This is a genomic window from Terriglobus tenax (assembly GCF_025685395.1).
Classification (GTDB): Bacteria; Acidobacteriota; Terriglobia; order Terriglobales; family Acidobacteriaceae; genus Terriglobus; species Terriglobus tenax.
On the sequence record NZ_JAGSYA010000003.1, the window covers coordinates 1 to 55,686 of the forward strand.

55 protein-coding genes and 4 tRNA genes (1 of these 59 only partly in view) are annotated in these 55,686 nt (G+C 60.9%); 25 read left to right on the top strand and 34 right to left on the bottom strand.

The features are described from left to right. The 7 genes from OHL13_RS00015 to OHL13_RS00045 form a co-directional block, all read right to left on the bottom strand. A partial coding sequence (locus tag OHL13_RS00015; protein WP_263409093.1) for a GTP-binding protein occupies positions 1-117 on the bottom strand: 117 nt, incomplete at its 3' end. 81 nt (positions 118-198) lie between these two features. Then, positions 199-507 carry a hypothetical protein gene (locus tag OHL13_RS00020; RefSeq protein ID WP_263408064.1) on the bottom strand — a complete coding sequence of 103 codons (309 nt, stop codon included), beginning with the start codon at positions 505-507 and terminating at the stop codon, positions 199-201. A gap of 28 nt (positions 508-535) precedes the next feature. Further along, positions 536-610: transfer RNA gene (locus OHL13_RS00025), tRNA-Gly, on the bottom strand. A gap of 90 nt (positions 611-700) precedes the next feature. After that, a tRNA-Thr gene (locus OHL13_RS00030) sits at positions 701-775 on the bottom strand. After that, the gene (locus tag OHL13_RS00035) at positions 766-960 is read right to left on the bottom strand and encodes a hypothetical protein (RefSeq protein WP_263408065.1); all 195 of its coding nucleotides are present in this window, start codon (positions 958-960) and stop codon (positions 766-768) included. Before OHL13_RS00035 ends, OHL13_RS00030 begins: the two co-directional genes overlap by 10 nt. A gap of 24 nt (positions 961-984) precedes the next feature. Beyond that, positions 985-1,071: transfer RNA gene (locus OHL13_RS00040), tRNA-Tyr, on the bottom strand. Positions 1,072-1,186: 115 nt separating this feature from the next. Next, positions 1,187-1,262 (bottom strand) — tRNA-Thr (locus OHL13_RS00045). Positions 1,263-1,418: 156 nt separating this feature from the next. Here OHL13_RS00045 and OHL13_RS00050 point away from each other — a divergent pair. From OHL13_RS00050 to OHL13_RS00070, 5 genes are all read left to right on the top strand, one after another. After that, positions 1,419-2,267 carry a hypothetical protein gene (locus OHL13_RS00050; protein ID WP_263408066.1) on the top strand — a complete coding sequence of 283 codons (849 nt, stop codon included), beginning with the start codon at positions 1,419-1,421 and terminating at the stop codon, positions 2,265-2,267. A gap of 142 nt (positions 2,268-2,409) precedes the next feature. After that, positions 2,410-3,396: a hypothetical protein gene (locus OHL13_RS00055; RefSeq protein WP_263408067.1), complete on the top strand. Its 987-nt coding sequence runs from the start codon at positions 2,410-2,412 to the stop codon at positions 3,394-3,396. Positions 3,397-3,399: 3 nt separating this feature from the next. Next, complete coding sequence (locus OHL13_RS00060) at positions 3,400-4,119, top strand: protein-methionine-sulfoxide reductase heme-binding subunit MsrQ (protein WP_263408068.1); 720 nt, start codon at positions 3,400-3,402, stop codon at positions 4,117-4,119. Between the two features lie 165 nt (positions 4,120-4,284). After that, positions 4,285-6,414: a DUF1800 domain-containing protein gene (locus tag OHL13_RS00065; protein ID WP_263408069.1), complete on the top strand. Its 2,130-nt coding sequence runs from the start codon at positions 4,285-4,287 to the stop codon at positions 6,412-6,414. 117 nt (positions 6,415-6,531) lie between these two features. After that, positions 6,532-7,980: a M20/M25/M40 family metallo-hydrolase gene (locus tag OHL13_RS00070; protein ID WP_263408070.1), complete on the top strand. Its 1,449-nt coding sequence runs from the start codon at positions 6,532-6,534 to the stop codon at positions 7,978-7,980. 119 nt (positions 7,981-8,099) lie between these two features. On the opposite strand, the gene OHL13_RS00075 is transcribed toward OHL13_RS00070, so the two are convergent. From OHL13_RS00075 to OHL13_RS00095, 5 genes are all read right to left on the bottom strand, one after another. Then, on the bottom strand, positions 8,100-8,930 hold the full coding sequence (locus OHL13_RS00075; protein WP_263408071.1) for a rhomboid family intramembrane serine protease: 831 nt from the start codon (positions 8,928-8,930) through the stop codon (positions 8,100-8,102). A gap of 123 nt (positions 8,931-9,053) precedes the next feature. Further along, on the bottom strand, positions 9,054-9,497 hold the full coding sequence (locus OHL13_RS00080; RefSeq protein WP_263408072.1) for a hypothetical protein: 444 nt from the start codon (positions 9,495-9,497) through the stop codon (positions 9,054-9,056). 104 nt (positions 9,498-9,601) lie between these two features. Next, complete coding sequence (locus OHL13_RS00085) at positions 9,602-10,549, bottom strand: MBL fold metallo-hydrolase (protein WP_263408073.1); 948 nt, start codon at positions 10,547-10,549, stop codon at positions 9,602-9,604. Between the two features lie 89 nt (positions 10,550-10,638). Continuing rightward, a complete protein-coding gene (locus tag OHL13_RS00090) occupies positions 10,639-11,094 on the bottom strand; it encodes a MaoC family dehydratase (protein ID WP_263408074.1) in 456 nt (151 codons plus the stop codon). A 25-nt stretch (positions 11,095-11,119) separates the two neighbouring features. After that, complete coding sequence (locus OHL13_RS00095; RefSeq protein WP_263408075.1) at positions 11,120-11,896, bottom strand: PP2C family protein-serine/threonine phosphatase; 777 nt, start codon at positions 11,894-11,896, stop codon at positions 11,120-11,122. A 76-nt stretch (positions 11,897-11,972) separates the two neighbouring features. Between OHL13_RS00095 and OHL13_RS00100 the strand changes: the two genes are divergently transcribed. Further along, positions 11,973-12,803: a DNA-methyltransferase gene (locus OHL13_RS00100; protein WP_263408076.1), complete on the top strand. Its 831-nt coding sequence runs from the start codon at positions 11,973-11,975 to the stop codon at positions 12,801-12,803. Positions 12,804-12,965: 162 nt separating this feature from the next. Continuing rightward, positions 12,966-13,790 carry a DUF4159 domain-containing protein gene (locus OHL13_RS00105; RefSeq protein ID WP_263408077.1) on the top strand — a complete coding sequence of 275 codons (825 nt, stop codon included), beginning with the start codon at positions 12,966-12,968 and terminating at the stop codon, positions 13,788-13,790. Between the two features lie 149 nt (positions 13,791-13,939). On the opposite strand, the gene OHL13_RS00110 is transcribed toward OHL13_RS00105, so the two are convergent. Genes OHL13_RS00110 through OHL13_RS00125 form a run of 4 tightly spaced genes read right to left on the bottom strand, consistent with a single transcriptional unit; the run spans position 13,940 to position 16,992 of the window. After that, positions 13,940-14,932, bottom strand: coding sequence for an aldo/keto reductase (locus OHL13_RS00110; protein ID WP_263408078.1), 993 nt, complete (start codon positions 14,930-14,932; stop codon positions 13,940-13,942). A 36-nt stretch (positions 14,933-14,968) separates the two neighbouring features. After that, positions 14,969-15,469: a DUF2062 domain-containing protein gene (locus OHL13_RS00115; RefSeq protein WP_263408079.1), complete on the bottom strand. Its 501-nt coding sequence runs from the start codon at positions 15,467-15,469 to the stop codon at positions 14,969-14,971. A gap of 12 nt (positions 15,470-15,481) precedes the next feature. Beyond that, entirely contained in the window at positions 15,482-16,216 is a 735-nt protein-coding gene (locus tag OHL13_RS00120; RefSeq protein WP_263408080.1) for a PIG-L deacetylase family protein, read from the bottom strand. After that, on the bottom strand, positions 16,207-16,992 hold the full coding sequence (locus OHL13_RS00125) for a ribonuclease HII (RefSeq protein ID WP_263408081.1): 786 nt from the start codon (positions 16,990-16,992) through the stop codon (positions 16,207-16,209). Before OHL13_RS00125 ends, OHL13_RS00120 begins: the two co-directional genes overlap by 10 nt. 134 nt (positions 16,993-17,126) lie before the next feature. Between OHL13_RS00125 and OHL13_RS00130 the strand changes: the two genes are divergently transcribed. Continuing rightward, positions 17,127-18,002 carry a hypothetical protein gene (locus tag OHL13_RS00130; RefSeq protein ID WP_263408082.1) on the top strand — a complete coding sequence of 292 codons (876 nt, stop codon included), beginning with the start codon at positions 17,127-17,129 and terminating at the stop codon, positions 18,000-18,002. A 72-nt stretch (positions 18,003-18,074) separates the two neighbouring features. Here OHL13_RS00130 and rplS read toward each other — a convergent pair whose 3' ends face one another. Together rplS and OHL13_RS00140 are read right to left on the bottom strand one after the other, a co-directional pair. Continuing rightward, positions 18,075-18,431 carry a 50S ribosomal protein L19 gene (gene rplS / locus OHL13_RS00135; RefSeq protein ID WP_399254932.1) on the bottom strand — a complete coding sequence of 119 codons (357 nt, stop codon included), beginning with the start codon at positions 18,429-18,431 and terminating at the stop codon, positions 18,075-18,077. Between the two features lie 107 nt (positions 18,432-18,538). After that, positions 18,539-19,645: an SDR family NAD(P)-dependent oxidoreductase gene (locus OHL13_RS00140; RefSeq protein ID WP_263408083.1), complete on the bottom strand. Its 1,107-nt coding sequence runs from the start codon at positions 19,643-19,645 to the stop codon at positions 18,539-18,541. A gap of 93 nt (positions 19,646-19,738) precedes the next feature. Between OHL13_RS00140 and OHL13_RS00145 the strand changes: the two genes are divergently transcribed. The 3 genes from OHL13_RS00145 to OHL13_RS00155 are packed head-to-tail and all read left to right on the top strand — an operon-like array spanning position 19,739 to position 22,269. Further along, positions 19,739-20,122: a MerR family transcriptional regulator gene (locus tag OHL13_RS00145; RefSeq protein WP_263408084.1), complete on the top strand. Its 384-nt coding sequence runs from the start codon at positions 19,739-19,741 to the stop codon at positions 20,120-20,122. A 57-nt stretch (positions 20,123-20,179) separates the two neighbouring features. After that, positions 20,180-21,307 (top strand): glycosyltransferase, encoded by a 1,128-nt coding sequence (locus OHL13_RS00150; protein WP_263408085.1) that lies wholly within the window; start codon positions 20,180-20,182, stop codon positions 21,305-21,307. Positions 21,308-21,348: 41 nt separating this feature from the next. Continuing rightward, a complete protein-coding gene (locus OHL13_RS00155; RefSeq protein WP_263409095.1) occupies positions 21,349-22,269 on the top strand; it encodes a metallophosphoesterase family protein in 921 nt (306 codons plus the stop codon). Between the two features lie 204 nt (positions 22,270-22,473). Here OHL13_RS00155 and OHL13_RS00160 read toward each other — a convergent pair whose 3' ends face one another. After that, positions 22,474-23,649, bottom strand: coding sequence for a phosphatidylinositol-specific phospholipase C1-like protein (locus OHL13_RS00160; protein ID WP_263408086.1), 1,176 nt, complete (start codon positions 23,647-23,649; stop codon positions 22,474-22,476). 38 nt (positions 23,650-23,687) lie between these two features. On the opposite strand from OHL13_RS00160, the gene OHL13_RS00165 reads away from it, so the two are divergent. Beyond that, positions 23,688-24,197, top strand: coding sequence for a hypothetical protein (locus OHL13_RS00165; RefSeq protein WP_263408087.1), 510 nt, complete (start codon positions 23,688-23,690; stop codon positions 24,195-24,197). Between the two features lie 47 nt (positions 24,198-24,244). Here the strand turns inward: OHL13_RS00165 and OHL13_RS00170 are convergent, their stop codons facing one another. The 3 genes from OHL13_RS00170 to OHL13_RS00180 form a co-directional block, all read right to left on the bottom strand. Continuing rightward, complete coding sequence (locus tag OHL13_RS00170; protein WP_263408088.1) at positions 24,245-25,027, bottom strand: class I SAM-dependent methyltransferase; 783 nt, start codon at positions 25,025-25,027, stop codon at positions 24,245-24,247. A gap of 99 nt (positions 25,028-25,126) precedes the next feature. Next, positions 25,127-26,059, bottom strand: a complete 933-nt coding sequence (locus OHL13_RS00175) for a nuclease (protein ID WP_263408089.1) — start codon at positions 26,057-26,059, stop codon at positions 25,127-25,129. Further along, the gene (locus tag OHL13_RS00180; RefSeq protein WP_263408090.1) at positions 26,059-26,646 is read right to left on the bottom strand and encodes an anthranilate synthase component II; all 588 of its coding nucleotides are present in this window, start codon (positions 26,644-26,646) and stop codon (positions 26,059-26,061) included. The genes OHL13_RS00175 and OHL13_RS00180 overlap by 1 nt, the downstream gene beginning before the upstream one ends. A gap of 90 nt (positions 26,647-26,736) precedes the next feature. Here OHL13_RS00180 and OHL13_RS00185 point away from each other — a divergent pair, with 90 nt between their 5' ends. After that, positions 26,737-27,294: a hypothetical protein gene (locus tag OHL13_RS00185; protein WP_263408091.1), complete on the top strand. Its 558-nt coding sequence runs from the start codon at positions 26,737-26,739 to the stop codon at positions 27,292-27,294. Between the two features lie 132 nt (positions 27,295-27,426). On the opposite strand, the gene OHL13_RS00190 is transcribed toward OHL13_RS00185, so the two are convergent. The 3 genes from OHL13_RS00190 to OHL13_RS00200 form a co-directional block, all read right to left on the bottom strand. Beyond that, the gene (locus OHL13_RS00190) at positions 27,427-28,077 is read right to left on the bottom strand and encodes a flavin reductase family protein (RefSeq protein WP_263408092.1); all 651 of its coding nucleotides are present in this window, start codon (positions 28,075-28,077) and stop codon (positions 27,427-27,429) included. Continuing rightward, positions 28,074-28,589, bottom strand: coding sequence for a transglycosylase domain-containing protein (locus OHL13_RS00195; RefSeq protein ID WP_263408093.1), 516 nt, complete (start codon positions 28,587-28,589; stop codon positions 28,074-28,076). The genes OHL13_RS00190 and OHL13_RS00195 overlap by 4 nt, the downstream gene beginning before the upstream one ends. A 99-nt stretch (positions 28,590-28,688) precedes the next feature. Further along, positions 28,689-29,435 (bottom strand): response regulator, encoded by a 747-nt coding sequence (locus OHL13_RS00200; RefSeq protein ID WP_263408094.1) that lies wholly within the window; start codon positions 29,433-29,435, stop codon positions 28,689-28,691. Positions 29,436-29,778: 343 nt separating this feature from the next. Between OHL13_RS00200 and infC the strand changes: the two genes are divergently transcribed. Beyond that, the gene (infC, locus tag OHL13_RS00205) at positions 29,779-30,351 is read left to right on the top strand and encodes a translation initiation factor IF-3 (protein WP_263409096.1); all 573 of its coding nucleotides are present in this window, start codon (positions 29,779-29,781) and stop codon (positions 30,349-30,351) included. A gap of 42 nt (positions 30,352-30,393) precedes the next feature. On the opposite strand, the gene OHL13_RS00210 is transcribed toward infC, so the two are convergent. Beyond that, a complete protein-coding gene (locus tag OHL13_RS00210) occupies positions 30,394-30,795 on the bottom strand; it encodes a c-type cytochrome domain-containing protein (protein WP_263408095.1) in 402 nt (133 codons plus the stop codon). A gap of 194 nt (positions 30,796-30,989) precedes the next feature. Between OHL13_RS00210 and OHL13_RS00215 the strand changes: the two genes are divergently transcribed. Next, positions 30,990-32,426 carry a DUF5715 family protein gene (locus OHL13_RS00215; RefSeq protein WP_263408096.1) on the top strand — a complete coding sequence of 479 codons (1,437 nt, stop codon included), beginning with the start codon at positions 30,990-30,992 and terminating at the stop codon, positions 32,424-32,426. Between the two features lie 91 nt (positions 32,427-32,517). On the opposite strand, the gene OHL13_RS00220 is transcribed toward OHL13_RS00215, so the two are convergent. Next, positions 32,518-32,949, bottom strand: a complete 432-nt coding sequence (locus OHL13_RS00220; RefSeq protein ID WP_263408097.1) for a hypothetical protein — start codon at positions 32,947-32,949, stop codon at positions 32,518-32,520. 219 nt (positions 32,950-33,168) lie between these two features. Here OHL13_RS00220 and OHL13_RS00225 point away from each other — a divergent pair, with 219 nt between their 5' ends. Continuing rightward, positions 33,169-34,233 (top strand): metal-dependent hydrolase, encoded by a 1,065-nt coding sequence (locus OHL13_RS00225; protein ID WP_263408098.1) that lies wholly within the window; start codon positions 33,169-33,171, stop codon positions 34,231-34,233. 20 nt (positions 34,234-34,253) lie between these two features. Further along, positions 34,254-35,114 (top strand): MBL fold metallo-hydrolase, encoded by an 861-nt coding sequence (locus OHL13_RS00230; RefSeq protein ID WP_263408099.1) that lies wholly within the window; start codon positions 34,254-34,256, stop codon positions 35,112-35,114. A gap of 61 nt (positions 35,115-35,175) precedes the next feature. Here OHL13_RS00230 and OHL13_RS00235 read toward each other — a convergent pair whose 3' ends face one another. The 3 genes from OHL13_RS00235 to OHL13_RS00245 all read right to left on the bottom strand — a co-directional run bounded on the left by OHL13_RS00235 (position 35,176) and on the right by OHL13_RS00245 (position 41,919). After that, entirely contained in the window at positions 35,176-38,664 is a 3,489-nt protein-coding gene (locus OHL13_RS00235) for a TonB-dependent receptor (RefSeq protein WP_263408100.1), read from the bottom strand. Between the two features lie 385 nt (positions 38,665-39,049). After that, on the bottom strand, positions 39,050-40,561 hold the full coding sequence (locus OHL13_RS00240; protein WP_263408101.1) for a M20/M25/M40 family metallo-hydrolase: 1,512 nt from the start codon (positions 40,559-40,561) through the stop codon (positions 39,050-39,052). A 395-nt stretch (positions 40,562-40,956) separates the two neighbouring features. Next, the gene (locus tag OHL13_RS00245) at positions 40,957-41,919 is read right to left on the bottom strand and encodes a M23 family metallopeptidase (RefSeq protein ID WP_263408102.1); all 963 of its coding nucleotides are present in this window, start codon (positions 41,917-41,919) and stop codon (positions 40,957-40,959) included. A gap of 207 nt (positions 41,920-42,126) precedes the next feature. On the opposite strand from OHL13_RS00245, the gene thiL reads away from it, so the two are divergent. The 6 genes from thiL (at position 42,127) to OHL13_RS00275 (ending at position 50,451) form a co-directional block, all read left to right on the top strand. Next, entirely contained in the window at positions 42,127-43,056 is a 930-nt protein-coding gene (thiL, locus tag OHL13_RS00250) for a thiamine-phosphate kinase (RefSeq protein WP_263408103.1), read from the top strand. A gap of 132 nt (positions 43,057-43,188) precedes the next feature. After that, positions 43,189-44,478 carry a putative bifunctional diguanylate cyclase/phosphodiesterase gene (locus OHL13_RS00255; RefSeq protein WP_263408104.1) on the top strand — a complete coding sequence of 430 codons (1,290 nt, stop codon included), beginning with the start codon at positions 43,189-43,191 and terminating at the stop codon, positions 44,476-44,478. A 62-nt stretch (positions 44,479-44,540) separates the two neighbouring features. Next, positions 44,541-44,951 (top strand): hypothetical protein, encoded by a 411-nt coding sequence (locus OHL13_RS00260; RefSeq protein ID WP_263408105.1) that lies wholly within the window; start codon positions 44,541-44,543, stop codon positions 44,949-44,951. A gap of 81 nt (positions 44,952-45,032) precedes the next feature. Next, positions 45,033-46,280 (top strand): TolC family protein, encoded by a 1,248-nt coding sequence (locus OHL13_RS00265; protein WP_263408106.1) that lies wholly within the window; start codon positions 45,033-45,035, stop codon positions 46,278-46,280. Continuing rightward, a complete protein-coding gene (locus OHL13_RS00270; protein ID WP_263408107.1) occupies positions 46,277-47,353 on the top strand; it encodes an efflux RND transporter periplasmic adaptor subunit in 1,077 nt (358 codons plus the stop codon). The genes OHL13_RS00265 and OHL13_RS00270 overlap by 4 nt, the downstream gene beginning before the upstream one ends. A 2-nt stretch (positions 47,354-47,355) precedes the next feature. Next, positions 47,356-50,451, top strand: coding sequence for an efflux RND transporter permease subunit (locus tag OHL13_RS00275; protein ID WP_263408108.1), 3,096 nt, complete (start codon positions 47,356-47,358; stop codon positions 50,449-50,451). Positions 50,452-50,490: 39 nt separating this feature from the next. On the opposite strand, the gene larB is transcribed toward OHL13_RS00275, so the two are convergent. The 4 genes from larB to OHL13_RS00295 all read right to left on the bottom strand — a co-directional run bounded on the left by larB (position 50,491) and on the right by OHL13_RS00295 (position 54,297). Beyond that, positions 50,491-51,255: a nickel pincer cofactor biosynthesis protein LarB gene (gene larB, locus OHL13_RS00280; RefSeq protein WP_263408109.1), complete on the bottom strand. Its 765-nt coding sequence runs from the start codon at positions 51,253-51,255 to the stop codon at positions 50,491-50,493. Between the two features lie 68 nt (positions 51,256-51,323). Beyond that, positions 51,324-52,154, bottom strand: coding sequence for an ATP-dependent sacrificial sulfur transferase LarE (larE, locus tag OHL13_RS00285; protein WP_263408110.1), 831 nt, complete (start codon positions 52,152-52,154; stop codon positions 51,324-51,326). Beyond that, positions 52,154-53,467 (bottom strand): lactate racemase domain-containing protein, encoded by a 1,314-nt coding sequence (locus OHL13_RS00290; protein WP_263408111.1) that lies wholly within the window; start codon positions 53,465-53,467, stop codon positions 52,154-52,156. Before OHL13_RS00290 ends, larE begins: the two co-directional genes overlap by 1 nt. 83 nt (positions 53,468-53,550) lie before the next feature. Then, positions 53,551-54,297, bottom strand: coding sequence for a FadR/GntR family transcriptional regulator (locus OHL13_RS00295; protein WP_263408112.1), 747 nt, complete (start codon positions 54,295-54,297; stop codon positions 53,551-53,553). Between the two features lie 263 nt (positions 54,298-54,560). Between OHL13_RS00295 and OHL13_RS00300 the strand changes: the two genes are divergently transcribed. Then, positions 54,561-54,665 carry an FAD-dependent oxidoreductase gene (locus tag OHL13_RS00300; protein WP_263408113.1) on the top strand — a complete coding sequence of 35 codons (105 nt, stop codon included), beginning with the start codon at positions 54,561-54,563 and terminating at the stop codon, positions 54,663-54,665. 379 nt (positions 54,666-55,044) lie between these two features. Next, positions 55,045-55,686: the 5' end (the start) of a glycosyltransferase gene (locus OHL13_RS00305; protein ID WP_263408114.1), read on the top strand. The gene runs 660 nt beyond the window's last position; only the first 642 of its 1,302 coding nucleotides appear in the window; its start codon is at positions 55,045-55,047; the stop codon falls past the right edge of the window.

The window sequence follows — 55,686 nt, forward strand, 5'->3', positions numbered from 1 at the left end:
GTGCTTCGACAGAACCTTCGTGATCGCCGCCGTCAACGTCGTCTTGCCGTGATCGATGTGACCAATCGTTCCCACGTTTACGTGAGGCTTAGACCGGTCAAATTTTTCCTTCGCCATCTTGTTCTCCTGTCAGATTTGCACACCCGGTCGTCTACGGCCGGGCTTGTTTCAAACTTGTTGTGGGGTTTGCGCAGCGCCTCAGTAGTAGGCGTACACCTTCAGATACTTTGACCGCAGTTCGAGAGCGACCTTCTCCAGGGAGGAGAGGTACAACTCGCGGATCATTCCCTTGTCGCCATCGCCCAGCTTGGCATAGCCCGCAGCAGCAGCGCTGCCCAGCTTGCCAGACGAGAGAATCTGCTCAAACTCGCGAATACGGAGCTTGGCGCGATCGAGCGACTTCAGGAAGTCCTGCACTTTTGCGGAAGAAAAAGAGCTCTCAACGGCGCTCTTGACCGCGTTAAATGTCTGCTGGTCTTGCACAGGAATTACTGCCTGTTCGTACATCCAATCTCCTCGACAGCACCGAAGCATCTGGAGCGGGAGACGGGAATCGAACCCGCGACCAACAGCTTGGAAGGCTGTGACTCTACCACTGAGTTACTCCCGCCCGCCTTACAACAGCTAATCGCCTTTGGCTCTTAGCTGCTTCGCCGTTTTGCGAAAGGCCAGAGGCCTGACAGCGAAACGGCTGAAATTCTGGAGCTGATGATGGGGCTTGAACCCATGACCTCTCCCTTACCAAGGGAGTGCTCTACCACTGAGCTACATCAGCTTCTTTTCATCCTGCCGGTACTTCATGCGGCCCAGCAGGATACGTACAGCAAAAAATCCTAGCAGAATCAGTGTGAGGGAGCGGTACTTGCCCGGCTCCATCGTTTCCCAGGCTGCTGCTGCCAGCCCAAGAAGCACTATAAACGCGATGGTCATTCGACCGGAACCGCCCGCGCTTAAATCCATCGGCTCCGCCCTCTTCAAACTCAATGGTGCACAGGGGAGGATTCGAACCTCCGTACGTCATTGACGGGCAGATTTACAGTCTGCTGCCATTAACCACTCGGCCACCTGTGCACGTTGCCACCCCTCTGCACGCAATTCCGCATCACAACTCAGGACAACCGTTGAAATGGCAGGAAGTGCAGCCGGAAGGGCGTTACTACCAAAACCTTCGCTGCTAAGGGAGCTTTGGAGCTGGCGAAGGGATTTGAACCCCCGACCGTCTGATTACAAATCAGATGCTCTACCAGCTGAGCTACGCCAGCCCAAACAGCAATCTGCGCTGCCCGCGTAGGAGCAGCGCAATTCCAAATCTAGCACAGGGGCGGCTGTGGGTAAACTCACCCTGGCACGCAGCGTTATCTTTTTACCTGGCGTCGCGTCCCACACTATAGTTTTCTGCTCTCTTCTGAGGTGTCTCCATGGTTCGCCTGCTTGCTTTTGGCTCATTGCTCGCCTTCGCACTTTCGCCCTGTCTGGCGCAGGATGTCACCGGCGCACAGGACAGCGGCCCGGCCTCGCCCAATGTTGCCGCTCCCAGGGAACCGAAGACTCTTTCAAACGACGCCGTCATCCGCATGACCAAAGCCGGCCTTGATGCCGACATCATCGCGCAGACCGTGCGCACTCAGCCAGGCATCTATACCACCGGCCCCGACGACCTTATCGCCCTCAAAGAAGCCGGCGTCTCGCAGCAGGTTATCTCCGCCATGATGGCGAAGAGCTCCGGTATCTTCACGCACGTAGAAAAGCCGCCTGTGGAGACAGCCCCGCTCTCCTCGCAGGTGGATGACATCGGCATCTACTACAAGATGCGCGAGACCCGTGACTGGGAACCCATGCCCATTGAACTGGTCAACTTCCGCCAGGGAGGAGCTCTCAAGTCCACGCTCACCAACGGCATCATCAAGAAAGACATGAACGGCCACGTGAAGGGCACAAGCTCCAGGCTGAATCTGCGCGCAGGAGACAAGGTATTGCTCTATGTTCCCAGCGGCACCTCTCCCGAGGAGTACATCTTCGTCCGCTTCCGTCAGCACTCCGACAACCGCGAGTTCCGCACCGAGACCGGCAACGTCTTCCACACCCAAACGGGAGCCGACCGCGACGCTGTGCCCTTCCATCCGGAAAAGATCGGCAAGAACATGTACAGCTTTGAGCTGGAAGAAAATATCGGGCCGGGTGAGTACGGCATCCTCCCTCCCGGCAATGTCAACGCCCGCGGCATGGCCAATGCCGGCAAGATTTATACCTTTGCGATTGGGAAGTAGAGAACGGCATCGCTTTTGTTTTTCTGTGTTGTCATTTCGTAGCGAAGCGAAGGAATCTGCTTCTCTGCAAAGTTCGCTTGCGCCCCACCCTCCGGCGATTCCGTTTGCCTCTCCGCCCGCAATCCCGCACAATCAATAACGCATGCGAAAACGCACGCGGTACTCGCTGCTCATCGCCCTCGCGCTGCTGGCTGCGCTGGTGGTCTCTATCCTTCTGCGCAAGAACGCACCGCCCGAAGTGGCGCGCCTTCTGCCGGAGTCGGATGGCATTCTCTACCTGAACCTCAAACCCATCCGTGCCGTCACAAAGCTGGAAAAGAAGACGATTCACCGGACACCGGACTACCAGAGGTTCACCGACGCGACCGGCTTCATCTTTGAGCGCGACCTGGACACCGTGGCTTTCTCGCTGCACCGGATGCAGGACCCCAACGGGCCCAATGGTCCGGTGGCCTACTCTGAGGTCTTCGAAGGCCGCTTTGACAGCAAGCGTCTGACCGACTATCTGCGGTCCATCTCCAGCGCCACCGAAAACTACGCCGGGCATGAGATCTTTACCGTGCCGGTGGAAGGCCGCACCCTGCGCGTCACCACGCTGGGCTATGACATGGTGGCCGCCTCCAACATGCCCACGGCCGAGCAGATCCATTCCATTCTCGACCGTTACCGCGCCTCGGCTTCGCCCTTCTCCGGAAACTCTCTGCTCAGCCAGCACTACAGCTCTATCCCGCTGCTGTCCTTTGCCTGGGGCATCGGGCAGATCGGTCTCCCCTTTACGGAGAACGGCAACATGAGCGCCGGCGGTGTGCAACTCCCCCTTCCACAGGACGCCACCTTCATTGCCTCGGCGCGCTTTGTCGGCTCTCTGCGTTTGCGGGTGGAAGAGATTGCCGCCAACAAGCAGGATGCTGCCCGCGACGCCGCCAACATGAATGTGTTGCTCACGCTCTTCCGCGGATTCGAGCTCAACCAGTCCCGCTCGGTCGAGGACTCGGTCATGCTGGAAACCCTGGCCAACGCCAAGGTGGAGCAAAAGGACGATCGCATTCTTCTCAACTCCACCGTATCGCTCGAAGCGCTCCGCCGGGCGTCCAATCCTCAGGACGAAAGAGAAGGAAAGGCGGACTGAGTTTTGAACAACCGTACGATTGTGCTGATGAAGGGAATTGTCTTTCCTCTCTGCCTGGTACCGTTCTTCGGCATAAGCTGGGCCTTCTGGCAGGCCTCGACCGGCGCGCAGCCAGACGCTCTCGGGGCTGACCCGGTCAACACGTTGACGCACTGGACCGGCGACTGGGCTCTGTGGATGCTGCTGGCCTCGCTTGCCATCACGCCTCTGCGTCGGCTCACGCCAAAGCTCGCCTGGCTCATCCGCTTCCGCCGGATGATCGGTCTGTTCGCCTTCTTCTACGCCACGCTCCATCTTGGAACCTACCTCTTCCTCTTCTCCGGCTATGACATCAACGGCGCCTGGGAGGGAATCAAGTCCGGCCACATCGGCATTTTGTTCGCCAACTTTGCCGCCGTCTGGCCCACCATCTGGGATGATGCCCTGAAGCGGAGGTTCGTACAGGTTGGCCTTCTGAGCTGGTTCATCCTGCTGCTGCTCACACTCACCAGCCCGCAATGGGTGCTGCGCAAAATGGGAGGCAAGCCCTGGCAGCGCCTGCATCGCTGGGTCTACGCCGCAGGCATTCTGGCCATCATCCACTACTGGTGGCTGGTGAAGAAGGGCGTCCTTACGCCCTGGAAGGACACCGCCGTCCTGGCCATCCTTCTACTGGCCCGCGTCGGCTGGACGTTGTGGAAGAAACGCAAAGTCCCGGCGCAGGCGGCAGCTCCGGTCGCTTAATATCCCGGCTTTTTGCTTTTTTTGTCTCTATTCCCCTGCAAGGATCTGCTTTTCCTGACTCACAACCCGGCGACGCCCCATTCCTCCGCGAAACGGGGATGAATCAGGGATACGCAACTTTCCCTTCGCGGACAGGTTCTAACAGACACGCGGAGGTACGTCCCCATGCGCCGAGCGTTTGTCCTTGCCGCTGTTGTTGTCCTTGTCCCTGCCCTGGCTCTCCCGGCGCAAATGCCGAAGGTGAAGCCGTCGAAATCTGCAAAGCCCGAGGCTCTCTTGCCCCTCACCGACCGTGAGCGAGCCCAGCAGTTGCTCAATCGCTTCACCTTCGGTGCGCGCCCCGGCGAGGTAGAGCAGGTGCTTGCCCAGGGAAGCGATAACTGGCTGAACCAGCAGCTCAGCCCCTCCGGCCTCAAGGACGATGTCGCCTCCCGCCGCATGGGCGACTACCCGGTTCTGCGCATGTCACCTGACCAGGTCGTACAGACCTTCCCTGCACAATTTGTGGTGCAACAGATCGCCGAAGGCAAGATCCCCAAGCCCGGAGGCCCGCAAACGGACCCGCAGCTTGCTTCTGTTTACGAGGTCGCGCTCTGGCGGTGGCAGAAGTCGCTCGACGACAAAAAAGTCGACGCCGATGGCACTACCCACATGCCCACTCCCGAGCAGCAGGAGGCCCAGAAGAAGGCGGACCAGGCCACCGCCGCGCGCATCGCAGGAGAACTCTTCGCCATCGATCGCAAGCAGCGCATGGCTGATCTTCTCTCCCGCCCCGTGCCCGACCGCGCCGCCTTCTGCCAGTACGTTGCCGGTGAGCAGAAGAACCTTCTCCTCGGCGAGTTCACACCTCGCGAGCGCGAGTTCTTCTACGCCATGGGAGCTACCGGTGGCTCCAGTTATCGCGCTCTGCAGGAGATCAGCGAGGCGAAGATGCTTCGCATGGTGCTGAGCGAGCGCCAGCTGCAGGAGGTGATGACCGACTTCTGGTTCAATCACTTCAACGTCTTCGGCCCCAAGGACTCTGACCAGTGGTACACCGCCGCCTACGAGCGCGATGCCATCCGCCCCTTCGCCCTGGGCAAGTTCCGTGACCTTCTGCTGGCCACGGCCAAATCCCCGGCCATGATGGTGTATCTGGACAACTACACCTCCATCGGCCCCAACAGCGAGGCCAACGGCGGCAAGCGGAAAGACGGCAAGCGCAACGGCCGCGGCCTGAACGAGAACTATGCCCGCGAAGTGATGGAGTTGCACACCGTCGGCGTCAACGGCGGCTATTCCCAGGAGGATGTGACCCATCTGGCAGCCATTCTGACCGGGTGGAGCGTCGACAATCCAAACCTGGGTAGCAAATTCGTCTTCGACCCTAAAAAGCACGAGCCCGGCGAGAAGCAGTGGTTCGGACAGACCATTCCCGACGACCCCAACAACGGCCAGCAGCAGGGCATCATCGCGCTGACAAAATTGGCGGCTATGCCGCAGACCGCGCACTTCCTCAGTTGGAAGCTGGCGCAGCGCTTCGTCGCGGACGATCCTCCACCCGCACTCGTCGACCGCATGGCCGATACGTACCTGAAGTCCGACGGCGACATCAAGAAGGTGCTGCTCACGCTCATCCATTCGCCCGAGTTCAACTCGCGCAAATACTTCCGCAACAAGGTCAAGACCCCAGAGGAGTTCCTTGCCTCCGCCTTCCGCGCCACGGCCACGGATCCCACCAACCCCGGCCAGATGGTCCAATCGCTGCGCCAGATGGGCATGCCGCTCTACGGGAAGCTGGAGCCGACCGGCTACTACCTCACCGCCGACCACTGGATGAATACCACCGCCCTGATCGACCGGCTGAACTTCGCCGTACAACTGACGCAGGGCAAGTACGGCGGCCAGAAGTTTGATTCCTCGCGCCTGCTGGCCGTCGGCCTGATGTCGCAGCCCAGCGTTGGTGGTGTGAAATCCGTGAACATGCCTGCCGCCGGCCCGGGCCCGCGCGCCCTGAAGGTGGCCGACATCACGACCACGCGCGGCCGCGGCCCCGCTGGCCTTACCGGCATGGACGTTGCTTTGGATGTGCTCGAAAAGACGCTGGTTGGCGGCCCGGTCTCCGACAAGACCAATGCGCTGATTCACCAGCAGGTCGCTCAGCCCGCACCGCAGGTCATCACGCCATCCCAGCCTGACAGCCAGCCGATGACGGCCACGCAGACACCGCAACCACAGCAGCCCCTCAGCCCACCGGACACGCTCAACATGCTCACGGCGCTGGTCCTCGGCTCACCGGAGTTCCAGATGCGCTAGGTTCTATCGGCACACAAGAACGCCTGTCATCTCGACCGGAGCGAAGCGGAGAGATCTGCATTCACGGCGTGAGCATAGACCCTTTGCAAATCATGGTTCCGCCCCGATACTGGCAGCATGACCAAACAGTTTCTGGCGGCAGCGGTCTTTGGCCTCGCACTCTCCGCGGCATCGGCACAGCAGTTGGACTTCAGGGTAACCGGAGCGCCCTTACGCGCGGACTCCGTCGACCCTGCCATCGCGCCCCTGCTCAGGCAGGTTTCGGCGACGCAGATCCAGAAGAACATTGAGAAGCTGGTCAGCTTCCACAATCGCTCCACGCTCTCCAGCATGGAGACGGGCCTTCCCGAAGGCACCGGTATCACCGCCGCCGCGGCATGGATCAAGTCCCAGTTCGAGCAGTACTCAAAAGACTGCGGCGGTTGCCTCGAGGTGAAGGAAGACACCTTTATCGAGCCCGCCGGCAAGCCCTCCGCGAACGGCGCTCCGCCGCGCATTAATCGCCCCACAAAACTCACCAACGTCTACGCCGTGATGAAGGGAACCGACCCCACACAGTCCGCCCGCAGGGTGCTGGTCACCGGCCACTATGACACCCGCGTGGGCGACGTGATGGACACGCACGCCTTCGCCCCCGGAGCCAATGACGACTCCAGCGGAACCGCCGTCAGCCTGGAGTGTGCCCGCGTCCTCAGCAAGGCAAAGCTGCCCGCCACCGTGATCTTCGTTGCTGTCGCCGGAGAAGAGCAGGGGCTCAACGGCAGCCGTCATCTCGCCCAGCTTGCCAAAAGCGAGGGATGGCAGCTTGAGGCCGTGCTGAATAACGACATCGTCGGCGGCAACACCACGCCCGGAGAGAAGCTGCAAAGCAAGTCGCTGGTGCGCGTCTTCTCTGAGAATGTTCCGCTCAACGCCACCGAGGCTGAAATGCGCCGCATGCTCTCGCTGGGCGAGGAAAGCGACTCGCCTTCGCGGCAGGTCGCCCGCGAGGTGCTCAGCGTCGCCCGCACGTATTTCCCCGTGCCCACCTCGGTCAAACCGGTCATGGTGCTCAGGCTGGACCGCTACCTGCGTGGCGGCGACCACTCCAGCTTCAACCGGGAAGGCTTCGCCGCTGTCCGCTTCTCCGAGTGGCGCGAGGACTTCCACCACCAGCACCAGCAGGTACGCACCGAGAACGGCATCGAGTACGGTGACCTGCTCAAATTTGACGACTTCGGCTACATCGCCCGCGTCGCCCGTCTGAACCTGGCCACTCTGGCGACCATGGCCACCGCTCCCGGCATGCCTGCAAAGGTGCGCATGGTTACCAGCAACCTGGACAACGACTCCATCCTGAAGTTTGACGCGCCCGAAGGCGCTCCCGAGGGCACCTGGTACCAGCTCGTCTGGCGCGAGACTAACGCCTCCGACTGGCAGTTCGCGGGCAAAGCCGCAGCCTATGCGGAGAAGGCCGACGGAGCGACCCACACCGTCACTCTGCCCGTCTCAAAGGACAACACCCTCTTCGGCGTACGCGCGTGCACCAGGGCTGGCATCTGCAGCCCCGCGGTCGCCCCGCTGTAAATAACGCATCCCGGTCACGATTCCGGGTGCCCCACATCTCGATTCTGAGATGTGGGAAAGTCGTCTGCTTGGTCATTCCGCAGAGAAAGCGGAGAAATCTGCTTTTCGCGTTTGCAGTGCTACCGCAGGTGCGCCAGCCAGTAGCCAAACAACGCCAGCACCAGCCCGGCTCCCAGGAAGGTAACCGTCTGGCGCGTCAGGTACTTCTCACGTCCGGAGGTCATGCGTGGCAGCAGGGGAAATCCCATGGCCAACCCGCAGACAAAGCCGCCCACGTGCGCCATGTTGTCGATGTGGATGCCGGTGTCGAAGACCATCGTCGCCAGGCCAATCGCCAGGTTCAGGATGGCGAACTGGATTACCGATCCGCGCAGCTTCTTCAGCTCCGGCCAGGGAATCGGCAGGTTCCGGTTCGACAGCAGCACGATCAGGATGCCGGCCAGGCCGAAGACCGCTCCCGAGGCTCCCGCTCCGGCCGAGCCCATCAGGGGGCACCAGTCCCGGTCCCAGATGCAGGCCATCACGTTGAAGGCCATGCTCAGCAGGTTTCCGGCGGCTCCGGTCAGAATGTAGACAAAGATCATGCCACGGCGGCCCAGCAGCGGCTCTCCCAGCAGACCCAGGTTCCACAGGCACCACATGTTGGTGGCCAGATGCAGCATGCCCACGTGGACGAACATGGCCGTCAGCAGACGCCACCACTGCCCCTCCAGCACCAGCACAGAGATATTCGCGCCATAGTGCTGCAGGTCGCGCGAACTGGGCAGCGTCGGAGAAACTCCATGCAGCACCATCCACGCAAAGACGGCGCAGTTCACGCCAACAAGGGTGTACGTTGCGGGAGCGGCAAGGAAATTCCAGCCTGAGGAGCGTCGGTTCTGCGGCTGCGTCTCGGGCGGCAGCACCTCGGCTTCAGGAGCGGAATAAGAAGATTGGCCAGCGGGGTCCATCAGTGGGGGTCTTGCTCTCTCAGGGTAGCACTTTCCAGCTTGGATGCTGCCGACCGGAAACAGGTGCCGCAAAAAACGACAAAGCCCCGGAAAACCGGGGCTTTGAGGAAAGCTGAAGCTGGATCAGGCGCGCTTGAAGCGCTCGCGGGCTTCTTCCGACATGCGATCCTGCAGCATGCCGTTCAGTACCTTGGGGGCAGGGGTCGCAATGGCGACCAGGACCCACGCAATGGTCGAGAACAGCAGACCGGCAACGGCGGCATCCTTCATTGTCAGCGCCCATTCCACGCGGCGCAGGTGCAGATGCGCCAGCGCAACCTGCGACAGGCCGGCATAACGGTGCAGAATTCCCACCGCGACGACAAACGCCAGCACCGAAAGCGTGCTGACAACAATCAGGGAGACATCAATGGTCCGGTGCAGCTGCTGACGGCTCCGGCAGTGCTCGCATGAGGCCAGATGGCGCTCATAGTCCACGCGCATCTCCGGTGTAAGGCCAGAGATGTCATATCGCCATCCGGAAAGAATGTCGCCTACTACCTGGTCCGTGCATTCTGATGTGCGCATGCAACTCCTTCCTGGCCCAAAGCCTTAGTTTTCATGCGGAATGTGAATACCATTTTACAAAAATTTGACTTTCTGCCGTTACAAAAAGATTCACGTATCGGCGGTTAAAGGCACAGCGGCTCCATCGGAGCATCCTGCCTTGCGAGCAGCACCTTGTTGCCCAGAAGACCCATTTTTCCGTTCAAAGCCTCTTCCGCCGCCATCCGTGCCAGCTCGGGAAGGTTATTGCTTTCAGACAGATGCGCCAGGATCACGAACTGCGCTCCGCCGTCATAGTCTTTGCTCAGAAATTCCGCCGCGGCGTGGTTGGACAGGTGGCCTACTCGCGACATCACTCTCTGTTTGACGCTCCACGGGTACGGTCCGTCCCGCAGCATCTCCGGATCGTGGTTTGACTCCAGCATCAGCACGTCGCACCGCTTGACCGCCAGCTTGACGTTGGGTGGCATATAGCCAAGATCCGTCGCCACCGCCACCCGGCAGCCCTCCGCCTCAAACACAAACCCACAGGGGTCGGCTGCATCGTGCGGAATCGTAAAGGGGTTCACCGAGATGTCGCCGACGGTGAATCCGCGTCCTGCGGCAAAGTACTCCACCGTAGGCAGGCGGGCAGGATCAGCCTTGGGAGCCTCGGTTTCGGTCTCAGCCTCGTCGGCAATGCCTTCGGCGGCGGCCGCAGTCATCGTGGCAACCTCGCCATCCGGCCCCTGGCCGTAGCGGGCTTCCATCTCCTGCTCGCGGCCGGCCAGCCACTGGGCATAGGTCATGCGCTTCTGCGGCGTTACCTGCCGCACCCAGGCGCGGTGGGTCTGCTCGGTGAAGTACACCGGGATGCCCAGCTTGCGGGCCAGCACCGGCAGACCGTTCACATGGTCCAGATGTTCATGGGTAATCAGGATAGCGTCCAGCGCCTCCGGCTCTTCGCCCGCGGCGCGCATGCGCTTCATCAGCTCGCGGCAGCTCAGCCCGGCATCCACCAGAAGGCGCGTGGAACAGGAGGAGACCATGGTGCTGTTTCCCTTGGAACCCGAAGCCAGCACCGTCATCCGCATGACTTAAACGATACGCCCCTCCGCTGTGCAAACGGAGGGGGTATTTTTCGTGGTTCCGGGCCGGTTTTCCTGCCCGGAATACCGGACGCTTACTTTTTCGGCTTCAGCGGAGCCAGGAAGTTCACCCGGCTGCGCATCACAACCTCGTCGCGCTGGTTCAGCGTGATGGTGGAGATGGTGATTACACCGTAGTTCGGCCGCTTGTGCGACTGCCGCACACCCACCACCTCGGTGTCCGTATGAAGGGAGTCATTCGGGCGCACCGGCATGGTCCAGCGGATCTCTTCCACGCCCGCGCCGATCATACCGCCGGCTACCTTGATGGTCTCCACGCGCATGCGCATCACGATAGCCGCCGTCAGCCAGCCGGAAGCCGCCAGGCCGCCGAAGAAGGAGTTCTCGCCGGCCGTTTCATCCAGGTGAAAGGGCTGAGGGTCATACTTCTCGCCGAATTCCTTGATGTCGGTGGCGGTAATCTTCACGCTGCCGTGCGATTGAAACTTCTGTCCAAGGTGGAAATCTTCAAAGTAAAGCTCGTTGGCCATACGCTCCTCTGTTGAGCGAAGTCTATCAAAGCGCGATGCGGACCAGCAGGCAGGTGATGTTGTCTCCGCCGCCCATGACGTTGGCCTCGCCGATCATCGACCGGCATACCAACTCCAGATCGCTCCCTGCGGCGCGCAGATGGCGCGCTAGGTCGTTGTCGGAAAGATCGCGGATCAGGCCGTCCGAGCACAGCAGGTACAGGTCACCCGGAAGGGCATCCTCGCAGCGAATCTCCGTCTCCAGCTCCGGATGCGACCCCACCGCGCGCGTAATCACGTTGCGTACCGGCGAGAACTCAGCCTCTTCGGCCGTCATCAGGCCCGCACGCACCTGCTCTTCCACCAGAGAGTGGTCTTCGGTCATGCGTTGCAGCTTGCCGTCGCGCAGACGATAACAGCGTGAGTCGCCCGCATGCGCGATCCATGCCTCAAAGGGAGTCTCGTGGCCCTCTTCACCCGGCTGCAGCAGTATGGAGACCAGCGTGGTGCCCATACCACGCAACTCGCGGGAGCTGCGTGCCTTGGCAAGAATGGCCTTGTTCGCGGAGGCAACCGCCTCGTCCAGCAGTTGCGCAGGCGAGGCGCGGCGCTTGGACGCCTTGCGAGCGATGAACTCTTTCAGAAAAGTTTCGACCGCCAGGTGGCTGGCCACTTCGCCCGCTGCGGCTCCGCCCATGCCGTCGCAGACCACAAACAGCCCCGCCTTTGCATCCGCGCCGCAGGCGTCTTCATTGCCTTTGCGGACACGGCCCACATCCGACAGCATCGCGTGCTCGAGCTTCAGTTCTGTACGGGGTCCCATCCCATCACCGACGATACACGCTTCTGCAGCCAGAGGACGATTGCATTTTTCACGGCATCGGTTAGCCTCTAACTCTGTGGGACAAATCCTGTTTGGCGACAATCTACCCAAGCTCAAGAAGCTGGCTGCAGGCTCAGTCCCGCTGATCTATATCGACCCGCCCTTCAACACCGGGCGCGTGCAGAAGCGGCAGCGCATCCGCATCGTGCGTGATGAAGCCAACGGCGACCGCAGCGGATTCGCAGGCAAACGCTACCGCACGGAGAAGCTTGACGGCCCTTCCGGATACCTGGACGTCTTCGATGACTTTCTCGGCTTCCTTCGCCCGCGCCTTGAAGAAGCCCACCGCATCCTCACGCCCAACGGCTCCATCTTCCTGCACCTGGACCCCCGCGAGGTGCACTACGCCAAGGTGATGATGGACGGCATCTTCGGCCGCGAGAGCTTTCAGAACGAAATCATCTGGGCCTACGACTACGGCGCACGGTCGAAGTCCCGCTGGCCGGCCAAGCACGACAACATCCTCTGGTACACGAAGGACCCGTCCGAATTCACCTTCAACTTAGCCGAGTGCGACCGCATTGAGTACATGGCGCCCAAGCTGGTCGGTGCCGCCAAGGCCGCTAAAGGCAAAACGCCTACGGACGTCTGGTGGCACACCATCGTCTCGCCCACCGGCAAGGAGAAGACCGGGTACCCCACGCAAAAGCCGCTCGGCGTGATGGAACGCATCATCAAGGTGCACTCTAACCCCGGGGACCTGGTGCTGGACTTCTTCGCCGGCTCCGGCACCACCGGCGTAGCCGCTGCGCAAAACGGCCGCGACTTCCTGCTGATGGACTCAAGCCGCGAAGCCGTCGCCATCATGCGCAAACGGCTTGCGAAATGGATGCGGAAAAAGAAGTAGCTGAATCCAACAATAAAAGCTTGTCATCCCGGCCGAAGGCGTATCGCGCCTTCGGCCGGGATACAGATGGGGGAGTGGCTGCCCCTAGCGTGCCGTCCGCGTCCAAGAGAGCAACCCACTCCTGCGTAGTATGGGAGCGCGGCTTTCTCTTGGAGTGTTGCGATGCGGTTGCGGCGCACAACCCGGGCGGTTGGCATGGCGCTGGTGCTGCTGGGCGTGGGATATGCGCAGCGCGGCTTCCGGGAGTATCCGTCGGTGGAGTATGGCCGGCGCTCGCCGCTTCCCGATGACTGGCAGAAGCCGGGCGAATGGACCTTTGCGCGTCTGATGTTTCCCGGCGGGCCGCTGGATGGCTATCGTGGGCGTTTTGACGGCCCATGGCAGGAAGGACTATCGCTTTGGACGCAGGACTACCCCAAGGCCGACCGCGATTTTGCTGCGAGTGTCCGCCGCCTGACACGCATTGATGCGCGCAGCGTGGAACAGCCGGTGAACCTTGAAAACGGTGACGAGGTCTATGACTATCCGTGGATCTATGCCGTGCAGGTAGGCGAATGGGGACTGACCGGGACACAGGGCGCGAAGCTGCGCGACTACCTGCTGCGTGGCGGATTCTTTATGGCTGACGACTGCCATGGTTCAGAAGAAGAGGCGTACTTCACCAAGACGATGAAGATGGTCTTTCCGGAGCGCGACCTAGTGGAGATTCCGGATAATGACCCGGCCTTTCATACGGTCTTCGATCTGACCGAGCGCATCCAGGTTCCAGGCGCGGAGCACCTGAACAACGGCTACAAGAAGGACGGACGCGTGCCGCACTGGAAGGGAATCTACGACGACAAGGGGCGGCTGATGGTGGCGCTGAGTTTGAACTCTGACATTGGCGATTCGTGGGAGTTCTACGACTCGCCTTGGTATCCGCTGAAGTATTCGGAGATGGGGATCAAACTGGGTGTGAACTATGTGCTGTATGGGATGACGCATTGAGGACTAGCAGTGCACAAATGCCGGTCTCTCCACTCCGCGCAACGCGCTCCGGTCGAGAGGGCAGAAACTAACCGAGTGCTCAGGATGACCCAAAAAACGAAACCCACCCTTCGTGATGTGGCTGCGAAGGATGGGCAAGAGCTTGCGCTTTACCTGTTGATCGTCTTCATGCCGGTGGCGTTGTAGCGGTCGCCTGCGACGGCGCCCTTGGGCACTGCGGCTTCGATCTCCGCAAGCTCTGTTGCGGTGAACTCGATCTGCGCCGACGCCGCGTTCTCGTCCAGGTATTTGCGGCGCTTGGTGCCCGGGATGGGGACAATGTCGTTGCCCTGTGCCAGTACCCAGGCGATGGCAAGCTGGCTGGCTTTGACACCTTTCTTCGCGGCCAGATCTTCCAGCTTCTGGACCAATAGCAGGTTCTTGTCCAGGTTCTCGCCGGAGAAGCGCGGGTAACGGGAGACGCGGGCGTCGGAGGCGTCGAGCCTGGAGGTGTCCTTGATGGCTCCGGTCAGGAAGCCGCGGCCCAGCGGCGAGTAGGCGACAAAGCCGATGCCGAGTTCGCGTACGGTGGGAAGAATCTGTTCTTCCACGTCACGCTCCCACAGAGAGTACTCGGTCTGCAGCGCGGTGATGGGATGCACCTTGTGCGCGCGGCGAATGGTTTCGGGGTTGGCCTCGGACAGGCCAAGGTACTTCACCTTGCCGGCCTGCACCAGCTCGGCCATGGCACCGACGGTCTCCTCAATGGGAACGTTGGGGTCGACGCGGTGCTGGTAGTAGAGGTCGACATAGTCGAGCCCGAGGCGCTGCAGCGAGGCATCGAAGGCCCGCTTCACATATTCGGGACGGCCGGAGACCTCCCAGAAGGCGGGGTCTTCGGGCTTGCGAAGATTACCAAACTTGGTGGCGAGGAAGACCTCGTCGCGGCGCGGTTTGATGGTCCTTCCAACCAGTTCTTCGTTGTCGCCCATGCCGTAGACATCGGCGGTGTCGAGGAAGGTGATGCCGAGATCGAGCGCTCGCAGCAGCGTGGCGGCGGATTCCGTGTCATTGCGATCGCCGTAGAACTCGCTCATGCCCATGCAGCCAAGGCCGAGACGAGAGACGACGGCACCCTGAGAACCGAGTTTGACCTTTTCCATGCATGTTGGATGCCTCTGGGCTCCGCAAGGGTTCCGTCAGATTGCAACAGGCGGTACGGCGGCGGCCCTGCGGGCTCGCATACTGCGGTCGATACCGGTGGCGAGACGCAGAAAGATCCAGTACAGCAAGGGAGCCACGATGGCCGCAAACAGCACCCATGCGGCCACACCGGCTACCAACATGCGCCATAGCTGGTGAAACGCGACGCCGGGATTAGTTTTCACGGCGGCCGTGATCTGTTGCAGCGTCATGGTGGTGCGTTCGGAACGCAGCAGCCATTGCCCCATGCGGATGAACGGCAATAGAAGCGCAAGCTGCAGCGGATAGACAAGGTAGTTGGTCAGCTGAGCAGCCGGCAGGTTGAGCCGCAGTACGAATACCGCCAGAAGGCAGATCGCCGTTGTAGTCCCAAGCACAGGGAATACGCCGATCACCGCTCCAGCCGCCATGCTCAACGCAAGTCGGTGCGGCGTGATACCGTCCAGCAGCAGGTTGCGGAGGGGAAGAACGATACGGCGCTCAAGAAAGTCAGGCATGGTGGGATGTTGTTATTCCACGACGCCGTCGAACATGTCCGTGGTCATCGCCGCTGGCTGTGGCGTGGAGGCCGACATCAACAGGTAGAACTCCTGCTTGCCGAACTTGTCCAGGTACGGCCTGACGCTTTCCAGCACCGGCAACTGCGAGGCGTGCATCTCGAAGGCCAGGATACGCACCGGCAACACCGCTTCCGTGTTCAGTACGCAGGTCCACGGGGCAGGCATCAGCGGCTGGCGGTCGGGAATCGTGAAGTTGGTGGTGATGTGGTACAGCCGCTGCGCCAGGTGCGGCTCCAGATCAAGCTCCGGGTAGCGCTTGGGCCGGCCGGCCCAGTGATAAGCGGCCGTTGTGATGGCGGAGACCATGGTGTGGTCGGGATGCGTGTTCAGACCGCCGTCGAGGCCGAAGGTGACGACAACATGCGGCTTGAAAGTCCGCATGCGCTCGACCAGCTTCTTTCCCGCTTCTTCGACATCGGCGTGGACGAGCTGGGCGTCGTGATAATCCAGCAACTCATGGTGCTTGATGCCGAGTACCTGGCAGCTTGCGGCGAACTCTTCGCGGCGGATGCGGCCCAGCTCCTTGCTATCTGCGGAGCTGCCGCGGTTGGTGGCCGCCTGCCCGTCGGTCAGGCAGATGCAGCTGACCTCCACGCCGCTGCGGGTTGCCAGGGCAATCGCGCCTCCAAAGGCAAAGCACTCGTCGTCGGGGTGTGCGACGATGACCATCATCCTCAAGCCCATGCTGTGTTCTCTCCACTGGCGCTTTCGTTGAGCGCTTCTTCGTCAAAGGGCAGGCTGCCCGTTTCTACTACGGTGTCAGGACCGGCGCCGGCTACCGGAGCAAAGCTGCGGCGGTGCAGCGGTGTGGGTCCCAGTTCTTTGAGGGCGCGTTTGTGCGCCGGGGTCGCATAGCCTTTGTGTGAGGACAGACCGTAGCCGGGGTGTACCTCGTCCGCGGCACACATCAGGGCATCGCGGTGCACCTTGGCCACGACGGAAGCCGCCGCGATGGACAGTGAGAGCGAGTCGCCGTAGACCAGCCTGGTCTGCGCGCAGGGATGGTCGATGCGCATGGCGTCGATCAGCAGGTGGTCAGGCGCGATGCCCAGCCCGGCGACGGCGTTGAGCATGGCCAGACGCGATGCCTGGTAGATGTTGATGCGGTCGATGGTCTCTGCCGCGACCTCGGCCACGCAGACGGCCAGGGCCATGGCTCGCACCTGAAGATCGAGCCGTTCGCGGTCTTCGCGAGCCAGTTGTTTTGAATCGGTCAGACCGGCGGCGGCAAGTTCGGCGCACTGCTCGGGCAGAATGACGGCTGCTGCGACGACCGGACCATACAGGGCGCCACGGCCAACCTCGTCGACGCCCGCGATCAGGCGGTATCCCTTGAGCCGCAACGCCTGCTCACACTCGTCGGAGCAGACCAGCTGCCGCAGCATCCTCTGCTTGGCGGTGGAGGCAGCGAGCGGCTTCCCGGTGCGGGGGGAGACGGCTTTGGAACGGGGCAGCGGCATCGTCTGATTTCCAGTGTATCGCCTCACTTTTTGTAATCCTCCGCAGTTCGGCATATGCTTGCCAGCAAGATTCTCCCCAGGAAAGAGGAAACCCCGCGATCCGGCAACAACCGGGCGTGGAGAAACACGTTTTTATGCAGTGGAAATGGATGTGTTCTCTGGTGGTTTGCGCTGCGGCCCTGGTGGCAGCGCAGGATGCTTCACAGCCGGAAGGACCGGCCCAACCGACAGGCCCGGCAAAGCATGGCGGCCTGTTCAGCAGGAAGCCGAAGGTCGTCCTGAGCCCCGAGGAAGAGGCTCGCCAAAAAGCAGAGATCCAGCGGCAGATCGATGTCCTGCCGCGGCAGGGAGCGCCGATTCTGGATGAGAGCGGAAAACAGATTCTGGACCCCGATGCCAGGCCGATGTTTCAGCCTGCTCCCCGGCCGTTGCTGGACAAGCATGGTCAACCCGTCCTGGACGAGGATGGAAAACTGCTGCTGCAGACGAAGGACCACCTGGGCTATGACGCCCACGGCAAGAAGCTGAAAGCGGAAAAGGAGAAGATCCCGAAGAAGGTTCCGGTCACGATTGAACAGGGCACGCTGACCGTGGACGGATGGACAGGCAAGGCGCGGCTGAACTATGAGATCGACGATCTGAAGTACCTGTACATCTACGCTCCAGGCATTGGGAACACAGTGGTTTCCACGCTGCCGTTTCCGGGAGCTACCGCGCAGAAGAATGCCTTCGACGGCAAAACACTGACGATCAGCGTGGGCGAGCACCAGTTACAGATTGCCGGGGAAAAGCCGCTGCTTCACCAGAAGCATCCTGTGCCGGCCTACGTGCTGGTGGACAGGGAGTACAGCCGGGAGTCGCGCTTTCCCGTGATGGGGTACGGCCCCCTGCGCCGCGCGCCGTATGCCTGGCCGGCAGCCAAAGCCGTGGAAACAAGAGCTCCCGCACTGCCGAAGGAAGTTATGCCGGTGCTTGCCAGGCCAGCGGAGACACCGGGAAAACAGCCGTAGAGGGGTGCAACTTAAACACGAAAAAGCCGGCCTTTGGGCCGGCTTTTCGCGTCAAAAAATGACGCCGAGGCGTTACTTTACGCGCTCGACTTCCTTCAGGCGGGCAGCCTTGCCACGCAGAGCGCGGATGTAGAACAGCTTGGCGCGACGCACCTGGTAGGAGCGAACCTTCTCGACCTTGTCGACAACCTTGGAGTTGTACGGGAAGATGCGCTCGACGCCCTGGCCGAAGCTCATCTTGCGAACCGTGAAGCTGCCCTGGGGGCCCTTCTTCGTGGCGATAACCAGACCCTCAAAGGCCTGCAGGCGCTCTTTGTCGCCTTCCTTGATCTTTACCTGCACGCGGACGGTGTCTCCGGGGCCGAATTCGGGAAGATCGGTCCGCTGGAGTTTCGCGGCAAGTCTCTGCATGATGGGGTTGATTGACATGACACACTTTTCCTTCGAAGAGTCGAAGTTTCAGTTTACAGGAAAGTCATACAGATGGGAACCTTCGCAGGCACCCCGCAGAGATTTTCCTTCAGGAAAGTTCCGGATCAGCCCGTCTGCTGATTGTTTTCCCGCTGCAGGCGCTCGTTCCAGGCGGCCAGAGGCTTGATTTCCGGCTGGGGAAGCTCCCTTCCCTTAACCGAAGCGGCCGTGGACTCCGCCTGAGGGGCACGGGGCAGGAACCAGTCGTTCAGGATTCCGGCAACGGCCTGCGTCGTTTCCGGCGCCATGCCGTGGATGCGGGCAGCGAGCCACGCCTGCGGAGTAATGGTCAGCTCCGCTTTCCGGGCGGCGACGGCATGGAAGATGCGGTTGGCGGCGCGCTTGGTGCTGGCGGAAAGTCCCGGTGTGGTGGCCGCGGCGGCAAACCACTGGTACTCCTTCGCGGCATCGCCCCGGAACTGCGCCTGAACGTGCGAGCCGGTGCGCAACAGCCCCGGGCAGACGGTGGTGACGAAGATCTTTTTCGATTTCAGCTCGGAACGGAGACCTTCGGAGAAGCCGGTTAGGGCAAATTTCGACGCGGTGTAGGGCAGCATGTGCGGCATGGCCAGCTTGCCGCCGATGGACGCGATGTTGACGATAGAGCCGGAGCCACGCACCAGCATCTGCGGCAGGACGGCGTGAATGGTGTTGAGCGCGGAGAAGAAGTTCACGCGCATGGCCTCGTCAAAGGCGGAGATGGGCTGATCTTCGATGGGCCCGACCTGGATGATGCCGGCGTTGTTGATCAGAACGTCAACGCGGCCAAAGTGGGTGGTGGCGCGCTGGATCAGGTCTGCGGCCGCCTTCTCGTCGGTGAGGTCGCAGGGCACCAGAAGTACGTCCTCGGCGTATTTCACGGCGGCACGGTCCAGCAGCATCTGGCGGGCTCGGAGAAGCTCATCCGCATCGCGGGCGGCGAGCACCAGCGAGGCTCCGCCACGGGCAAAGCGCTGGGCGAGAGCCAGACCGAGGCCGCGCGATCCTCCGGTGATGACGACCACCTTGTTGCGGATGGCCTTCTTGCGCTTCTGTGCGACGTAGACCGCCCCGGCGGTAATGGCCATGCCGGCGGCGCCCAGAAGCACCTGCGCTGTGGGATTGGTGGCCGTGGCGGAGCGGTAAAGCTTGCGCAGCGCGAGTTTCTTGCCGATTTTGAAGAGGATGCCCATGTCTTTTCTTTCAGACGGCAATTTGATGCACCCAGTTGCTAGACGGTGCTTCCGGAGTGCCAAACCGTCCAATATAGTGACAGAAGAACCATTATGGCGACGAAGCGTAAATCGAAGGGTGCTTACATGATCTCGGCTGTGGCCGAGATGTATGACATACATCCGCAGACGCTGCGCCTGTATGAGCGCGAAGGTCTGCTGCGTCCGTCGCGGTCGGACGGAAACACGCGGCTGTACACCGATGAAGACCTGGAGCGGCTGGAGTTCATCCTGAACCTGGCGCGCGACCTGGGAGTAAACATCGCCGGCATCGCCATTGTTCTGCAGATGAGGGAGCGCATGGAAGAGATGAACCGCCAGATGCAGAACTTTGTGGAATACGTCCGCACGGAGATGCTGACCCGCATGCAGCAGGCACAGCAGCCGCAGGGGCCGGGACTTGTGCCCTTCAAGCGGCCGGTGAATCCGAAAAAATAATCCACGATGATCTTCTGGTTGTTACGCGTCCTGTTTTATCTCGTGTGCTTGGGTACGGTGACCTCGGCCATTTACACCGGCATGGTGGTGGTGGCCGCGTTGAAGTACAACACTCGCAAGCGCCGCGCCGAGCGGCTGCCCGCTGACTTTATTCCTGCTGTAAGTGCCTGCAAGCCGCTGCATGGCGAGGAGCCTGGGCTTGAGAAAAATCTCGCCAGCTTCTTTGAGCAGCAGTATCCCGGTGCGTGGGAGCTGATCTTTGTCGCCCGTCACGCGAGCGATGCGGGTCTGCAGCTGGCGCAGAAGGTGGGCGAGCGCTATCCGCAGGTGAAGGCGCGTTACCTGACCTGTGGCGAGCCGCAGTATCCCAATGCCAAGATGTTTTCGCTCGGTGTGCTGGCTGAGGCTGCGGAGCATGAAGTCCTGGTGAGCAGCGATGCTGATGCACGCGTGGCCCAGGATTACCTGCTGCGCTGCGTGCAGGACCTGAAGGACGGCACGGTGCTTTCGTCGTGCCTGTACCGCGGCACCGTGGACGAGCCGAACCTGGCCACCGAACTGGACGCTATGGGCAAGACGGTGGAGATGTGCGCCGGCGTTCTGGTGGCGACGATGGTGGAAGGTGGAACGAAGTTTTCGCTCGGCGTAACGATGATCCTGCACCGCCAGGCCTTTTATGATGCCGGTGGCTACGAAGATCTGGGCCAGTACCATGCGGAGGACTTCATCCTGGGCAACCGGTTGGCCGAGCAGGGGAAGAAGGTCATCATGTCGCCGCATGTGATCAACCTGATTGTGCCGAAGACGACGCTGAACCTGAGCTTCCGCAACCAGCTGCGCTGGATGCAGAGCACGCGCCGCTCGCGTCCGGCGGGACATCTTGGTACCGGGCTGACCTTTGCCCTGCCCTTTGGCGTGCTGGGACTGATCTGGGGGCTGGCGGCGGGACGTCCGCTGCTGGGGCTTGGGTTCCTGGCCATTGCCTGCATCAATCGCATGGTGAAGGCCTTCACCATGCTGTCAGTATTGGACGATCCGAACCGCACGCGCTATACGCTGCTGTATCCGCTGCGCGATCTGATGGGCGGCATCCTGTGGCTGTGCAGCTATCTGCCGGGTGAGATGTATTACCACGGCGGGCTGTATGAGCTGACGCCGGATGGCCGGTTGAAGCGGCGGAATTAAGATTCATCGCGTCTTTACACAGGTGCACTACCGTGTTGGCCATGAATCGCCGCGACTTTCTTTCGTTTGCAGGAACCGCCGGGGCAGCCGTTGCCCTGGGAGCCGCCACGCCCTCCGCACAGGCTCAGCAGCCGGGCTTCCGCTTTATTTTTCTGACGGACACGCATATTCAGCCGGAGTTGAACGCGGCCAAGGGCTGCGAGATGGCGTTCAAGAAGATGCGTACGGAGAAGGTGGACTTTGCCATCCAGGGTGGCGACCATGTCTTCGACTCGCTGGAGGTGCCGACCTCGCGCGCTCTGAGCCTGTTTGACCTGTACGACAAGACGGCGCAGGACCTGAGCCTGAAGGTGCACCACACCATCGGCAACCATGATGTCCTGGGCATCTACCCGAAGAGCGGTGTTTCGCCGACCGATCCGCTCTATGGCAAGAAGACCTTTGAGGACCGCATGGGCGCGCGCTATCGCTCGTTCGACCACAAGGGTGTTCACTTCGTGATACTGGATTCGATTGGCATCACGGACGACCGCGCTTACGAGGGCCGCATCGACGCGGCGCAGGTGGCATGGCTGGCCGATGACTTGAAGAAGCTACCGAAGGGAACGCCGGTGATTGTGACCAGCCATATCCCGATCATCTCGGCCTATGACCAGTACCTGAAGCCTTCGCCGAAGCCGGCGGCGCACCATGGCCTGACGGTGATCAACTCTTACGAGATGGTGACGCTGTTCCAGCAGTACAACGTGCTGGCGGTGCTGCAGGGCCACACCCATGTGAACGAGGTGGTGGAGTATCGCGGCGTGAAGTACATTACCGGCGGAGCGGTGAGCGGCAACTGGTGGAAGGGCACACACATGGGCGCTCCGGAGGGGTACACGGTGGTGTCAGTGGAGAACGGCAAGGTATTGACGCAGTACCAGACGTATGGCTTCCAGGCGGTGGTGCGGGAAGACAGTTAGGGTTCGTGCCTGTCACCCCGACCCGAGGCGCAACATGCCGCAGGGACCTGCATTTGCTTTTTCTTGTCCGTCATTCCGCAGTGCAGCAAAGGAATCTGCTTCAGCCTTTGCCGTTCTTGTTCTTTTGTCTTCCTGAGCGCAGCGAAGGACCTGCTTTCTTCCACCCAGCCAGACTCGACCGGGGAGAGCAGGTCCCTGAATCCGCTACTTACAGCTCGCCGTCACCGGGTTGCACCGGAACCCGTCCGTAAACGGTTTTACCTGGTAGGTATTGCCGTAGATGTTCGGCTCCAGCGGGTAATCGGTGGAGATGATTTGCGCTCCGCTCCGCAGTGTTCCTTCGCGACGCGTGGTGTCGTTCTTGCGCGCTTCGTAGGTGTCAATGTCCGCGCGCGAGCGAACGAAGTATCCCTTGCGGACCAGCTCTTCCACGCGGCCCGGCTTGATGGTCGCGTTGTCCACCATCACAAAGGCGGTATGCTTCATGCCCGGCAGGCCCTGCACAAACGCCGCTCGGCCTTCCAGGTTCTCATGACCTTCCAGATACGGCGCAAACGCCTTGAAGTTCAGCCCCGGCACCAGGAACAGGAAGAGGAACTTGCCGCGTGTCTCGGATACTTTTGGCCATGCCTTGGCCAGTGCCGCCTCTTCCACGGTGGCGTGTGTCCCGCGCAGATCATCCGGCGTAAACAGCCGCTCGCGTCCCATCACGCGCACAATCTCCGTGTCCACCTCGTCAAACGCTGCCTTGTCGAAGGCACCCACCGTAACCGCCCCTGGGACCACCTTCTCCAACCCGGACAGCTTCGGCTCCAGCAGAATGAAGACCGGGCTGTGGCCGGGGTTCGCATCCGACCACTGGCGCAACAGCTTCAGGCACTGCTGAAAGCGCGGGCACTGGCTGCGGAAGTCGATATCGGCCATGTGGAAGACCTTCATGCCCGGCTGTTCCAACTGTTCCTCGTAGATGGGCGCAAGGTCGGTTTCCCCCTTGGCGCGTAGTTCCCGGTAAGGCAGCGGATCGGCATACAGGCCGCCCTTCGGATCGGCCTGCAGGTCCAGCTCCAGGCTGCGCACGCCGGCCCGCAGTTGCATCTCCAGCGGAGCCTGGATGTAATCCAGCCCATCGGCAAAGGCATCCGCCAGCGGATTCGGATGTTCTTCCTTCATCGCCGCAGCCTGCTCAGCCGGCATGTGCTGCATCATGCCCTCAATCATCGGCTTAAGCCGTGGACCCATCACCTGCATCACGCGCGGATCGGCGGGCATCTGGTAGCTATTGTGCGTGCCTACCACCTGAATCTGGTTAAGACGCAGATCGTTCTGTGCAAGGGCAGGTAGTACGCAGACCATCAGGGCCAAAGGAAGCAGCATTCTCATGCTGCCGATCCTAGAGCAGGCGTGTAATCCTCAGGTAAATGCCGCACCGCTCCTCACATCGCACCACCCGGCATCTTCTCGACGCGGGCCATGACCTCTCAGCATGCCTGCGCATGCTGCCGTCAGGGCTCTTCGCGCTGCTTGAAAGCAAGCTGCACCCGGTCACGGTCACCAACGGCCACGCCGCCCTGCTGCACCATGGGCAGGATGCCTTCGCAAGGTTCCGCTTCTGCATCACCCATTCCAGGCTTGAAGCCTCGCAGACTGCGGCTGGTACCTTCACCTACGATGGCCCGGTCGACGAGGCCGAGCAAGCCCTGCTCACCGCAGGCTTCCGCCGCCGCCGTGGCGCTCACGCCGGTCAACGCGAGTTCCGAACGCGCGGACACTGGCTTACCGGGGCAGACTCCGCGCACTTCCTCTTGTTTGAACTCCCGCTCCATCCCGGCAACCCCGGCCGGACCCAGGGAGAGTTTCACTTCGGCGAACACACGCCCTACTCGCCCCTGGGCTGGCTGTTTCATTGGCTGCTGGAAGCGCACCGCTAGCGTTACTCCAGAAAGCTCACAATTTCCGCGGCAATCGCGCAAAGGCGTTATCGCTTGCGAGCTGTCACCTTCAGGAATTCGTTCTTCACCAGCGTGGAGATTGCAGGCGACTCCGACACGTTGTGCGAGCTCCACAGTTCGACCAGGTCGGCGCGCAGGGCAGCCTGCCCGGCTTCGTCCAGACGGTTGAAGGCCATCTGCGTCGGGCCGAAGTAGCGCCGGAAGAACTCGACGACCTCTGCCGGCGGAAGCGGAAGGTCGAAGTCGATCGGAACAATCTCCGTCGCAATCGCATCGAAGTACGGCGACAGCCGTTCGCGCACGGTGGCCTCATCACCCCAAAGCACCGGCGGCGCCAGGCCAGGCGGAGGCGGAGCATGCTTGCTGCCGGTGCGGAACATGAGTCCGGAAAAGCTTGCCGGGTTCCAGTTGGCCATCGCCAGCAGGCCTCCTGGTTTCAGCACACGCGCCGCTTCGCTGGCCACCAGGGCCGGCCGCGGAGCGAACATGGCCCCGAACATGGTGACGACCATGTCAAAGCTCGCGTCCGCGTAAGCAAGCGCCTCGGCATCTCCCTCGTCGAACTGGATTTCCAGTCCCTCGGTTGCCGCGCGCTCCCGTGCCTGTGCCAGCAGGTTGGTGGCGATGTCGACTCCGGTGACCACGGCGCCCCGCCTCGCTTCCGGCAGCGCGGTGTTGCCGGTGCCGCAGGCAACGTCCAGCACGCGCATGCCGGGCGTAATGCCCAGGCCCGCGACAAAGCTCTCGGCGCCGCCGGAAATCGTCTTCGCTACCACGCCGAAGTCTCCGGCCATCCAGGTGGTTTTCATTGACTGCTTGATGTTTTCTATGGGAACGGGGGAGTCCATCGTGCACCTCGCGCCACAAGGGTAACCCGCTTCTGCAGCTGCGACGCGATGAAAAACGATTTACTTGCCGCCGAAGATGCGCCTGAAGAAGTGGCCAATGGACTGGAAGGCATTGCGCTTCGGCTCCGCCTCGGGCTTTGCAGACGGCGGGGCCGAGGCGGGCTGCGCGGCTGCGGGTTCAGGCTTCGGCGCGGGCTTGGGTGCATTGCCATCCACCGTGAAGGCAGTCGTCACCTGCGTATGCACCTCTCCGGGAGGAGCCTGAGGAACCTCGGGGCCGGGAGCCAGTCCGGCGGCCTGCGCCTCCGGGAAAGGGTGCTCCGCGGCGGCCTGCGAAGGTGTCAGCGGCTTGCCGTCAGCCACCTGCACGGCCACCGGCGCGGGCTGTGGTGCAGGACACCCGCAGTTGGTCGTCTCCGTGTCGATCACCTTGGTCATCGATCCGCCGACAAATAGCAGATGCTGGCCCGGCTTGATGAAATAGCCCTCGGGTCCGAAGGGATTCGTCACATGCAGCGGTGGAGTCTCTGGCCGGCTGCGATTGTCCACGCAGGTATCGCCATTCGGCGTCACACGCAGCCGCAGGTCGAGCAGACCGGTTCCGGTGACCTGGAAGCGCAGGTCCGGGGTCATCAGCGTGTCGGCTGCGGTTGCCGGAAAGCTGGCCTCCAGTGCGCCACGATCCAGGGCGAGCAGCAACGGCGGATTCGCCGCGCTGGCCTGCGAAACGTGAACGGACGAGGTCGAGCAGACCTTCACCGACCCGCCGCGCGTCAGCGTCAGCTCCGCCGTGCGGTTGGTCGCCGCGGTAATCGAACCCTGGTTGGCAATGGTGGCCTTCTGGTTGGAAACCGTCACCAGGCCGGAGACTGAGGCATTCTCGGTGATCACGGTGCCGATCGGCTGCTGTGCCAACGCGGGCAAAGCTGCGGTCAGCAGAACCCACCCTAGCGTTACGAGGATGGGGCACCCGGGCTGGAAAGAATATGTCATTACATCTTCAGGAAGTTCGCAATCAGCATCTTGCCGTCGGCTGTCAGAACAGACTCCGGGTGGAACTGTACGCCCTCAATGGGCAGCGACGTGTGCCGCAGGCCCATCACGGTGCTTCCTGCCGGGTCCTGCGTGCGGGCGGTCACTTCCAGCTCCGGCGGCAGAGACTCTTCGGTCACAATCAGCGAGTGGTAGCGTGTGCAGGTCATCGGTGTGGCAATGCCTTTGAAGACCGTCTTGCCGTCGTGTTCCACCTCGCTGGTCTTGCCATGCATCAGCTTGGCCGCGCGGGTCACGGTCGCGCCAAAGGCGGCTCCAATCGACTGGTGGCCAAGGCAAACGCCCAGGATCGGCACGCCTGCATTCTTCGCCGGTCCGGCAAAGTGGCGGATCAGGTCAATCGAGACTCCGGCTTCAAACGGCGTGCAGGGGCCTGGCGAGATGACGATATGCGACGGCTTCAGCGCCTCAATCTCCTCTGGCGACAGCTCGTCGTTGCGGCGGATGACCAGCTCCGCGCCCAGCTCGCCCATGTACTGCACCAGGTTGTAGGTGAACGAGTCGTAGTTGTCCAGAACGAAGACCATAACTGAAAGTATCCCGTCTGTAGTGTATCTCTCTGCATTCCGCATCTTAGGAATTACAGTAGTGTTCTCAAACGAAGGAGTACGAAGTCCGTGGGTTTACAAGCCTCTGGCGCCATCCTGATGGCGCTGTCAGCCGCTCTGCCGGCGCAGAAGGGACCTGTCGATACGGTGACGCCAGGGCTGGCGGAGCGCCGCCTCGCCGGTGTCGACATCAAGGCTGGCCACTACAAGCAGCCGGTGGAGCTGCACAAAAACGCCGTCATGATGGAGAACGACGCCAATGGCTCCGGCGGCGGCGACGAGTCCGTCGAGTGGGATACGCCCACCTGCCACGTCCGCGTGCTGTCGAAGTATGCCGACCCCTCCGCTCCGCGCACCACCTACTCCACCACCATTACCCGGCCGGAAGATCAGCCCGCCGTCAGCCAGCCGGAGCAGGGAAGCTGCGCCACGGCCAAAGGCGTCGGTATGGGCGATCCCGCCGCAAAGGCCATTGCAGCCTACGGCTCACGCGTCACCATTACCCCCGGCAAAAAGCCGCAGACCACGCTGCTGCACTGGGAGTGGAAGGACGGCACCACGCTTGAAATCACCATCGACGCCAACAGCGCCATCATCGGCCTGGACCTGACCGCCGAGGTGGATTAGGAACACACAGGTACAAGCTGTAAGAGGCAGTGTGCAAGGCACGCTGCTTTTCTTGTTTGTCATTCCGCAAGGATCTGGTTCTTAGCCAGCCCCACCCTCGCAACGTCAGGGTGGGTTCGTGAGTCACAATCCTTACCCCTTGGCCTCTTCTTTCCACACCGGTCGCTTGATATCGAACTTGTCCCGTGTGCGCGTATATCCGCCGCCAAGTCCGCCCTGCATGCGGCCGATCTGGTGGATCGCGTCCGCGTCCAGGTGCAGCCGGTCCAGGTCGTAAAACGCCTGTGTGAGCACATGCGCATGCACCACCTGCCCCAGCACAATCTTGCTTGAGGCGCCCGGTTGAATCGTCTGCAGAAGGCGGCACTCCAGCGCTGCGGGCGACTCCACAATGCGCGGCGTCTTCACTGCCGTTCCCGCGGCCAGCGTCAGCCCGGCCAGCTCAATCTCATTCACGTGGTGCGGAGCTTCCACCGCCGTAATGTTCATCGCCTCGGCTGTCTCCTCCGTCACGATGTGGACGGTGAACTCTTCGGTTTCGAGGATGTTGGTGTAGGTATCCTTGTCCGCGCCCGTCGAGTGCGTGCTGAAGCCGACGCCTACCACCGGCGGGTCTGACGACAGCAGGTTGAAGAACGAGAACGGAGCGGCATTTAGATGCCCGGCGGCCGACTGCGAAACGATCCACGCAATAGGGCGAGGCACCACCACGGACGACAGCAGCTTGTAGGCATTTCCCGGCGTCATCGCGGCAATATCAAACGATGTGAACTCAAGGCTCATGGAACTGATTGTATGGATTTGTGCTGCAGGGAATCGAGGAGCGCCTGCAACTGTTCCGGAGCCAGGTTAGGCAGCGGCTTGTCGAAGTACGCTTCCGACGCGGCGGCAAAACCGATGATGTCCTTGTCCGGAGTGGGGCCGGTGTGCAGCGGGCCAAAATCGGCGTGGTTCAGGTAGATCTGCAACTGTTCGTCGCTGCTCAGCCGGTGGTCCAGGGCGGAGGCAAAGACCCTGCGCTGCAGGTCGCGAAAGGCATTCGGTTTGTAGGGGCCGGGATAGAAGAACAGTGCCTCCGCGACAGCCTCCGGCAGCGGCCTGGCATTGCGGATCTGGGCCAGCTCCGCCTCGGGCAACTGCAGCAGGCGCATCTTTGGTGCACTGCGCGACAGCTCGCGGTTGTAGGCTTCCGTCACCACGGCCGGGGTGGAATAGTACGCCCACACCCACAGTCCGGCCAGCAACACGCACGGAATCAGCAGGATCAACAGCGCCGTAGAGAGAATGGTCTTCATGGTGCGAGTGTAACCCCATGTGGCGACCGGAAAACCGCCACAGCAATGCAGAAGGGGCATCCCGCAGGACGCCCCTTCTGCATTGCCTCGCGTGCTGCCTTACTTCTTGGCAGCCTTTTTGACGATCTTGGTCGCGGCTTTTTTCGGAGCGGTCTTCTTCACGGCCTTCACCGCGGGCTTTGCAGCCTTTGCGGCCTTGGCAGGCTTCGTGGCCTTGACCGCCTTCACTGCCTTCACCGGCTTCACGGCAGCCTTCTTCGCTACGGCCTTCTTGGCAACCGGCTTTGCGGCAGGCTTTACAGTCTTGCTCACGGTCTTTGCGGCGGGCTTTGCAGCCTTCTTCTCAACCTTGGCAACCACAGGCTTGGCAGCAACAGACTTCACGGCCTTGACGGCCTTCTTTACGGACTTGGTAACAGCAGCTTTCTTCACTACGTTCTTCGCTTCTTTCTTTTGGGTAGATTCAGTTGCGCCAGTACGGGACTGGTGCTTCTGGAAAAGTGTTTCAATCTGCTCCAGCAGAATACGGGTGTGCATCGGCTTCACCAGCATCTGGTCGGCGCCCATCTCCTGCCAGTCATCGTCGGCAACGGGAAAGGCGGTGAGAAGGGCAATGGCGGGAGCATTCGGCAGGGACCGGGCAAAGCCGACAACATCGCGACCGGCCTCTTCGTGCTCCATGCGCATATCGGTAATGACCATGTCATACACCTTGGAGCGAAGCTTCTGGCGGCCGTCCAGGCCGGAGGTGGCGGTATCAACGTCGAAGCCGGAGATCTCCAGAACGGCCTTCAGGGTCAGAAGGACAGCAATTTCGTCGTCAACAAGCAGAATACGGCGTTTCATTCAGGCAGAACTCCTTGCAGTTCCCAGCACACGGTGGGGGCAGACATCATTGCAACATAAAACATTGTTCCGTTGGGAGATGGATGCGCACCGATGCCCGGATGGTTGGATAATAGAGACAGGGTTGATCCGGAGCCGCGCTCCGGGCCGCGGTTCCGATCCGGAAGACCGATTCCACTGTCTCCCCCACGAAACCAGCCAACGATTCCACGAAATTGCTATACTTTCGTCTGCATCCCGCGCCTTTCGACAGGGGAAGCGCGTCAAATTTCTAGAACCATAATTTTCCCGGAGGCTTCTTATTCCACCACCGTTCAACGACAAGCGATCGCAAAAGAGTTTCATCCGTACCAACGAACGTATTCGCGCGCGGGAAGTGCGCGTCATTGATGAGCATGGCGAACAGATTGGCGTCATGGCGCCGTTTGATGCGCTGAAGATCGCACGCGAGCGCGGACTCGACCTGGTGGAGATCTCTCCCAACGCCGTTCCTCCCGTCTGCCGTATCCAGGACTATGGAAAGTTCCTGTACGAAAAGGACAAGAGCGATCGCGCTGCGAAAAAGAAGCAGAAGGTCATCACCATCAAGGAAGTCAAGTTCTCCGTCACGGTAGACGAGCACGACTACCAGACAAAGAAGAACCAGGCTGTCCGCTTCCTGCAGGAAGGCGACAAGGTCAAGGCATCGCTCCGCTTTAAGGGCCGCCAGATGGCCCACCGCGACCTCGGCTACAAGATCATCAACCGCCTGATCCAGGACATGGGAGACAACGGCACGGTTGAGTTCATGCCGCGCATGGAAGGCACCACGCTGCACGCCATCCTGGCCCCCAGCAAGAAGGCTGAGCCAAAGAAGCCGGCAGCTCCCAAGCCGGACGTCCCGGCCGCCGAGCCAACCCCGGTGCCGCAGGCATAATCCTGTTCCAACGTTTGTCATAAGGGCTCCCTCGCGGAGCCCTTATTCGTTGGCGCCTTCCTTCACCCACCGCTCCAGGTCGCGAATCTCCTGTTCCGGCAGCTTGCCGCGGCGGTTGGGCATGGGCATTGGGTCGTCCTTCGGCCCTTCATGGCGCACCAGCTGGATCAGCAGGCTCTTTTCCGGGTCGCCCGGAACCAGCGCCGTACCGTGTTTTCCGCCCTTCAGCATGTAGGCGCGGCTGTCCACGCGCAGGCCGCTCTCGCGGTTAAGTCCGGCATGGCAGCGGTAGCAGCGGGCCTGCAGAATCGGCTGGACGCGATCCACATACAGGTTGCCGGTGGACCTGTAGGTCACATCCTCGGGAGTCATCGGCTTCTCGCAGCCGGCCAGAAGTGCGGCAAAGGACAGCAGGGCTCCGCCCCAAAGCAGTGCAGGTCGCATGGTCCTCTTCATGGTAGCGGATGGCCGTCACCCTCCATCCATGCACCAGGAACAGTGCAACCATGGCGCGCGGTGCGCTTTACTCAATGTTTACTCATCCCTACACAGAATCCCGTTGGTTACTTTTGCGACAAAGCCTACCGGCGTAGCCTTGGAATTGCTCTGGCCTTTGACGCGGCCTCCTGGTTTTACTTATGCGTCGCCTTGGATTCACGCTTCTGCTCGTCGCTCTTGCCACCGGCCCAACCCAGGCCATGCAAGCGAAGAAGCCTGTGAAAAAATCCGCCGCCGGACAGCCTGCGGTACGCAAGGCCACCCGTCCGCCTGCATCCACCAGCAGGAAACCGGCTCCAGCTCTCGCGGCAACCGCGAAGCGGAGCGGCCGTTCCGCTGTGGACGACGCAGGCAACCGCGCGGCTGAATCAGCCGCGTCCGAGCGTGTCCATGCCTGGATGCGCGACCACCACGAGGTCATCGCCGACGACGCGCCGGTCGCAAAGCCTGTTCGCAAGCCCGCGGCGGCTACCGGAACGTCGACAGCCGCCAAGGCATCCTCCACAAAAGATGACGCCCAGAAGGCGACCACCGAGGACTTCCTGAAGGCCGCCGAACAGCGCAGGTCCCTGGAAGAGAAGCAGCCGCAGGAGACCGGGGACACGCCCGCTCCGGCTGACGATGTCAGGCCGTCGCCAAAGTCCGAAGCCGCACCTCCACAGCCTGCACCAGGCAAGGCTGTCGTAGCAGAAGACAAGCCGGCACCGCAGCCGGCCGCTCCGGCAAAGTCGAAGCTGAACCTCGCCCGGCCTGAACCGCCCAAGCCTTCTACCCAGAGGACAGAGCCCGCAAAAATTGTTACCGCCGCGGCACCCCCAACGGCTGCTCCCACCGCCAAACCCGCGATTGAAGAGAAGGCTGCCTCGGAGCTGCCCGCGCCCCCGGTGCTTGCCGTCAAGCGCACTGAGCTGGTGGAAGAAGACGAGACGATTGGCAGCGGCAAGCTGCCCCAGCCCAGGCTCACCTTCCGCCGCGGACGCCTGGTTGTGCCCGCTCCGCTGCTTGGCTCCCACGCCATCCTCGTCCGGCAGAACGTCGTAGCCGACCGCTATGGTCTGGAGCGTGTGCAGGACGATAACGACCTGGAGCGCATGCGCAAATCCAAAGACCTGATCGCGTTGCCGGACACGAAGATGATGCAGGTCGACGACCGCCTGGCCGTGAATCGCCGCTATGCCCGCCCATGGGCCGTCAAGTTCCTCAATGACCTGGGCCGTGCGCACTATGACCACTTCCACGGCGCTCTTCAGGTCAACTCCGCCGTACGTACCGTCGAGTTTCAGCACCGCCTGATCCGCACCAACGGCAATGCTGCACCGGCGGAAGGCGACACCGCCTCGCCGCACCTGACCGGTCAGGCCGTTGACATCGCCAAGCATGGCCTCTCCATGACGGAGATTGCATGGCTGCGCGCCTATCTGCTGCCGCTGGTGCAGGAGGGCAAGATCGACGTGGAAGAAGAGTTCCAGCAGGCCTGCTTCCACATCAGCATCTACAAAAACTACATGCCGGAACCGAAGACCAAGGCAAAGCCGAAGTCCCGCGTCCCCAAGGCGCTCGCAACCGCGGTTCCGTAAGAGGCAAGCCAGCTAACCCGGCTTTTATTCCCGCTTTGTCATCCCGACCAACCCGGGTTGCGAGAGTGGGTTCTGTTTCACAACCGCAACGCTACCCAATCTCCTGCAGATCCGGCGCCACCCACGCCCGCCGCGCCTCGACTGACTTCACCACATCGAAGCTGTAATACCGTGTCAGAATCTCGCGTTGCGGCGCGTACTGCGACACGGCATGGTTGGCAAACTGCGCACGTTCCGGGTGCGGATGTCTCTTCAGCTCCGCGGCCAGCAGCAGAATCCAGAAGACGGTGATGGTCTCGTGGTATCCGCTGGTCTCGGTATTCTTTCCTCCCACCGCTTCGTTGTACGCGCGGATGCGCTGCCGCATCTGCGTAAGTGCCTCATCGGCGCCCAGCGCGTGAACGTACCACGCGCCGCCAAGGATATGCGCGCCGTGTGTCCACCGCTCCTTAGGCAGGGTTCCGGCCTCGAAGGCGGCAATAAAAGCTTCCATCTCCTCGTGCGTGGATGGCAGTGTGTGCATGGCTTTATCCTCTCACTGCCGCAAGCGTGCCACGCCCGCACACCCCTTCTTTTCGTCGTGTCATTCCGACCGCAGCCAAGCGGAGTGGAAAGAGCTGCATTTCTCGCGCTTGCCTTTCTTGTCTCTCGTCATCCTGCAGCATCTCCTTCTAAAACAACCACCACCCTGGGTAGGAAGTCACGCCCCGTACCGCCCGCCTCACCCTGTACTCTGGTTGCAATGGAACCAGTCACACACTTCATGACGGGCGCGGTGCTTAGCCGCGCGGGGTTCAACCGCAAAGCCGCATACTCCACGCTGGCCATGGCGCTGGCCGCCGAGATGCCGGACATCGATTACATCTACCGCCTTGGCGGACCATTGTCCTGGTTCCAGTACCATCGCGGCTGGACGCACAGCTTCTGGTCGCTTCCGCTGCAGGCGGCTGTGCTTGTAGGGTTGATCAGCCTGCTGCATCGCTGGCGCGTTTCACGCGGCAAGACAACGGTTGCGCCGGTACGCTGGGGATGGCTCTTCGCGCTCTCCTGGATCGCTCTGCTCTCCCACCTGCTGCTCGACTACACCAACAACTACGGCATCCGCCCCTTCGCCCCATGGAACCCGCGCTGGTATGACGCTTCCATCGTCTTCATCGCCGAGCCGCTGCTGTGGCTTCTCCTCGCCGGAGCCCTGGCACTGCCCTTCATCTTTGGCCTGGTGGCCAGTGAGGTCGGTGCGCACCGCACAAAGTTCCGTGGACGCGGTCTGGCCATTACCGCGCTCGTGCTGATCGTGCTGTTGTGGCTGGTGCGCGGCTTCGAGCACGGCAAGGCCATGCGCCTGGCCGAGGCTAATGAGATCTCCGGCGAACCCGTCCTTCGCGTTGCCGCCGACCCCTACCCCATCAACCCCTTCAAATGGCAGGTCATTGTCGAGACGCCGAAGTACTTCCGGCTGGGCGTGGTCGACAACCTGCGCGAAGAGATGGTCAGCGACCCCAGCAACGACGTCATCCACAAGCCACCTACAACGCTGGCCACGCTCGCGGCCAAACGCTCCTGGCTGGGTGAGGTCTATCTGGACTGGTCACGCTGGCCGGTGGTGACGGAACAGTCGCGCGATGCCGCCGCGGCCGCCCCCGGTGACGACGAAACGCAGGTGATCTTTGATGACCTGCGTTTCAAGTACAGCCCCGAGTTTCTTGGCGGCCGCATGAAGACCCCGCTGCGCGGCATGGTTACCGTAAATGCCGACCACAAAGTGGTGGAGATGGAGATCGACGGCAGCCCGCAGACGTCGAAGTAACGGGAAGGATAGTTGCAAGCATGAGTGACCTGATTCGCGCCGAGCGCACCCTCGGAGACTTTCGCCTGACCGTCTGTACCGACGGCACAGCCTTGTTCGATGGCGGAGCCATGTTCGGCGTGGTGCCCAAAACTCTGTGGTCCAGGAAGGTGCAGGCCGATGAGCAGAACCGCATCGCCATCGGCTTGAACTGCCTGCTGGTGCGCACCGGCCGCCACAACGTGCTGATTGAAACCGGCTTCGGCAACAAGCTCACATCCAAACAGCGCGAAATCTACGGCGCGCAGCAATTGCTGCCGAAGTCATTGGCCGCCGCCGGAATCTCTCCGGAAGAGATTGACATTGTCATCAACAGCCACCTGCACTGGGACCACTGCGGCTGGAACATGACCGGGCACCCCGACGGCAGTGTGACCCCCACCTTTCCCAACGCACGCTACTTCGCCCATCGCGGAGAGGTGCTGCACGGCCATCAGCAGCACCTGCGCGATGCCGTCAGCTATGTGTCCGACAACTACGACCCACTCATCAAGGCCGGGCAGATGACGCTGATCGATAAGGAACGCATGGCGGTGCCGGAGATATGCGGCGGTATCTGGGTGGAACTCTACCCCGGCCACACCGCGCAGACCATGGCCATCCACATCGAAAGCAAGGGCGAGCACGCCGTCTTTATCAGCGACCTGATCCCCACGCGTCACCACCTGGACGTCACCTGGGCCATGGGTTTCGATCTCGACCCCATTCGTACCATCGACGAGCGCAAACGCTACTTCGCGCAGGCTCTGCCCAACCACTGGCTCACCATCTTTCCGCACGACCACGAACTGCCGATGACCTACTTGAAGCAGGACGAACGAGGCCGCGTCGTCCCGGAGTAACAACAAGAACGGGGAGCGCCGAAGCGCTCCCCGTTCTTCAGCCTGAACCTCAGGCCAGGGGTTAGAAGGTGTAGGCCACCTTGATGCGGATCTGACGTGCAAGCTGGAAGATGCTCGGCTTGCCGTACTGGTTGGAGAAGTTACGCGCAAGCGAGTTTGCGTAACCGATGTAGTCCCAGTTGGTTTCGTACAGTTGATAGTTATAGCCGGTTGGGTTGGTGCTGTTGGGTACGGTCAGGTTCACCGCAGCCGTAGTCAGACCTTCCACATAGGCCATGACAGCATGCTGGTTCAGCAGGTTCTGGAAGTTCATTTCCACGCCGAACTTGCGGTTCTCGTGTTCTTTGCTTACATGCACGTAGTGCGAGAGGCTGGCATCCGTCTGGGTATAGGCCGGCGTTCTGTACCCGTGAATGATGCCGTCGCTGACCAGATTGCCGCTGCTGTCCAGATGAACTTTGACGAAGTTCCCCTGGTTCTCCACGAACTGCACCGCAGAGGTGGAACCAACGGTACCTACCGCTGTCGACACTGGTGTTCCCTGGAAGATCGCCTGCGAAAGTCCAAGTTGCGACTCGCCCAGGATCCACTTCTGCCGGAACGAACCGAAGGCCTGGAAGGTATTCGGACGGTCCGTGGGGAGCGGGCCGCTCAGCGGGTCTCCATGGGAAGTGAACTGCATGGTCGGGACATCGAAGGAGCGGTTGTTGCTGGGGGCGTGGCGTCCACCCGAGCTATCCGTGACAAAGGTGCTGGTTTCACCCGGGTAGTTTCCGTAAAGGCGGCTGTATGTGTAGAAGCCTTTGACGAACCACTTACTTCCCATCGTCTTCTGGACGCTGACCTCAAAGCCGTCGTAGTTACGCACAGCCTTCGGCTGGGCGGGGCAGGTTGGGCAGATGCCGGTGGCATTCAGGAAGGCCGCGGCATTGGCCGTGTTGTTGCTCACGGCTTTGTCATAGATATTCGGAAGCGCGCGATGGACAAAGTCCGTATACGGAGTTCCTGGATTGCCGATATAGAAGCCAAAGTTGTCGTTCAGGCCCATGTCTTCAATCGTCCAGTCCAGGCGCTTGCGGGCATACCGTGCGGAGATGGTCAGCGTCGGCGTCATCGCAAACTCTGATCCCACCACCCACTCGTGCTGCTGCATCGGCTTGATGTTCGGGTCAACGCCAGGGTCAGCCGGCGAGTTGTTGAAGGCGCGGTTATCCAGGTTCTCGATAAAGCGGCCTGGTCCGCCGCCGGTTGCGTTGACGTCAGTTACAGCATTGGATGTTACTCCCGCCGCGGCTCCGGAGGCGCCGCAGCCATGGCGCACACCATCAGAACCTGCCGGCGCCGTCGGCACAATAGCCGTGTAATTCGGGTTATCCAACGTGTAGACGCAGTTATGCCAGTAGTTACCGCCGAATGATCCCTGCGGCAGGCCAAACTTCATCAGGTCAAAGAACTTGCCATAGCTTCCATAGACCTTCAGCTTGCCGTTATGCAGCACGTCATACGCCACGCCGATGCGTGGAGCCACCTTCTGTGAAAAGTTAAAGCTGATGCTTGGCGCCGATGGGATGTACGGCGGCAGGTATTCTTTGTCGAAGCGAACACCTGCATTGATGGTCAGGCCGCTATGACCCACCTGCCATCCGTCCTGTATGTACAGCGCCTGGCTGTCACCGGAAGCCTTGCCTAGGACGTTGTTGCCGTCCACAACCGTAAAGTAGCCATACTTGCCGCGGCATGTGCCGTAGGTCGAGGTATAGGCCGTGCCTGTGGGGGTGGTGCCAACACCAGCGGGATACGCAGTCTGGTTGGCGCTGATGATCGGGTCGCATACATTCGCGCCCGTACCTACTGAGTAGTTTTGTCCATAGAAGACCTGCACGTAGGCATAATCAAATTTCTGTTGTGTGTCCGTTCCCTGGCGCATCCACGCATAGCCCACCTTGAAGGTATGGGTACCTGCCCATCCTGTCTGGATATGTTGAATGTCGGCGGTCAGCTGCTTGCGCTTGTATGCGTCATACACGGTCGGTTGGTTAGGGCCAATGTTATTGAAGCCGCTGGTATTGCGGTATGCGGTCGGAATTGTTTCACCGGTCGAGGTCTGCACCGTGGAGCTTGCGCCGGCCGTGCCGCTGTAAAGATAGCGAAGTCCCTGCGCTGTGCCGCGTGAGCCATTGTTCTGGAACGAATATCCATAACGGACGGTGGCAAGCGTAGTGGAGTTGATGGTGTAATCGGCACCAAAGCTGTAGACAGCGCTCGGAGCCACCCAACCGCCATCGGCACGGAAGGTCGTTGGGTCCGTGGTCGCGCTGGAGTTGGTCTGACCGATCTTGCTTTCCGGATTAGGCAACTGGCCTACGGAACGTGTAATTGCATTCGTCCAGTTGGCAAAAAGATGAAGCTTGCTAGTCGCGGAATAATCCACACGGGCAAAGGCAAAGTGCGTGTCCGTGTTCTGGTAGAAGGTGCGCGGACCAGGATTAGTCGCCGTAAAATTCGCATCGCGGCGAATGCGGATAAAGTCGGGAACATAGCTTGCGAAAAGGCTGAGCCGGTCCTTCAGCAGTGGCCCGCCAATCGTGAAGCCAGGATCAACAATACGATAGTGGTCCTGTCTGGCGATGTAGTACTCGTAGGGAGCATCAATACGGCCTACGGCACCCTGTCCTGGAACCGAGCGCAGGCCGCAGGACGTATTGTAAAGCGTGTAGTAGTTCGGCCCCTGGAAACCGCACTGGTCGTTTGCGTTCAACGCACTTGACCGGTAGTAGCCAAAGAGTGAGCCATGCCAATTATTGGTCCCGCGTGGTTGAATGATGTTAATGACGCCACCCAGCGCGCCTCCGTATTCGGCTTCAAAGCTCGAGCTTTTCACCTGCACATCCTGAACAAACTCCATCGGGATACTGACACCGACACCACCACTCTTTACAGAGCTGATGTTGACGCCGTCCGAGGAGTAAACATTCTCCGAGTCGGATGCACCGTCAATCTGGAATCCGCCGTTACGGTTTGAACTGGTGCTCTGCAGCGGCTCCTGGCGGGAACCCGGAGCAAACGGAATGACCGACGCAAACGACCTGCCCTTGGGAATCTCCTGCAGAATTTCGTTGGAAACTGTGGTCTCTACTTTCGATTGCGTAACATCGACGATGGCAAGCGTATCCGTGACGTCAATAATCGTTTCCGCACCCACGGCCATCTTCAGGTTCAAACTTGGAAGGTCACCTGCATTCAGTTGAAGATTGGTGGCTTTGGCTGTCATTCCCTGGCCGGATACCGTAAGCGTGTACACGCCAGGGGGAAGAGCGCTCAGGCGATAGTAGCCGCGATTATCGGTTGTTACCCTGCGTGCTTGAAGCAGCTTTTCGCTGGTAGCCTCTACCGTCGCTCCCGCAACAACTGCTCCTGTTGGATCGGTGATGACGCCTTGAATCGCGGCGGTCGTTTCCTGCGCAAAGCTTGCAGGCACGGCCAGTATCGCGAATACAAAGAGACTCAACCCCACCGCCAGTTGGCGGAGGGCATAGGTTAGATTTCGCATCAGACGGACCTCTCGAAACAATGAATTGGGCCGGACCTCTTTTGGATCCATGCCTCTTCGTTTATGTAGTGAACTCGCTGCTTTGTCGCAGACTCTGGGACGTAAGACAATTGCCGCGGTTTACGTTGTTTTATGCGGAAGACCCCAATAACCCATCACGACCGACAGGAGTAGACGTAGCTTCGTAAGTCGCAACTTAGGATGTACCGGGAAATTCCGTAATTCAGCTTGAGAGCCCCCCGGCGGCTTGTCAAGAATATTTAGTCGATTGATAGAAAAGGTTTTACAAACCGTGTGCTCGAAATACAGCTTTAATTTGCTCTGAGACGCAAAAAAAGGCGCTCCTCCAGGGGAGCGCCTTTTTTGCAACAATTACCTGTTGTAGCTACTCGCGCGGTGCGGCGGAGTGGTGTCCAACAAGCTGCCCGTCCATGTCTGCCAGTACATAGCTCAGCACGGCCAGCAGGGCAATGTTCTTGCGGAAGTCTTCCTTGTCCACCTTGTCCAGCGTGTCGGCTTCCGTGTGGTGCCAGTCGAAGTAGTGCTCGCCCACCGTGCGCGGCGACAGCGAAGGAACACCGGCGGCAACAATCGGACCGATGTCTGATCCGCCGCCATTCGGCGTCAGCGAGTCCGCGCCGATCGGCTTCAGCAGGGAAGCAATCTGCTTCATCGTCTCCCACGACTTCTTCTCTTCCGGCGTCAGCTTGGACTCATCCGGTTCACGCGGACCGCCCATCATGGCTGCCATGCCGGCGGCCGCGCTGGGGTTGGCGCCTGCCTGGCGGCGAGCCACGGAGGCGGACGGTGCTCCGCCGCCGGCAACGGTATAGCCAATGCCCAGCGGACGCTCCACGCCACCGTCGGACTCAATTGCGGCCACATGGTTCTTCACGCTGTCTCCCAGGCCTTTCAGGTAGGCGCGTCCGCCGGATCCGCCGTTCTCCTCGTTCACCCAGAAGACAACACGTAGCGTGCGCTTGGGCTTCAGACCAAGCTTGTGGATCAGGTTCACGGCCTCAAAGCAGCTGATGATGCCGCCACCATCGTCCTGGGCTCCCTGGCCTACATCCCAGCTATCAATGTGGCCGCCCAGAACCACTACCTGCTCCGGATGCTCGGTGCCGGGAATCTCGCCGATCACGTTGCCGGCCTTCTGATCGGCCTCCTGGTGAGCTTCCATCTTCAGGTGGACCTTGACCTCGCCTTCCTTGGCCAACCGCTCCAGCAGAAGAGCGTCTTCCACGGAGATGGCGGCGGCGGGAATCTTCGGCTGGCTCTCGTCATAGCGCAGCGTGCCGGTATGCGGCGTCTGCAGCGCTAGCCCCGTGGCCGAGCGTACCAGCACCGCCACGGCGCCCTTGGCTGCGGCGCGAGAGGCGCCGGTGGTGCGGTGCATCGAGCCTACGCCATAACCCTTCCAGCCGGGGTTGAAGACCACAATCTTGCCCTTCACCTGCTCTGCCGGAATCGTCTCCAGCGCAGCCAGATCCGGTACGAACAGGATCGGCGCGGTAATGCCTTCCGCGGGGGTGCCCACGCTCATGCCCAGGCCCAGCATGTGCAGCGGCTTGTTGAATGGAGCCGTGATCGACGCCTCTTCCTGGCCGCGCACCCAGTGCGGCACCATGGCTTCTTCAATATGCACATTCTGGAAGCCGGCCTTCTTCATCGTCTCCGCGCCCCAGTCCAGCGCCTTCAGCAGAGCATCGGAACCCGACAGGCGCTTGCCCACATGGTCGGTCAGGTAGGCGAGAGTGTCGTAGCCCTCGGTGTCCTTCATCGCCGCAGCGATGATCTTGTCGGCGTCAGCCTTGTATTTATCCGCAATCGGCCCACTCTGGGCGACGGCGGATGCAGCGAGAACAACAGGCACAAACAGACGGAGCGTCTTCACGGAAGCATTCCCTTGCTGAACAGATTTTTGTTGCTGTGCCAACAAGTGTACTGCGGTTGATTCAGAAGATGGATCGGAGAAATCCCACGGCGACTTTCCTTCGGCCTGCCATCCCAACCGAAACGCAAGGTAGCGGAGGGAGGCTGCATCTTCGCCTTTCTTGTCTTTTCTTATCCTGCAAGGATCTGTTTCTCTAGCCGCCTGGGACCCCATCCATCGCACCGCGATGGTGGGAAATCGTGCGCGCGCAGTTTTGCTAAGGGCACGGCTTCAGCCGTGCCGCCAAGGCTCTCTTATAAGAAATCAGACCGCCGTTCTTGCTGGGAAGCATCTGTTTCTCCGCAACGCAAAAGGCCCACGCATCGCGTGGGCCTTTTGCCGGAACAGAAAAAGTTCTAGTGGTTGCCGGCGACCGTCATCGTGCTGGCATAGCTCTCACGCAGATACTTGTGCGGGTTCACCGGTGTATTGCGGATGCGGACCTCGTAATGAACGTGCGATCCGGTCGAGCGGCCCGAGTGACCGGCAAAGCCGATAATCTGCCCGCGCGTCACCTGCTGCCCGGTCGTTACATTGAAGCCGGAAAGATGGCCATAGACCGTCTTCAGGTTGTGGCCGTGATCGATTACCACTTCAAGGCCATAGCCATTACCGAAGGCGGCCATTTCCACCATGCCGTCCGCGGTGGCGCGTACCGGGGTTCCCAGTACGGCAGAGATGTCTACGCCCTTGTGGAACTCGCCTTCGCCATTCCCCAGGATTGGGTCTTCACGCTGGCCGAAGCTGGAGGTAATCGGTCCCATGACCGGCCATAGGGAAGGAGCGTCCGCAATCGTCTCCCAGTCCGAAATACTGCTCATGCCGCCCAGGCGGTTGGTCTGGAACGACGGCGCAAGCACGCGGGCCGTCAGGCCGGAACTGGCGGAGTTGCGCAGCGTATAGAAGGTGTCCAGCGATTTGAAGTAGCTGTTGTCGACCAGCGGAGCTGAGGCGGGATCCTTGGGCTCCAGGAGCTTGGCCGTCGAGGATCCGGCAAGCTTGCTCGTTGTCAATCCGTACAGGGCAGAGACCTCGTTCGCCAACGCGCCGAGGGAGGCCACCTGTACATCCTTTTCGTGGTTCGCCTTCTGCAGGCGGGCGTAATCCTGGCGCAGCGATTCACGGTCCTGGCGAAGCTGGTTGAAGCGCGCCGTCTTGATCAGCATCCGCGAATAGGAGCCGGCCAGGCCGACGATGGTAAACAGACCCACCACCGCCGCGGCGACAAAGATATAGGCGTAATGCAGAGGAACAGGAACCTTGTTCAGATTTCCCTGCTCATCACGCGAGACGAAGACAATGTAAAAGCGCTTCTTCAATAGACTGCCGCAGCCTTTAAGCCCGGTCTTCGGCCGCGAATACGTGTCTGCGGCACAGAGGCCCGGCGTTTCCACACCCACGAATCGAAATTGCCAATCCGCATTTGTGTCTGCCGATGTCTCCAGGGCGATTGTTCCATTCTAGTGGCCTGACCAGCGGAAGGCAACCATTCAGGGTATGTTTCTACTATGCGCGGCGAGCTTGCCATGATCGAGGAAATCCGGCGTAAGTCTTTGCACAGCAACAGCTTTGTCCGGATGGGCATTGGTGATGATGCTGCTGTGCTGCGACCCCGGCGGGGGGAAGAATTGGTCGTTACGACAGACTTTTCCCTCGAAAGCGTCCACTTCGCGGAGTTTCATCCGTCGTTTTCGGTGGGATACCGCTGCCTGGCGCGGGGCATCAGCGATGTCGCCGCCATGGGTGGGCGTCCTTTGGCAGCGTTCTTGAGCATCGCTTTGTCGCCCAAATGGGCGCAAAACAGCGCTTATATGCGCGATTTTCTGCGCGGATTGCACGCATTGGCAGCGCAATTTGACGTTGTTCTCGCCGGTGGCGACACTGCCGGCGCTCCCGGCCCGCACACCGTGGCCGACGTCATCGTCATCGGAGCCGTCCCGCGGGGAAAGGCCCTCCTGCGCAGCGGAGCACGCCCGGGAGACCGTATTTATGTCACCGGAACCCTGGGAGGCGCCGCCGCCGAGCTGGAGGCATTGCGCTCCGCTCCAGAGAGCTTCCGCAAAGCGAAGCCCAATGGCACGCATCCCCATCTGTTTCCCCAGCCAAGGGTGGCGGTGGGGCGCCGGCTGGTCGGAATAGCGTCCAGCTGCATGGACATCAGCGACGGTATTTCCACGGACCTGCGCCATCTCTGCAAGGCGTCAGGTGTGGGGGCAAGTCTCGACGCTGAACGGCTTCCCCTCGCCGCCGGCGCCACCCTGGAACAGGCGCTGCATGGCGGCGAAGACTATGAACTGCTATTCACCACCAGCCGCAGAGTTCCGCGTAGCCTTGCAGGAGTACCGGTTACAGAGATCGGAAGAATAACGGAAGATAAGGCGGTTCGCCTGGTCCGCGATGGACGGCAGAAGCTCCTGCGCCGTGGCGGATGGGAGCATCTAAAGGAACGTGCCTAGCCTACACGCAGCATGACAGCAACTAAAGTAACCAAAAGTGGTATAGGTGAAGCTTACCTTAGGCTTTATTTTGGTATTACTTGACCGATTTGTCATGTGCTATAAAGTGGCAATCTCTTCAGGGCCATCATTATGGGAATCTGTGACATTCCTTCGCAGTCGCTGTTGAGCGACCGTGAGGTATTCCGTGCGCACGTGCAGGAAGCGATCGATGCAAGCCGCTCCGGCGGGACGCAAGTGGCCGTTTTTCTGATTGATATTCATCGTCTCTACGAGATTTGTTCCTCCCTCCCTGAGCGGGAAGCGGAGAATTTTCTGCAGGAACTGGCCCGTCGCGTGTGTCAGGCATGTCCGCCGGACCAGGTGACAGGCCGGATTCGTCTGGATGAGATGGTGGTGCTGCTGCGCCGGACCAGCCGGGAAGAGGTAAACCGTGTGGGCGAGGCGCTGCTGCGGGCCTTCAGCGTGCCGGTACCGGTCGGGCTCAGCGGAGAGATCCGTCTGACGGCGAGTATCGGAGTCAGTCTTCTTCCGTCCAGCAACCCCACGGTCACACATCTGATGCGGCGCGCCGATGCGGCGCTGAGCATGGCGCGGCGGTCCACCGGCGAGCGGCTCTTTCTCTATGACTCCGCGGCGGAAGAGGCTGAGCAACGTCAGGTGGAGTTGGAGCGGGAACTGCGGCAGGTGCTGGTGACAGGTGGCCTGTTCCTGGAGTTCCAGCCGATCGTGCACCTGGCCACCGGCACGATGACCGGCGCGGAGACATTATTACGTTGGCGGACCGAAAGTGGCGGCCTGATTATGCCGGGACTCTTTGTCCCTCTGGCCGAGCATGCCGGGATGATGGTGGCCATTGGGGGATGGGTGATCCGAGAAGCCTTCCGGCAGTGGACCACCCTGAAAGGGCACTCCCAGCTGAGGCTGGCGGTGAATGTGACGGCATCGCAACTGGCCGATCCGCAGCTTCTGGATGTGGTGGAGGCCGGGGTGGCCGAGACCGCCGTCAACCTGGATGAGGTGGAGTTTGAGATCACCGAAAACACGCTGTTGCGGGAAGACCCGCGCTCGATCCAGCAGATGTATGCCCTGCGCGAGATGGGCATCAAGATCGTTGTGGACGACTTCGGGACCGGATATTCGAGCATCGGTTACCTGCGGCGGTTCCCGGTAGACCGGTTGAAGATTGACCGCAGCTTTGTGATGAACATTCCCGAAAGCCAGAAGGACTGCGCTCTAACCAGGGCGGTGCTGGCCATGAGCGAGCATCTGGGGATTCCGGTGGTGGCCGAGGGAGTAGAGCGCGAGGAACAGCGGCGCTTCCTGGAACTGCACGGATGTTCTGAGGCGCAGGGATATCTGTTCTCTCCGCCGGTGAAGATGAATGTGCTGGAAAAATTGCCGCTGCTGAAACTGGATTGAGTACGTCTTACTGGAGAGTGCGCCGCAATTGTTAAGGATTCGCGCTCTGGAAGTGCTCTACAATGCCAGCAGTGGAATCTTTCCTCAACCTTGCATGGATCGTCATCGCGATTGCGATGATCGGCGGCGTGTGGCTCGGTGTGTACACCGGGAAAATCACCGCTTCCATGGGCCGTGCTCTTACGGCCGCGGTGATGGTGGCGTTTCTGCTGCTTCCAGTGATCTCCATCTCCGATGATATGCAGGTCTTGCGTAAGCTGACGGAGCCGGAGGACATGACGGTGCGCCGGCACAGCGACATAACCGAGTTTGCGTTTGTGCTGTTCTGCCTGGAGATGCTTGGCGTCGCTCTGACCCTGTTGCTTGTGCTGCGCCGTCTGCAGGTGTTGGCATGGCCGGACAAGCGCCGGTTCCTGGAAGAAGAATTTTCCCCATTAGTGGGTGTTCGACCGCCTCCTGCCGTGGCACTCTAGCTGCGCAGTCGAGAGACCGTATCTTCGGTTCTTTCAAGATTTACCTCAAGCAAACGAAATAGAAGAAGAAGGAGTGCATCCATGAAGATGCGCTGGGCATTTTGCCTCGTGCTACCGCTGTTGTCCGTAGCCTGGGCCGGGGCGCAACAGAGCACCTCACCGCCGTTGACCTTGCAGCAGGCGTTGGATTTTGCGCATAAGCAGAATCCGTCGCTGTTGTCGGCGATGCAGCATGTTGAGGCTGTGAAAGCCGGGGAGACGACCGCCGGTCTGCGCCAGAATCCGGTGCTGACCAGCAGCGGGCAGATGGTGACGCTGGGCCCGGATGATCCGAACGGCCCGGACTTTTACACCGTCGGCGTCCAGCGGCTGTTTGAGCGCGGAAACAAGCGGGCTATCCGGCTGGATGCGGCGCGCGCCACGACGGCGCTGACCGATCAGCAGCGTGTTGATCTGCAGCGTCAGACGGATTTTGCCATCAAGCAGGCGTTTACCCGCATGCTGTTTGCCAAGGACGCTTTGCGCGTCAGCCAGGACAACCTGGAAGGCTACCGGAAGACCGTGGCCCTGATGCAGGTGCGTCTGGATGCTGGCGATATGAGCCGTAATGATTTCTCCCGCGTGGAGCTGCAGCTTGCCGGCTTTGAAAACGATACCGACAATGCACGGCTGGCGCTGACGCAGGCATCTACCCAGCTGCAAAGCCTGATGGGCATTGAGCGGCCCGCGGCGGGCTTTGACGTGGTGGGAGCACTGGATACGGCAGTTCCTGCCATCACGCTGGAAGACCTGAAGCAGAAGGCGCTGGATACGCGGCCCGACGTCAAGGCGGCGGCGCAACAGGTGGCTGTAAACCAGGCTGGCGTACGTCTGGCTTATGCTAACGGAACCTCGGACCCGACGGTGGAAGGCGAGTACGAACACAGCGGCCACGCGAACACCGCCGGCTTCAACCTGCAGATTCCTATCCGCGTGTTTGACCGCAACCAGGGCGAGAAGGAACGCGCCAAGTATGAGCTGGAGTCAAGCCGCCTGGCGCTGACGGCGACGCGCAACCAGGCCGTGGCCGATGTGGACCAGGCCTTCCAGGCGTACCAGACGGCACAGGCGCAGGCCGCCCGCTATCGCACCAAGTACCTGGATGAGGCGAAGCGTGTGCGCGACAACCTGGAGTTCAGCTACCGCAATGGACAGGGCACGCTGCTGGACTACCTGAGCGCGCTGCAGGACTATCGCTCGGTGAACCTGCAGAGCCTGACGGCGAATGCGCAACTGCAGCTTGCGATCCACCAACTTAGTTTTGTGACCTATACGGAGATTCTGCCATGAAGAAAAGCGTGATGACGCTGGTGATGACGGGCGCTGCGCTTGGCATGCTCAGCGGATGCAAGAGCGACGAGAAGGAGCTTCCGGAAGCGAAGGCCAAGATCAATATCAAGACCGAAGTGGTGCATCAGCAGACGGTCAATGATGGTCTTGAGATTCCCGCGCATGTGGATGTGGACCCAAGCAAGATGGTGCATGTCTACGCTCCGTTGAGCGGGCGTCTTTTGAACCTCGCGGTGCAGCCTGGCCAGGAGGTTCGCAAGGGGCAGACCGTGGCGATGCTGCAGAGCGGCGATGTGGCCGGGGCCCGCAGCGACTTTGAGAAAGCGAAGATTGAGGCGCTGCGCGCCGATCGCGTTCTGGAACGCGGCAAGCTGCTGCTGGCGCACGAGGTAATGAGCCAGGCGGAGTTCGACGAGCTGAAGGCCGCCGATGATGCTGCGCACAGTGAGCAGGAGCGTGCGCGGCAGCGTGTGCACGAACTTGGATTCAGCGAAAACGGCACCTCGGACACAACCGCGGTGACCTCGCCCATTACGGGTTCGGTGCTTGATATTGGCACCGCAGCCGGCGAGATGCAGCGTTCGCTTGAGACATCGAATGGTATTGCCACTGTGGCAAATCTGGATGAGGTCTGGGTTGTGGGTGATGTCTTCGAACGCGACCTGGCGGCGGTGAAGTCACGCTCAACAGCGGATGTGACGCTGCAGGCGTATCCCGGCGAGACCTTTCATGGAACGGTTGCGAATGTTGGCGATGTTTTTGACCCGCAGACGCATGCGCTGAAGGTGCGCGTGGTGCTGAAGAATCCGGGCCATCGTTTGAAGCCGCAGATGTATGGCTCCATTCGCATTGGCACCGGGCAGCGGCCCATGATCCTGGTGCCGCTGGCTTCTGTGATTCACGATGGCTCCATTGCAAGCGTGTATGTGAAGAACGGCGATAAGTTTGACGCGCGCGTTGTGAAGCTTGGCGCCGCGCATGGCGACAAGGTTGAGGTAACCGGTGGCCTGAGCGACGGCGATGTCGTGGTGACACAAGGGGCGGCGTTCCTGCGGACGCCGGTGGGAGACTAACCATGGAAGCCTTTCTGAAAACATTGCTGCGTTATCGCGCGGTGGTGCTGATTCTGCTGGCGGCCGGGCTGGTTGCGGGAACCTTCGGGTTCCTGAAGCTGGACATTGAAGCGTACCCTGACCCTTCTCCGCCGCTGGTGGAGGTGATTACGCAGAACCCGTCATGGAGCGCGGAAGAGATTGAGCAGCAGGTCACCTCTCCGATTGAAACCGCGCTGAACGGCACACCCCACCTGGAGCAGATCCGGTCGATCAGCATCTTTGGCCTGAGCGATGTGAAGCTGTACTTCAGCTTCGACTCGGATTACTTCCGCGACAAGCAGGAGATTCTCAATCGCCTGCAGACCATCCAGCTGCCGAATGGGCTGCAGCCGCAGTTGTCGCCGTGGTCGCCCATTGGCGAAATCTATCGCTATGAGCTGACCGGGCCGGGCTATGACCTGAACGAGTTGAAGGCGACGCAGGACTGGCTGGTCAAGCGTGAGCTGAAGAAGGTGCCGGGCATCATCGACATCACCACCTTCGGCGGAACCACGCGGCAATACCAGGTAGAGCCGGATCCCAACAAGCTGTTGAGCTATGGCATCACGTTGAATCAGCTCATCACGGCGGTGCAGAATAGCAATGCGAATGTCGGCGGTAACTACCTTTCGCTGGGCGATCAGAACGTAAACGTGCGTTCCGTGGGCCTGCTGAAGGGCACGGAAGACATTGGCAACGTCGTCGTTGCGCAGAAGAACGGAACGCCGGTTCTGGTGCGGGATGTAGCCAACGTAAAGGAAGGCTACCAGCCACGGCTTGGAAAGATTGGCCGCAATGGCGACAACGATATCGTCGAAGGCATTGTGCTGCTGCAGAAGGAAGGGCAGAGCCTGCCGGCTCTGGAAGGCCTGAAGCAGAAGATGAGCGATCTGAACACCGGGGGCCTGTTGCCGCCCGGAATGCAGATCAAGACCATCTATGACCGCACCAAGCTGATCGGACTGACGACCGAGACGGTAAAGCACGTCATCATCACCGGCCTGATCCTGGTCACGCTGGTGCTGCTGCTCATGCTGGGTGACTTCCGCATCACGCTGATTGCCGCGGCGACGATTCCGTTTGCCGTGCTCTTCGCGTTCTCGCTGATGACGCTGACCGGGCGTGCGGCGAACCTGATCTCGATCGGCGCCATCGACTTCGGCATTCTCGTGGATGCGTCGATCGTGGTGCTGGAGAGCATCTACCGCCGCTTCTCACGCAGGCAGCCGGGACATGGCCGTGCGGAGATGATCATTCTTGGCGTGCAGGATGCTGCGCGTCCCGTGCTCTTCTCCACACTGATCATCCTTGTTGCATTCATTCCTCTGTTCACCATGCAGGGCGTTCCGGGCAAGATCTTCGCGCCCATGAGCGTGACCTATGGTTTCGCTCTGACCGGCGCTCTGCTGTTCGCGCTTGTCTTCGCTCCGGTGCTGAGCTTTGTGACGGCTCCGGTGAAAGACTCTGTTGAAGAGCACGACGAAGAAGACCTGGTCCACCAGGGCACATGGCTTAACCGCTTCCTGGAGAAGCACTATAGCCGTTGCCTTGACTGGGTGCTGGAACACAGCAAGCTGGTATGGGGAATCGCCGCACTCGCGCTGATCGGTGCCGTGGCCTGCTTCCTGCTGTTTGTCGGTGGCGAATTTATGCCGCCACTGGAAGAGGGCAATCTCTGGATTCGTGGAACGCTGCCGCAGGACATCAGCTTTGAGCAGGCAGCAAAGCTGTCGGACGAGGTACGTGCGGATCTTCGCAAGTTCCCTGAGGTTACGCAGGTGGTCTCGCAGATCGGCCGTCCGGATGACGGCACCGACGTGACAACCTTCAACAACATGGAGTTTGGCGTCAACCTGAAGCCATCAAGCGAATGGCCAAAGGACGTGCACGGGGAGAAGGACAAGCTCATCGACCAGATGCAGCATGAACTCAGCAAGTATCCCGGTGTCGTGTTCGGCTTCTCACAGGCCATTCAGGACAACGTGGAAGAGGCGATGAGCGGCGTAAAGGGCGAGAACTCGCTGAAGATCTTCGGCGATGACCTGACGACGCTGACCGACGTCGCGGAGAAGGTGCAGGGCGTCATGTCCAGCGTGCGCGGCGTGCAGGACGTTGGCATCTTCAAGGTCAACGGTGCTCCGAGCCTGGTTGTGGAAGTGGACCGTGCCAAGGCCGCGCGCTATGGACTGGCTGCGGGCGATGTGAACGCGGCCGTGCAGGCAGCTGTGGGTGGCGCTCCCATCTCGACGATGATTCAGGGCGATCGCCGCTTCGACATCACCGTGCGCTATCCGGCGGCGTATCGTTCCACGCCGGATGCCGTGCAGAACATCATGTTGTCGGCTCCGGATGGAAGCCATGTGCCGCTGTCGCAGGTGGCCAATATCGGCATCAAGCAGGGCAGCTTCACCATCTATCGGGAAGGTGGACGGCGGTATATCCCGATCAAGTTCAGCGTGCGTGAGCGCGATCTGGCATCCACTATTGAGGATCTGCAGCACCAGTTGACGGCGAAGATCACGCTGCCCCCAGGCTACGAGTACACATGGGCCGGCGAGTTCGATTCGCTGAAGAAGGAACAGAAGCGTCTTGTGCTGATTGTTCCTGTCAGCCTTCTGGTGGTGCTGGTGTTGCTCTACCTGCAGTTCCAGGAGTGGCTGGATGCGCTGATTGTGCTGGCGGTGCTGCCGTTCAGCTATATCGGCGGCATTCTGGCGCTGATGCTGACGCATACAGCCTTCAGTATCTCGGCAGCGGTGGGCTTTACCTCGCTGACGGGTGTAACGACCCTGGGCGCGGTGGTCTTTCTGGCAGGCCTGCGCCGCGCCCAGGAGAAGGATCCGGAACACGGCTTGAAGCATGGAAGCCTGGACGAACTGCGGCCGGTCGTGATGGCCTGCATGTCTGCCGGTCTTGGCCTGCTTCCCGCCGCGGTGATGAACGCTATTGGAGCCCAGGCACAGCAGCCGCTGGCGCGTGTGGTGGTGGGTGGCATGGTGACGACGCTGGCGTCCATCCTCTTCCTCATGCCGCTGATGGCGCGCAGACGGTCACACGTCGAGGCTATGCCGGAATAGAGATCAAACAATTTTTTCCTGGCGGGGTTGGGCGCGAGCTCAGCCCCCTTTTTTTTGCTGTCCCTTGCAAACCAGCGTTGCCGTGTAAGCGGCGCCAAAGCCGTTGTCGATGTTCACGACCGTCGTGTTGGGCGAGCAGGAGTTCAACATGCTGAGCAGCGCGGTAATGCCGTTGAAGGAGACCCCATAGCCAACGCTGGTAGGCACAGCGATCACAGGTACCCCTACCATGCCACCTAGCACCGAAGGCAAAGCGCCCTCCATGCCGGCGCAGGCAATGACAACGTCTGCCGTGTTCAGCAACGGCCGCTGAGCCAGCAGGCGATGAATGCCGGCCACCCCGACGTCGGTAATGCGCAGCACGGTGGCTCCGAAGAGCTCGGCTGTAATGGCGGCTTCTTCCGCAATCGGCAGATCGCTGGTGCCGGCACAGACCACGGCGATGGTTCCACCATGCGGTTTCTGTTCGGTTTGCCGCAGCGTAATGCAGCGTGCGAGCGCGTGATACTCCGCCGCAGGCACAAGGGTCTGCACGGCTTCAAAGTGGGTTCCGTCGGCCTTGGTGGCCAGTACGTTTACGCCGGAGTGTGCCAGCCGCTCGAAGATGGCGCCGGTCTGCGCAGGCGTCTTGCCCTGCGCGTAGATCACCTCAGGAAGCCCGGTGCGCAGCGCTCGATGATGGTCAATCTTCGCAAAGCCCGTGTCTTCGAAGGGAAGATGCGTAAGCGAGTCCGCAGCCTGCTCAATAGAGACATCGCCGGTGCGGAGCTGTTCGAGGAGATTGAGAAGAGATTCGCGATGCATGATGTCGTTGATACTTTCTCGTCCCACCCATCCCGCTGCGCGGTATGGCAGCGTACGGGCGAAACAAACTACGATGCCGTCAGAATCGAGACCGGCAGAATCGCATTCATACTGCCACTGCGATAGCCCTGCGTGTCCAGCGTGACGTACTGGAAGCCAGCGGCACGGACGGCGGCGGTGATCTTGTCGAGGGCATCCATCGAGAGCGCGCGGTGCAACTCCTCGCGTGCAATCTCAATGCGTGCCAGTGTTCCGTGATGGCGCACGCGTACCTGCAGAAAGCCGAGCGCGTTCAGTGCGTCCTCCGCGGCTTCCACCTGGGCAAGGGCTTCCGGTGTGACCTCGCGGCCATACTCCAGGCGCGACGAGAGGCACGCCGATGCAGGCTTGTCCCAGACGGTAAGGTTTGCATTCTTCGCGAGCGTGCGAATCTCCTGCTTGCCCAGTTGCGCGGTGGCCAGCGGAGCGATGGCGTTGTGCTGCGCCGCTGCTTTTTGCCCGGGGCGGAAATCGCCGTTGTCATCCAGGTTGCGGCCGTAGGCAATGGTGCTCACGCCCAGCTCCTCGCTCAGCGTTTCCATGGCTAGGAACAACTCGTCCTTGCAGTGGAAGCAGCGCTGCGAGTCGTTGCGGGTGTAGTCCGGCTTCTCCATCTCGCGCGTGTTGATCACGCGCAGCGGAATGTGGTTCTGCTGCGCAAAGTCGATGGCGGCTGAGAGATGCTTTCGCGGCAGGCTGGGCGAATCCGCGATGACGGCCAGCATCCTGTCGCCCAGAACCTGGTAGGCCTCCCATGCAAGGTAAGCCGAGTCGACACCGCCGGAGTAAGCCACCAGCAGACGATCGCTGGTGGCCAGTTCCGCGCGGAGTGTTTCGCGTTTGGTTTCGAGAGTGCTCATTACAGGTTCTTGCCGTAGTCCAGGCGGTGCGGGTTGTCCAGCTTCTCCGCGGTGGCCCACAGGCCAGCCGAAGGCGTGCTGATGTAGAAGACTTCCTCGCCGTCAGGCATGGTGTTCCAGCCTTCCTTCATCACGGCGGGGTCGTAGCGCTTCTGCATCTCGGCGCAGTCGGCGTAGTTGTAGCCAACCTGCTCAATCTCTTCCCTGGTCAGGTGGCCCGGCGCATAGGTGATGGTGAAGCGGTCTTCGCTGGAGCCGTGGATCAGGTGAGCCACGCCATGCGGAATCTCCTGCATGTCGGCTTCGGTCTTGTAGAGAGCCAGCGTGCGCGGCGTTCCCTTGTAGCCGTACTTGCGGATCAGGGCGTCGACCTCGGGCTGTTCGCCGAAACGCTCCACGCCGGGGGCAATGATCAGCAGCTCACCGCCGTCGGCGATGGCCATGCGCGTGCGGTAGACGGCCTTGTTGGCCACCCAGGTCGCGCGGAACTCATCGGCCTGCATCACGGCAACTACCTTTTTGATGGGCTTGTCGAAGACGGTGATGTTCTGCTGGCGGCTCTTGCGGGCGGCCTGCAGATAGGTGTCCAGATCATCGCCGACGAAGATGCCGCTGGTCACCAGCTTGTTGTTAGGGTCGCGCTGCATCACGATCTGCAGGTAGACATCGGGCAGGCGCTGCAGCAGGTTCTCTTCGGCCCAGTTATAGGCGGCGCGCAGCGGGGTGATCAGGCAGCCGAGGTTGTTCTCAATGCCATACACGGCGGCGGCGATGTGCGAGGCGCAGATGGTCTCTTTACCGCCAAGGCCGATGAAGTAGTTCTTGTTGTGGTTGGCGAAGCCCAGCACTTCGTGCGGAACGACGTGGCCGATGTTGATGATCAGGTCCCACTGCTGGTCGATGAGGACGTTGTTGAGGTCGACGGGAATCTCCCAATCGGCCGCGCCCTGCGTGGTCTCCTTTACAAGCTCGGCGGGAATGGTGCCGATGTGGGTGACGCCGTTGCGCCAGTCGTGCGGAAGAATCTTTTCGTTGGGGATGTCGCCGAACATCCACTTGTTCTCGGCTTCGGTGTGCGGCACGTGCTGGCCGAGCGTGGGGATGACGAGGATTTCGGCATCGGGCAGGGCCTTGTAGAGCAGCTCAGTGATTTTGCCGGCGCCGGAGTGGGCGCGCGTGAGGTCGGGCGGCAGCAGAAGGACGCGCTTCAGGTCCTTGTTGATGCGGGTGCGGGCCTCTGTGAGCAGGCGGTCAACGGCGGACTGAATCTGCGCTTCGGAAAGGGCGTCGCCCTCAATGGAAAACCACGACATGGTTTTTTTCGTCTCCTGCGGGGCCATCAGCAGCCCCGGCTGTAAGAGGATTTCATACTTGTCTGACCAATTTCAAGAATTGGTCAGGCAGGTTTTGATCGTGCGGATTTCTTCGCCGCTTTTTTCTGTGCTGGGATGGCCTTTTCCGGTTTTCCGGCAAGAATGTCCTCCACGTGACGCAGATGGGCGCGCATGGCGGCGCGCGCGGCGTGCGGATCACGTGCCTTGATGGCGGCAAAGATCGCCTGGTGGTCCCGCAGCGTCATCTTCTGGTGGTGCTGCAGTCCGGCCAGGTGCGACAGGGAGTGGAAAATAGGGGAAAAGATGCCGCCCCACAGGCTATCCACAATATTGGCGACGACATTGTTGCCGGCGGCCTCGGCGATTGCGACATGGAAACGCCGGTCGGTGATCTGGGCGTTCTGCCCGGCAGCCAGCAGCGCCTTCATCTCGCGGATGGTGGCTTCAATCTGCTTCAGTTGCTCGGCAGAGGCGTGCAGCGCGGCATCGGCGGCGCTTTCGCCTTCAATCAGCAGGCGTGCGCGCAGCAACTCGAATGGACCGGGGCCGGCGTCCAGCAGCAGCGGAACATGGTTGGGAGCTTGGCGGATGTAGGCGCCGGAGCCAAGGCGAATCTCAAGCTGCCCGGCAATCTCCAGCGCAATCATCGCCTCGCGAATCGTTGGCCGGGAGACGTTGAGCTGCTTCGCCAGGTCTTTTTCCGACGGCAGACGCTGGCCCGGCTCAATCCGGTGCTGGCGCGCGTAGGCCGAAATCTGTTCCGCCACGCGTTGGTAAAGCCGCGGCGCTGGATGGCTGGTAGACGACATGCTCTGCTGACCATGGTACGCGACCGGAGGCTGCACACAGCGTGAATGCCGCAACAGAACTGCGGTAGAATTGCGCCACTAAATCTACATAACCTTTATCTGCCACTTGTTGAGGAGCGTTCTGTATCGAAGATTGCATTCATGCCTTCGTGCGTGTCTGTACGTGCACGCTTGGTCTGCCTTGCCTTGCTCTATCCTCTGTCTTTCGGTTCGCTGCAGGCGCAAAGCAGCCTGCCTACGCCGGTCTCTCTCAATCATGCGGAGTGCGGCGATGCGAGCCGTCCGCCGCGCGTGAGCTGCAGCACCTGAAGCGCAGCGTGCTGGTGCTGGAATCCAACGACCGCATCGGCGGTCGGCGTGCTGCTTAAGCAAAGAGCCATCGAAGAAGGAGATGGAGTGCCGTGCCCTGCCGCTCGCGGCCTCACTGGCTATGCCCAACCCATGAGCCGGCACTGAGTGCAAAATGCAGGAGCCTGATGCATCAGGCTCCTGCATTTTTTGATCGATTTTTACGGAACCAATCATCGCGAATGTACGTATTCTGCCAACGAAGGTACTTTCTGGCCGCAAGAGTGTGTCAAACGCACCGCGGCAGGGCCCCCGCCGAAAGATCTTACGTCCCCCTCTGGCTTAGTTAATTTTTTTGCAGCCTCCGGGCTACCCCCGGCGCGAACGTGCGCGTTTGCCGCGCACCCGCGGTCGTACGTCTGCGCCGCCAAATCTTTCGTTATAAGGAAATCGTTTGTCATGAAGCACATTGTTATTGCAGCCACGCCCGCTGCCGGCCACTTCAACCCGATGATGGCCATTGCTGAACACCTTGCCGCCAACGGCTACCGCATCACCGTCCTTACCGGATCCATCTATCGCGAACGTGTCCAGGCCGCCGGTTTTCACTTCGTCCTTCTGCCGGGCAAGGCCGACTTCGACCTCTGCCGGCAGGATGTCTACTTCCCGGAGCGCAGCAGCGTCGAACCGGGGCTCGCGCAGATCACCTATGACATGCAGCACGTCTTCGGTGACGCCATCGCCGACCAGTACGCTGCTCTGAAGGCTCTGCTGGCCGGCGGCGTTGACATGATCCTCGCCGACCTGCTCTTCCTCGGCACCTTCCCGCTGCTGATGGGGCTGCCGCGCGAAAGCCGTCCGCCCATCGTTTCCTGCGGCATTGTGCCCATCATGTGTCGCAACGCGGCCGTTTCGCCCTTCGCTGGGCCGTCCGCCTCGCCGGAAGGCCTGCTGCGCAACGCCGAGCACAACGCGCAGCTTGCCGGCGCCCTGCAGCCCGCCACTGACTACGTCAGCGACTGCATTGAAGCCTGCTGCGGTAAACGGCTGGATACCTTCCTCTTCGATGAACTCTACCTGCGGCCCGATCTTTTCCTGCAG

Coding starts and splice junctions, on each gene's coding strand:
- OHL13_RS00020 (WP_263408064.1), bottom strand. CDS start 507: ATGTACGAACAGGCAGTAATTCCTGTGCAAGACCAGCAGACATTTAAC.
- OHL13_RS00035 (WP_263408065.1), bottom strand. CDS start 960: ATGGATTTAAGCGCGGGCGGTTCCGGTCGAATGACCATCGCGTTTATA.
- OHL13_RS00050 (WP_263408066.1), top strand. CDS start 1,419: ATGGTTCGCCTGCTTGCTTTTGGCTCATTGCTCGCCTTCGCACTTTCG.
- OHL13_RS00055 (WP_263408067.1), top strand. CDS start 2,410: ATGCGAAAACGCACGCGGTACTCGCTGCTCATCGCCCTCGCGCTGCTG.
- OHL13_RS00065 (WP_263408069.1), top strand. CDS start 4,285: ATGCGCCGAGCGTTTGTCCTTGCCGCTGTTGTTGTCCTTGTCCCTGCC.
- OHL13_RS00070 (WP_263408070.1), top strand. CDS start 6,532: ATGACCAAACAGTTTCTGGCGGCAGCGGTCTTTGGCCTCGCACTCTCC.
- OHL13_RS00075 (WP_263408071.1), bottom strand. CDS start 8,930: ATGGACCCCGCTGGCCAATCTTCTTATTCCGCTCCTGAAGCCGAGGTG.
- OHL13_RS00080 (WP_263408072.1), bottom strand. CDS start 9,497: ATGCGCACATCAGAATGCACGGACCAGGTAGTAGGCGACATTCTTTCC.
- OHL13_RS00085 (WP_263408073.1), bottom strand. CDS start 10,549: ATGCGGATGACGGTGCTGGCTTCGGGTTCCAAGGGAAACAGCACCATG.
- OHL13_RS00090 (WP_263408074.1), bottom strand. CDS start 11,094: ATGGCCAACGAGCTTTACTTTGAAGATTTCCACCTTGGACAGAAGTTT.
- OHL13_RS00095 (WP_263408075.1), bottom strand. CDS start 11,896: ATGGGACCCCGTACAGAACTGAAGCTCGAGCACGCGATGCTGTCGGAT.
- OHL13_RS00105 (WP_263408077.1), top strand. CDS start 12,966: ATGCGGTTGCGGCGCACAACCCGGGCGGTTGGCATGGCGCTGGTGCTG.
- OHL13_RS00110 (WP_263408078.1), bottom strand. CDS start 14,932: ATGGAAAAGGTCAAACTCGGTTCTCAGGGTGCCGTCGTCTCTCGTCTC.
- OHL13_RS00115 (WP_263408079.1), bottom strand. CDS start 15,469: ATGCCTGACTTTCTTGAGCGCCGTATCGTTCTTCCCCTCCGCAACCTG.
- OHL13_RS00120 (WP_263408080.1), bottom strand. CDS start 16,216: ATGGGCTTGAGGATGATGGTCATCGTCGCACACCCCGACGACGAGTGC.
- OHL13_RS00125 (WP_263408081.1), bottom strand. CDS start 16,992: ATGCCGCTGCCCCGTTCCAAAGCCGTCTCCCCCCGCACCGGGAAGCCG.
- OHL13_RS00130 (WP_263408082.1), top strand. CDS start 17,127: ATGCAGTGGAAATGGATGTGTTCTCTGGTGGTTTGCGCTGCGGCCCTG.
- rplS (WP_399254932.1), bottom strand. CDS start 18,431: ATGTCAATCAACCCCATCATGCAGAGACTTGCCGCGAAACTCCAGCGG.
- OHL13_RS00140 (WP_263408083.1), bottom strand. CDS start 19,645: ATGGGCATCCTCTTCAAAATCGGCAAGAAACTCGCGCTGCGCAAGCTT.
- OHL13_RS00145 (WP_263408084.1), top strand. CDS start 19,739: ATGGCGACGAAGCGTAAATCGAAGGGTGCTTACATGATCTCGGCTGTG.
- OHL13_RS00155 (WP_263409095.1), top strand. CDS start 21,349: ATGAATCGCCGCGACTTTCTTTCGTTTGCAGGAACCGCCGGGGCAGCC.
- OHL13_RS00160 (WP_263408086.1), bottom strand. CDS start 23,649: ATGAGAATGCTGCTTCCTTTGGCCCTGATGGTCTGCGTACTACCTGCC.
- OHL13_RS00165 (WP_263408087.1), top strand. CDS start 23,688: ATGCCGCACCGCTCCTCACATCGCACCACCCGGCATCTTCTCGACGCG.
- OHL13_RS00170 (WP_263408088.1), bottom strand. CDS start 25,027: ATGAAAACCACCTGGATGGCCGGAGACTTCGGCGTGGTAGCGAAGACG.
- OHL13_RS00175 (WP_263408089.1), bottom strand. CDS start 26,059: ATGACATATTCTTTCCAGCCCGGGTGCCCCATCCTCGTAACGCTAGGG.
- OHL13_RS00180 (WP_263408090.1), bottom strand. CDS start 26,646: ATGGTCTTCGTTCTGGACAACTACGACTCGTTCACCTACAACCTGGTG.
- OHL13_RS00190 (WP_263408092.1), bottom strand. CDS start 28,077: ATGAGCCTTGAGTTCACATCGTTTGATATTGCCGCGATGACGCCGGGA.
- OHL13_RS00195 (WP_263408093.1), bottom strand. CDS start 28,589: ATGAAGACCATTCTCTCTACGGCGCTGTTGATCCTGCTGATTCCGTGC.
- OHL13_RS00200 (WP_263408094.1), bottom strand. CDS start 29,435: ATGAAACGCCGTATTCTGCTTGTTGACGACGAAATTGCTGTCCTTCTG.
- OHL13_RS00210 (WP_263408095.1), bottom strand. CDS start 30,795: ATGCGACCTGCACTGCTTTGGGGCGGAGCCCTGCTGTCCTTTGCCGCA.
- OHL13_RS00215 (WP_263408096.1), top strand. CDS start 30,990: ATGCGTCGCCTTGGATTCACGCTTCTGCTCGTCGCTCTTGCCACCGGC.
- OHL13_RS00220 (WP_263408097.1), bottom strand. CDS start 32,949: ATGCACACACTGCCATCCACGCACGAGGAGATGGAAGCTTTTATTGCC.
- OHL13_RS00225 (WP_263408098.1), top strand. CDS start 33,169: ATGGAACCAGTCACACACTTCATGACGGGCGCGGTGCTTAGCCGCGCG.
- OHL13_RS00230 (WP_263408099.1), top strand. CDS start 34,254: ATGAGTGACCTGATTCGCGCCGAGCGCACCCTCGGAGACTTTCGCCTG.
- OHL13_RS00235 (WP_263408100.1), bottom strand. CDS start 38,664: ATGCGAAATCTAACCTATGCCCTCCGCCAACTGGCGGTGGGGTTGAGT.
- thiL (WP_263408103.1), top strand. CDS start 42,127: ATGATCGAGGAAATCCGGCGTAAGTCTTTGCACAGCAACAGCTTTGTC.
- OHL13_RS00255 (WP_263408104.1), top strand. CDS start 43,189: ATGGGAATCTGTGACATTCCTTCGCAGTCGCTGTTGAGCGACCGTGAG.
- OHL13_RS00260 (WP_263408105.1), top strand. CDS start 44,541: ATGCCAGCAGTGGAATCTTTCCTCAACCTTGCATGGATCGTCATCGCG.
- OHL13_RS00265 (WP_263408106.1), top strand. CDS start 45,033: ATGAAGATGCGCTGGGCATTTTGCCTCGTGCTACCGCTGTTGTCCGTA.
- OHL13_RS00270 (WP_263408107.1), top strand. CDS start 46,277: ATGAAGAAAAGCGTGATGACGCTGGTGATGACGGGCGCTGCGCTTGGC.
- OHL13_RS00275 (WP_263408108.1), top strand. CDS start 47,356: ATGGAAGCCTTTCTGAAAACATTGCTGCGTTATCGCGCGGTGGTGCTG.
- larB (WP_263408109.1), bottom strand. CDS start 51,255: ATGCATCGCGAATCTCTTCTCAATCTCCTCGAACAGCTCCGCACCGGC.
- larE (WP_263408110.1), bottom strand. CDS start 52,154: ATGAGCACTCTCGAAACCAAACGCGAAACACTCCGCGCGGAACTGGCC.
- OHL13_RS00290 (WP_263408111.1), bottom strand. CDS start 53,467: ATGTCGTGGTTTTCCATTGAGGGCGACGCCCTTTCCGAAGCGCAGATT.
- OHL13_RS00295 (WP_263408112.1), bottom strand. CDS start 54,297: ATGTCGTCTACCAGCCATCCAGCGCCGCGGCTTTACCAACGCGTGGCG.